The organism is Bacillus sp. FJAT-53060, assembly GCF_037104745.1.
GTDB lineage: Bacteria > Bacillota > Bacilli > Bacillales > Bacillaceae > Bacillus > Bacillus stratosphericus_B.
In genome coordinates this window covers 1-57,671 of record NZ_JBAWSW010000003.1, presented here as the reverse complement: position 1 = coordinate 57,671, position 57,671 = coordinate 1, and the positions used below count along the sequence as shown (strand labels likewise).

The window sequence follows — 57,671 nt, the reverse complement described above, 5'->3', positions numbered from 1 at the left end:
GTGAACCATTTTGCTCAAGAGAAAAGAAAGTTTGATTACCACAATGCAAACAACATACATCCTATCTTCTACCATTATAGGTTTCAGCATTATAACGGTTCCCAGAAGGCTTGCCGAAGAAGTGGGCACACCTGATGTGTGGATCTCAATTATTCTTGGTTGGATTATTTCTTTGCTGATTGGCTTGTTAATCACTAATTTTGCATTGCGTTATCAAGGAAAGACATTTTTTGACTTCAGTAAGCAGTTGGCTGGAAAGGGCATAGGCACCATACTGTGTATCATTTTTATTTTTTATGCTCTTCTAATCAGCGGTTTTGAAATCCGCATGATGGGTGAAGTCACTAAATTCTATCTATTGGAAAACACCCCGATTGAAGTGATTTTGATTTCTATGCTATGGGTAGGTAGCTATGCCGCCATGGGAGGGATCAACTTGATAGCCCGTTTAATTCAGCTATTGGCCCCGATCACATTTATTATTTTTTTTATTGTTATTATTATGGGGCTCAAGATGTTTCAGACTGAAAATATACTTCCAGTATTAGGACATGGTGTCATCCCAGTTGTGAAAGGGATTCCCCCTACACTTTTTACAATTTCAGGTGTAGAGTTTATTATGATCTGGATAGCCTTTATGAAACATCCTAAAAAAGCCAAAAAGGCAGTTTTTTGGGGGACCGCGATTCCAACAGCTTTAAATTTAACAGCCACTATTTTGACAATTGGTGCGCTATCCATTAATGGGGCAAGAGCAGACACATATCCCCTCATCTCCTTTGTTAAGCAGTATGAATACGTAGGCATTTTTTTTGAAAGGTTTGAATCCTTTTTACTAATTGTTTGGATCATTCAAATTTTTTTTACTTATGTGCTCACCCACTATACAGCATCATTGGGACTTTCCCAGCTGTTCGGAAAAAAGCTGAAGCCTTTTGTTTTACTATTTCTTCCTATCATATATTTAATCGCCCTTTTCCCACGGAATCTAATCGACGTCTTTGCTTTAGAAACTTATGCCGGCTATTACGGTCTAATAATCATGGGTGTTTTTATCGCCATTTTTTTTATTGGAAGCAAAATAAAATTGAAAAAGAAAAGGTGAATGTCGTGAAACGTTTTAACCTATACGTCCTTTTGTTTGCTTGCTTTTTTTTGGGAGGATGCTGGGATAACAAAGATATTGAAAAATTGTCCATAGTGTTAGCAACAGGTTTTGACAAAGGAGAAGACACCGAGAAAGGTCCAATTAAAATAACTACACAGATGGCAATATATCAAAACACTACAGAGGCACAGCCCCCAATAAAGTCAACCTATCAAAATTTCACATTAGAGGGAGACTCCGTTCATGAAATCATAAGAAAAATGTCTTTAATGCTCCCTAAAGCTGTTATTCCACAGCATCAAAAGTTGTTAATTATCGGACAGGACCTTGCTCGCGAAGTGAATTTTCAGGATCTATTAGATACCATTATCAGGGATAATCAATCTAGAATGAGCATGGAAGTTTGCATTTCCATGCCTTCTGCACAGAAGATGCTAGATGTACCGGGAAAGACAGAAATGCCGGCGGAGCGTATTATCGAGACGGTGCAAAACCGCTACCGTACAACCGGTATACTGCCGATGATGAGCTTAGGCAACCTTAGAACAAATCTGGTCAATAACTCCAGCTTTCTCCTACAAAACCTCGATATACAGTATGGACAGATTGTATTTAATGGAGCAGCCGTTGTGAACGGAAGGGAGAAAAAGCTGGTCGGGATATTATCGCAAGAAGAAATACAAGGAGCCGGGTGGATCACTGGAAAAATCAAAGGCGGGCTCGTCAAGGTCAAAAACAAGGACAATAAAGTAATGGTTTATGAAATTCAATCAGTTGACAGTCGTATACGGGTGAGCAAAAAAAACGGGCGGCCTTCTTATGACATTAATGTCACATCGACCGGTCAGATTTCAGAGGATTGGGCAAATTCGAGTGACCAAAATAAAAATCTGACCGAAGTTGAGCGTCTGACGGAGGAAAAAGTGGAAAATATGATTAAAGCTACGCTCGATAAATTACAAACTGAATATCGAACAGATGCTTTGAAGTTCTCAGAAAAGTTTAGAATACAATATCCGAGGGAGTGGGAAAAAATCAAACCAAAATGGGACGAGCATTTTGCTGAAGCTGATATCACATATGATGTTGATATCAGAGTCACCAATATGGGATCATCCATGAAAAAATAATAAACGCTCTGCTAAAGAAAAAACAATACTATATTCACAATTCCTTTTTCAGTTTTCTTTCTCTTTAAAAACATAATTTCTGCGTTTTCCATCAAAGCAGACGTTTCATAATGTACTGTTGCAAAGTGTTAAAGAAGGCCTTTTCATTAGTTCACACTTGGGCATGCTTAAGCAATTTTTGCTTATTATACAGAAAGGTTTCAATGATGCCAGGAACCTATATCAAAAAAAGGGACGCCCGTACGGAAAAAGAGGTGCGGGATGCACTTTTTCAACATATTCGATTAGCGACTAACAGGGGAAAAATGTTAGCCTTGAGAAAAGAGACTATTCCAAAAGGTCGTTTATCTCTAACCTTTTGGGCTAGTACCATCTTTTTTGGATAATGGTTCACTACAACGGTTAAACAATTTTACAGGATGGAATCAGATGTCACTCATTTCCCATCTGTCAGAATACACATCAATTAAAAGTTTTGGCATTCACATTTAACATTAATCTATTTTAAAAAAACCTGAGTCCATATCAGGACTCAGGCTCCTCCAATGTGACTTTTATTCTTGTCTACTTGACAGATGTGGTTTCCAATTATAGTTATTTATTTTCTAATATTTCAACAACTTCTTTTAATGTATCTTTTGTTCCAACGTTTCCTGGAAAAAGGATGTAGGCTATGCCTGGGAATTTACTTTCCTCGCCTATTTTCCATACTGGAATTCCTGGCTTGATTTGGCCAGCAACTTCCGCACGTTTCACGGAAAGTCCTACGGTACCGATACTTGATGATGTAATACCGCCTTTTGCAACAATGTATTTAGGACAAACTCCCAAGTCACGAACAATGCTTGTGACCGCATCAGAGATTTTAACAGAAAGCTTTAATTCTTCTTCTTTCTTATTCTCCCCTAGGTCAAATCTTTCTCTGCGTGTATAGTACACAACAGATTTACCCTGTCTGATTAAATTTTCACATGTTGTGCGGACACGTTTAATTTCTTCTTCAAATTTATCTGGTTCAAGAGCAAGATGCACATCAAATTCAACTGGTGTCATAAGATCACTCTCAATTAGTGCCTGCAATTGCTCTGTTGTTTTTTGAACATGTGAACCCACCACAACTAACCCACCGTGATTCGTTTCTTCTGTTATTAGGTCATCTCTTGTTAATAATGGCTTATCTGTTACACCACCAATGATTTTTGTAAGACTTGCCGCACTGCGAAACAAAAAATTTTTTCCTAATTTTAATGATTCTATCAAAACTGTAACAAAGACTTCAACGTCAACATAATCAACTGCATTGACAACAACCTTTTGGAAGTTGGATGCATTCATCAATTGTTCTTTAATTTTTGTTACATTTTCATTGCGTAGATCTGTTAAGTTAATGTAGATTGTACCTTCTTTGGTATACTCTCCATTTGTCTTCTCTTCAATCCATTCTCCTAAATGAGATGATACAAAGCCAAAAGTACGGTCTTTCGCAAACTCTGTTTCTCCTACTGGGACTAAAGCATCTCCGTTTTGAACATAGTGAAAGTTATTGATCGTAAAACGTCCACCTTCTTTAAAGAAAGGGACAATAATTTCTCCATCAAATTTTATATTTGAATGCTCTTCGATTGTTAATTTTAATGTTTCTGTTTCTAGCGGATAGTGTCCACGCAAAGTAGAATCGCTACGGCTAATTAGAATGTACGGGACATTTAGAGCAATAGACACATCTTGAACGCGTCTAGCAATATCTTGATGAACCACTTCTGTCTCTTTTGATGTGAATCCACGAGAGTTTGTTAGGATGAAGAACATTTGGTTTTCTTCACGGAACCCTTTTTCAATACTCTCTTGTGTCCAATCGGTGTATACAGAAACTCCATGTACTGTTTGTATACCTGTTGGATCATCGTCTAGTACAACAATTTTGTGTTGGAAGCCCATCCTTGCAGCAGCAAGTTTTGCTTTTACTTCTTCACGGCTCAACTTCCTCAGTTTCGCCAAGTCAGACACATTTTGTATTTCCATTCTTACTTCTCCTCTCTTTTAACTTCAACATTTGCAAGCTTTTCATAGTGTTGAACAATGCTTGAGTGGTCGAGCGCTTCTTTTCCATCCGCTTTCAATGCATGGAAAATTTCAAGTAAGTGGCTTGATAATGCTAGTGGAACATCTAGCTGATGTGCTGTATTCATGACATTTGTTAAATCCTTCAAATTAATGTCAACACGTCCACCTGCTTTGAAATTACGTTTCAAGATCATTGGTATTTTCTCATCCATTACGGTACTTCCAGCGAGCCCACCTCGGATTGCTTCATACATTTTCTCGACATCAATGCCCGCCTTTGTCGCCAAAACAAGAGCTTCAGACACAGCTGCGATGTTTAAGTTTACAATAATTTGGTTAGCAAGCTTCGCTGTTGTTCCACAGCCTGAGTCTCCTACACGTACGATGTCTCTTCCCATCGCAGAAAGAACGTCTTTGACTTCTTCAAATACAGTAGCGTTACCACCCACCATAATCGAAAGTGTTCCGTCTATCGCCTTTGGCTCACCACCACTTACAGGCGCATCCAAGAAATGAACACCTTTTTTCGTTGTTCGTTCAGCCATTTCTTTTGAGTCAACTGGTGAAATAGAACTCATATCAATAACTACCATTCCAACACTAGCGCCTTCCATTACACCATGTTCACCAAAGACTGCTTGGCGAACATGTTCTCCTTTTGGAAGCATTGTTATCACAACATCACTGTTCTTTGCAACTTCCTTACTAGAAGAAGCACAGTTTGCTCCTGCATCGGCAAGTTTGTCAACAACTTGTTGATTAATATCAAACACAGTCACCTTGTATTTATGCTTTAACAGGTTTTTTGCCATCGGCATTCCCATAATTCCTAGTCCAATAAATCCAATACGTTTTTTCATGACACCACTCCTATTTAATCATCTGCTTAAATTACGTTAAAACCTATAGTCCAGGCAAGAATCCTGAGAATGCACTGAGTATATATATAAAAACAAGCGCTGTTACACCAGAAATAAATCCACCAATACTCCAAACACGTAATGTTTCTGTGACTGTTAAACGCCCAAATTTACTGACCACCCAGAAGCCGGAGTCATTTGGCATTGATAAACCGATACCACCCGCACAAATTGCAAGACCCAATAATACAGGTGATACGCCAAGGTCGACAGCCATTGGTCCCATAATTGAAGAAGTCGTAACAAGTGCAACCGTTGCAGAACCTAAAGATGCACGCAAAATTTGTGAGAATAAGAAAGCAAGTAGTAATGCTGGCATGTTCATTCCTTGCATGAGGTTAATTAGTAAATCACCAATTCCAGTTTCTTGAACAACTTTTCCAAATGCTCCACCTGCACCTGTAATTAAGAGAACCATTCCACTTTGGTTAAATGCATCACTAAAGACTGTTTTTGTATCTTCCTTGATATAAGGTTTAAGTGAGAACATCGCTACAATTACACTAATTAAAAGAGCAACATTTTTATCTCCAATGATAGTGAAGAATGTCGCAGCGCTGGTATCTGGAAAAATTAAGTTCATTACGGTATTCCCTAATATTAATACGATCGGAAGTGCAAGTATTCCGAAAGACAATCCTGCTGAAATCTCTTTTCTACCTGATTGATTTTTTCCAACTTCATAATCTATGACTTCTGACTCGTATAGACGCCCTTCATTTGTCAGTCTCTTCCCTACAAATTTACCGTAAATCACTCCACCAACAATAACACCTGGGATAGCAACTAATAAACCGTAAATAAAGAATATACCAATATCGGCTCCTGTTTGATCTGCTACGACAAGGGGCCCTGGTGTAGGAATGATTAAGCTGTGAGCTGTAATTAAACCAATTGCAAGAATTGCTACAAATGTTGAAAGTGAAATCTTAGTCTTAACTGAAAGGTTTTGAATTAATTTATGCAAAATAATAAATGCCGCATCAAAGAATACCGGAATAGCTACGGTAATTGATGTTGCCGCCATAGCATATGGAGACTTATTTATACCAAATGCTCGGAGCATTCCTGTTGCAATCTTACTAATTGCACCAGAAGCAGCTAAAAATTGCCCAAATATAATCCCTAAACCAATGAGAACACCTACACCTGCAAGCGTATTACCAAATCCAGTTGCTATTACATTTGGAACATCAGTAACAGGAATGCTTGATAGTAATCCAAGACCTAGTGCAACAACCATTAATGCAATGAATGCGTCCCACTTAAATTTGATAATGAGTAAAAATAATACAACTAAGCAAACAACAAATCCAACGATTAAAGCATGACCTGTTAACATTTCTAACCTCCTGATGGTAATTAATTGATATTCAGTACCATTCCCATAATTTACTTTTTCATTCTTGTTACAGCTAATCTTGAAGCATTAACTGCTTCTTTTAAATATTCTCCACCAATTGCGACTGTTCTAGTATAAATAGTGTCAATTAATGCCAGTTGGATGAGACGACTGACCATCGCATCTGATCTCCTTTCTGTCTCTTGTGCTTTCGTAAGTAGCAAGATATCTGCCATCTTTGAAAGCGTTGTCTTTTCATTAGAAGTAATAATAATGATTTTTGCACCACTTTTCTTAGCTATACCGACAACTTCAATAATGTTAACCGTTTCACCAGAATGAGATATGGCAATCACAAGATCATCTGACTTCATATGACTAGCATAAATAGCTTGATAGTGTGGGTCTTTTACTGCTAATGCGGTTCCACCAATTCTCATAAATTTATGAGCACTATCTTCAGCAACCGTTCCAGATAAACCTTGTCCAAAGAAAAAGATCCTCTCAGCGTTTAAAATGAGTTCTACAGCTTCTTCCATGTCATCAACATTGAGTTTCTCTTTTGTCATCGCTAGTGCTGTAGTCAACTGGTTACTAATCTTTGTGAATACTTCATTAGACAAGTCGTTTTCTCTAATTTCTGTGTCAGTATTGATAGCAGTTGTAACTTTCCCAGCTAGTTCTTGGGCCAATGCTACCTTTAATTCTTGGTAACTTCCATAACCTAATTTTCGATAAAGTCTCACTACACTCGGCTCACTCACATTACTTAATGTAGCAAGCTCATTCATAGCTAACAAAAATGGTTTTTCATGCTTATTTAATTGATCAATGATTTTAAGTTCCGAGACAGTCAATAAACCTTCTTTTAATTGAATTCGTTCCTGAAAGCTAATCAATTTAAACCAATCACCTCACTTTTTAGTAATATTACTACAATAAAAGCGTTTTCACAATAGTTCATTCATAAAATCCACATAAAAATATTGTTTTTCGATAAAATAACTGTTATATACACCTCACATTTGTAATTAAACTACAAAAATGAATAGAAATTGCTAAGATTACTACAACAAAATCATGAGGCTATCTTGTATATTTTGGATTTTACGAGAGGTGTTGTTATTGCATAACATACCGCATCTAAGAAAGAGACAGTAAACTTGCTCACATGTAGGAAAGTATAAAACGCAGATACCGATAACGTGTGTTTGTAGAATTTGTGTCATCCCTTTTATTTTTGCATATATAGTTGAAATAATTTCGTTTCTTCATCAATAGAGCTCGCTTGATCAAAAGCCGCTCTGACCGTCTTTGTATTGTTCATGAGCTCATACAACATGGTCAGAACAAAGATAAATGCCGCATTGCCATCAATGTAATCATCAGGCGCAATATAGGATAACGCACCTGTTTCTAGAAAGGCATCTGCAAGCTTTTTCTCACCTAGCGTGCAACCGGTAGATATGACGTGAGCCCCTTTTAACGAAGCATATCGCTTGATTTCATCCGCTCCAAAAGCAGCACCTCTAGGCTCCACATCTTCGTATACATCTTCCCCTAACTCAGGCATAACAAGCTTTCCTTCTTCCCCGTGAAAACATAAAAGAAAATAGTCAGTCTCTCCTCTATTTCTCCCAGATAACACATCAATTAGATCATTGGGTCTGCCTATCCAATGCATATCGACTTTTGCACCAAAGTTCTCAAGTGCTGCACGGAGGGCAAAAGATTCCAGCTCACTATTTGGTCCTGCTGCTAATGTGAAGCGCATGGCCTGTTGTTCCATTTGTATCTCCTCCAAACTATGATAAAACATAGCACCATTTTTTCCTCATCTGCATATGTATCATTATTTTTAGTGTTTTTTCTACTACACCATATGACGACCACATCAATGGATACTTCTACTTCTTTTATCAGCTCAATGGCTTCTTGTATATTTACTGCTAAGTTTTAGCAACAGGAATGAAGCAATCCTAGTACTTTATTGCATATGGTCACAAAAAAGATACTGTCTTTCGACCAATATCAATCGTAGGTATTTCTAAGTATCATCCTTTAAGAAATTGCTGTTGAGATATTGTTTTCCCCATTTATACATCGCCTCTTAAATCGGCATTAACGACTTTAACTCACCGAAACGTTTTGTCCCTACTCTGCCAAGGTGCCATAAAATTAGCATTTTCCACTTACCACCGATAATATTCAGCGTCAGCTCTTTCTATTTTTTCCATACATGATGACAACAACATACATTCCTTTGATAACAAACCATTTACGGATTATCATATACTGCGGCAAAATGGATTGTCGAGCATACAGCCTTCATTATGAATTCTGCCTATTCACAAAATCCATGACAGCCTTTGTCAATTCTTGCGCTTCTTTTGGCGCCCGTTCTGATCCAAACCACTTATTTAGATCACTATGGCTTAATGTATGTATCCTAAAAACATACCGAGACCCTTTATCATGATTTAGCTTTTCAGCAAAGCGGTATACTTCAGGATTTTCCCATCTTGTAACTAAATAGACAGGCGGTAGACCGGCTCCATTCATATAAGTGACCGGCGATGCTTTTGTCCAGTTCTTCTCCTGTTTGCCAAACACTTTTTCATAGGATGGAATGGCTTGTATAAATTGATTGATGTTTAAAGGGCCATCTAAAATGACGATGGATTTTATCGTTTTTGGCGACAGCCCCACACGTTTTAAGTAGGTCGAATCCGTGGTAACTAAAGCCGTCAAATGACCGCCTGCCGAGTGACCCATGACATTGATTTTCGATGGATCGATTTGATACTCATCCGCATGATCCTTGACCCATTTAATGGCGTTCGCCGTATCATCCGCCATCTGCTCATATTCAGCATCTGGGTGAAGCCGATAATTTATAGAGACAAACACATACCCCTGATCGGTAAAATAATCAGCCTTTGAAGCAACTCTGTTCTTATCTCCGCCTGTCCATCCACCGCCATGGAGATAGATCATCACTGGATGCTTCTTCATTTTGTCTTTATTTTTGTCTTTCGGCATGTACATGTCGAGAGTTTGCTGTTTGTTTTGTGTGTCTGCATAATAGATGTTCGTTGTCGGCTTAGGCTGGTTTAAACGGAACACAAAGAATGCGCATACCAATAATCCAGCGATAACGGCTGTTAATAAGAGCCATTTCATGATTCGTTTCAATGTCATTGCACCTTTCTCTGTTGAGAGATGATTTTATAGAATTATAAAAATAATCATTTTATAAGAATTTATAGATATGTATTATTTAATAATTAAGAAACTCAAATCATTTAATCTTTCTTCTATATGAAAATAGAATCCTGAGGATATTCTAACAATAAGCTTTCACCATAAATAATCATCTGATGTTGAACCGGATCCCCCAGTACTCCTCATTCCAAATCTGATTTAAAGAAAAAACGGTAATCTCCATCAGGATAAGGCGGAATAAGCCATTCTCCGAAATCATCTAATTCCATTGGCAAATATGTGAAAAGAAATAGCCAGAGTGTTTCCATTCCAAAGCTATATACGTTCATTAAAATGAGTGCACTTTTTAAATAAAGTTAACATACTACACTCAAGCTTCTAGTTCATCTAAATTATACTTTGTGGAGGTTTTATTTTTACAAATTTACTACCAGGTCTCCATTTAATTTTTTTATGAAGGATATTCCATAACTCTTCATTTTTTTGTCGGTTAAGTTAAGACGATGTGCCTTATAAGCAATTTTTGCTCCTTTAAACACAGTGCCTCCAACTAAACCTATTGCTGTAGCTTTGGCTACCCCTTGCCTGATTTATAAGCTTTGTATTCATCATATATACCATTTTGTGTAAATACAAGCATTTGTCCACTATCACTGTATTTGTATGCTTTTGTGACGGCGTTGTCTTCATCTGTTTCGTATAAAACATTCAAGCTGCTCCGATAAGCAGCAGCCATTATGTTGTGTGTGTTCCTCCGTAATCATTGTATCAAGCCCTTTATAGTAACTAAAAAAATGGATCAAATACTGACCTTACTTGGGGGAAATATGAGTATATACTTAATATGATGATAAAAAAATATATTATGTGCAAATTAATTTGCTTAAATCTAAAAAATATTTCCTTACAAAGTGGATTAAGGGGTTACTCACATAATTGGACGACTAAATAAAAATGAAAATGAATGATTGATCTTATGTGCGAAGTTTAGTGGCGGCTCTATAGATTGAATATGGATATACATAATTACTGGATCAGTAAACAACCAATGATTGTGTAGAGCACTTACAATTAATCCTTGTCTAACAATGGAGTACATAAATCTTGGAATTTCCTCTTGTAATATAGCTATTTCAGCTAAATTAAGCGCATTGCCACTTTGGTCTAATGACTCAAATAACACCTCCGCGGGCACAACAGCTTTACTTTCACGACCTTGAATTGACACTTTAAAGTCGCGGTGCAACGATACAGAACAACTATTTTGACTAATATTACTTTTTCCGTTTAGAATCACAGCAAATTGATTACAAATTGAATCAAAGCTCTGCAATTTTTCAACCCTCCTTCATATAATTAATTTTTAGTAGAAGTAAAGCGAAGGAAAGATTAAGTTCATATGTTGGAATTTGGGCTATGATACTATATGAATATGATCTTCGTATGATTTTTATTCTTTTTATTTACAGAGGAAACCCCTTTAAAATATAAGCGCCCAACCAGCAGGTAGGGCGTTGGAGTGGAAACGGTCGTTTCATTTGGTTATATTATCTATTTTCAATACCTTTATACATAACCTTCTACCTAATTAATATTTTAAGGAATAATTAACTGCTCTACTTCTTTAATTAGCTCATTCCCTCCGATCGCCTGCAGAGCGGCGCCAACGGATTGTGTTAAGTCACCCGATATGGCTAAACATTGATATTTATTATTGGTGTCATTGTTTCTAACCTGCTTAGATACTGCAATGGCTTCTGTGAATTTTCTACTTTATAAGCTTATTAATCAATATCCTAATTTTTTCATGAAAGTCTAAGCAATCATTAATTCTCGATATTTTAGAATATCACTTTTATAATTCTTAAGATTTAAACTTCCAGTTATGAGTGAAATAAGTATTGATAACGTTGCTTTAAATTATTAAATACGGCTTTTTTTCTTGGGTTATATTATGCATTAAAAAAGAATATTTAATATGAGCAATATAGTGTTTTATTTCATACCTATTTAGGATTATTTCTGTAACTAGTTATGAATTGATCAAGCTGGTTCTTTAAGTCGCTTATTTTTGCTTGATCTAAACATAATTCAAAATGGATTGTTTCCTCAAAATGAAGTTCATTATATACAAGTTTAATTAAAGTTCGTTAAAACTTTTTTCAATACTAATTTTAAATGTCCCGTCTAATGAACTTAACTCATTTTTCTTTTTAACCTTAAAATTTAGAATTGAGTTAGTATGACCTTTAAAGTATTGTAATCTAACGATAATTAAGGAAGTTTCGGAGGATTTTTTACATCTTCAATATCATATTTCAAATCTTTTAAAAAGCATTTTACATTTTCCTCATCAAGATTAATCTCATATTGTTCTGACTGCTTTTCATCGGTAATAAATACTTCAATTTTTATTACATATTTTTCGATTTCTTTATCTATTCTTAAAATAAACAGTGGCTCAATAGTTTCTACATAAAGAATTTTTAACTTATTATTAATTAAACCTTCAATTTCTGAGACTAACTTTTCATACTCACTTTTTAATAACACTGCAGAAAAATCACGAACTATCACCTTGTTTCCTTCAGACAACTCAAATATAGATAAAATAAATGGATCTTCGCAATCTTCTTGATATGTCCTAGGTTTTAACTCAACTTCAATAAAGTCATCCTTAATTACGGCCATCTAATCTCCCCTTAAAACATATTATATGGAAATAAATTTAATTAGTTTTTACCTTCTTCTCTTTTTGGATTTGTTCCCTTTTCCATGCGAGTGAAATCTATTCTTATCTCCTTTTGCTCGTGAACTACCAAAAGAAGTAACAACTTTCCCCTTTTTATTTAAAACTACTGTAGCTTTTTTGCCAACATACCTTATAGTTCCATTTCCTTGATTGATTTTTTTCTTAGGGTTACGAACAGCATCTAGTTTTGCCTTAGCACTAACTCCACGCCCTCCATTTCGACCTATAGATTGATTAAGACCATGTTTTGTGTGTCCTTTAATTTTAATCGTTTTAGCTGCAAACCCGTAAACCCTCTTCGCACCCTTAAATATCTTCCCAGGTCCAAAATTTGATGCGGCTGCAACTGCTGCACCTTTCCAGCCCTTGCCTGATTTATAAGCTTTGTATCCATCATATACCGCAAATCCTGCATTGACAACTAACCATACCCAATGGCCATCCGGGTCTACATTCATGACTGGATTGTTGTTTCCATAAGAGTATCCATTCTGATCTAGTGAATCTCCATCGCTTCCTGGGTCTGGGTCAAGTGATAGGAATACGCCATTTTTTGGTTCATAGTAGCGGGCGATTAAATAGTAAAGTCCTGTTTCTTCGTCGAAGCGGTAGCCAGCATAGCGATATGGGTTTCCTTTTACTTCTTCATCTTCTTTTACCTTTGTTGGGGTGCCCCATGTATCGTATTCGTATTCAGCAACGATTTTCCCTGCACTATTTGTGATGGCCATAACATCACCGTGTGCATTGTAGTGATAGAAATATTTCTTTCCATTTTGCGTGAATGCAAGCAGTTGTCCACTGTCACCGTATGTGTATGCTTTTGTGACTACGTTGTCTTTATCTGTTTCGTATAAAACATTCAGGCTGTCACCGTCATAAAAATAATTGGTGACTTTTCCATTCACTGTTTTTTGAATTCTGTATCCACGCTCATCATATTTGTAAGTGACAAAGGGCTTGTCTTCCCCTTTTTTCGTGATGGCCGTTATGTTATCTTCTGCATCCCATTCATAAAGGAATTGGCCGTCAGACGTTCGATTGCCATTTTTGTCATAAGTCAAAACCTCCCCATTTGCCTTTGTCAGTTGGTTCATGATGTTAAATGATGCGTTGACTGTTTTCTTGACACCATTTTTTTTAGTCGTGACTGTTTTTCTGTTCCCAAACCCATCATATGTGTACTCAATGACCGTTCCATCTGGATGAGTTTCTTTGATCAATTGATCTAATTTTCCATACTCATAACGAATCTTCCCGTTAGTGCCTTGATCAACCGTTATTCTGTTTCCATTTTGATCATATTCGTAGGCTTCGTTTAAGATCGTCGTACCTTGGCTTGTCCCAATATGCAATTCGTTGATTAAATTGCGCTCATCATAAGCAAAGCTAGCACCACTGCCGTTCCCTGTAATAAAGGACTGGACATTTCCATTTTCATCATAATCAAACGAATACGTAGAACTAGAATCCTTCATCTGCGTCATTTGATCCAGTTTATTGTAACTGAATTGGTTTGTTCCTTTTTGATTACCATGTGTCCATTCAAAGGATTTCAGTTTATCTGAATCGGTTGGATACGTCCAAGTTTGGCTGCTACCACGCTCAGTTAACTTTATAATGCGGTTTTGTTGGTCAAACGTTCGATTTTTGGTTGTGTTTTGTTCTTTGTTGACAACCGTCGTTTCGTTCCCATTTTTATCGTAACTGAAGTTATATTTTTCTTTTCCATTGTAAGACTTCGACTTCACTCTGTCTGTTCCATCATATGAGAGAGAGACTTCATGTCCATTTGCAGAAATGGTTTTGATTAAGTTGCTATTCGCATCATATTCACTTTTCAACACATTCCCTAATGGATCAATGGTTTTTGTCAATTTGCCTATGAGGTCGTATTCAAATTGATACGTCTGATCTGAATCTGCACGTATCGTTTTCGTCCGTTCATTGCCCTCTTTATCATACGTTCTCATAATGGATGTCCCGTTTGATAAAGTCATTTTCTTGAGCTGATCTGCCTGGTCATATTCGTATGTTGTTTTCTCGCCTTTCGCATCGGTTTCAGACAGCTTTTTGCCTGTTTCATCGAAAGCAGATTGAGACGAGTAGCCTAGCTCATCCTCTTCTTTAACGGCATAGTTCCCTTTCTCGTCGTAAGTGGTTTTCGTTAAAAGACTACCTTCTACTAGTCGGATGTCATCAAACCAAGCGGTTCCAATCGCACTTTTTTGGAAAATGATATTGACATCGATTTTTTTCAACAGTTTGGTTTTTGGTATGACGACCGCCGCTCGGTTCCACTCCTGTGTGCCGGTAGGGAATTTCGCATAAAACGTCCCTGTTGTGCCATCTGTATAAGTAACAATCGCTTGAAGTGAGTAATCATTTTCACTTGATCCTTTGACATTTTCAGCCTTTGACATCCCTGTCAGTGTGACATACACAGATTGATCTTTTGTATTTTGTTCAATCGGCACAGATTGTTTATAGATGACATTCGCTTGTGATGAAGATGTTCTCGTCACTTTTAACGAAATGTCATCGTTAAAGCCTTCTTCATGATCTAATGAACCACCTGTTCCACTCCAGCTTGTTGTTTTATCCGTAAAGGAATTATTTTTGACTGGATTATAGCTTGATGAGACATCGCCTTTTTCTAGCTGGATCTCATCGAACCAGGCTTTTCCTTTTCCAGCTTTGTCTCGATGATCCACTTCCATATAGATCACAGCTTTACCTGCATGAGATGGCGTCGTAAAAGTGACTTGGCGTTTTGTCCAATCATTTTTGCCTGATAATGTGCTGTAGCCGTTGCTGATCCATTGAATTCGTTTGTTGTTTGTATCTCTTAAATCGATGTTAAAAAATGCTCTCGCTTTCGTTAGCTCTGTCTTTATTTTCCCACTAAGTGTATACGTCGTATTTGGCTCTAGTGTCACTTCTTGAGTAGCTGATGAATAGCCAAGTTCTGTTCCTTCAGTTGTCGATTGTGAACTGACCTCTAACACTCGACTGCCAGACAACGCACCACTTTTTCCAGCTGTTTGCGCTAATTTCCCGGCATCCTTAGATGCTGTTAGCTTCCATCCTGTTAGCGTATCTTCAAAACTTCCATTTTTTAAAATGTTCGCACCTGCAGCAAGTTCTTTACTCGTTTGTACCAAATTCCCGTAAGAATCATAAATACTTGCTGAAGACATATTTCCACTTTGATCTGTTTCAGATACAGCATCTAATCCATCATAGGCGATGTCTGTGATATCTCCTTCTGTATCTTTCACTTTTGTGACGTCATTGTTTTTGTTATATTCGTAGGTTTCCGTGCCATAAGCATCTTTTGCCTGAATGACATTGCCGTTTTTATCGTACGAATAGCTTTCTGTAGCCTTTCCTTTTTCTACATCATTTGGGTCAGTTTCTTCTACGATTTGGTTGCCTTCATATTTAGTTTTAGTGGTAATCTTAAGCCCTTCTGCATCATCTATAACTTGAATTGGATTGGCTGCTTCGTTGTACGTATATTGTATTTTTCGACCGTTTGGCTGCGTCAGCATGAGTGTCTTTTTAGACATATCATACGCATACTCAAAGGTTTCTTTTTTGGCATTGATTGCTTTGACTAAACGGTGATCCTGATATTGATATTCTGTAAAAACAGGCTGACCTTCTGTGCTATTTTGAGAGAATTGTTTGATCAATCTGCCTTCTTTGTCGTATTCATACGAGATGCTCGTTCCATCTGAATCAATGACTTTCACTAATAAATCTGCATCATACTCATATGAAAGCTTTTTCCCTTTTGGTCCTTGAACCGAGACGATATGACCATCTTTATCATATTCAATTGTTATTTTTCGGCCAGATGCATCTTCCATTGATGTGAGCTGATTGTTTTCGTTATATTTGTATGTCGTTGTATTTTTATGCCCATCTACAACCTTTGTGATCTTCCCACCATTTTTACTAAAGTGTGCAAAGGTTTGATCCTTCGTTTTTAACATGTATTCATCCTTTGATTCCGTTAATTCAAGGAAAATACCTGTTGGTGGTTGATACGTACCATCTGCTTTTTTTGTAAAAACGTGAGTTGTGGCATCCTCATCAATATAGATCGCACCATCTTCTGTTGGAGTGATACTTGTTTCTACATCTGCGTACCAGCCTTGGCCAAACAGATGATCAGCTGCACCTAAACTGTTGTAAGTTCTACCAATTCCGAGACCTGGTCCTCTTCCATCGATCGACATTTCCTCTTCACTAACTATCACATTACCAGTTGCACCATTGAGCTGACCATCTGGTATATCGATGATTGACCAGTAATCCTCTGTTCCAAGAAATTCAGCACCTGCATGAAATGTCGGGTTGAAGGCTGGTGTTGGAATGGTTTCTCCATTTGCATCATAGGCGGCAAGGGTAAAGGAATAGTTCTTGCGTCCTTTATAATTTCCATTTGCATTTTCATACACTGGAGATGGGTCGAGCGCTAATTCCCCGCCTTTACCATCTGTATGGAGCACATATTTTCCATTTTTAATTTCAGCAGGAGTTGGCCAAATGTTCTTGTTTTGTGTCGTCCAATGATCCACATCACCTACATCAAACGTTTGATATGCCTTGCCATTATAGATGTTGATTTTATACCCTTTTGCATTTTTTACCTTATCCCAATGTAAGTTGATATAACCCGTTTGGCTCTCTTTTGTATTGGTATAAGCATATCCAGATAAAGCTTTCGGTCTTGATAAATCAGGTAAGGTTGGTCCAGCTGGCGGTGAAGCAATGGCTTCTCCATCTTTATTGTATGCAATCACTCTGAAGGAATAATGTTTTTGAGCTGCATCTCCCCCAGCATTTTTGTAAGTCGCACCTGGATGAATAGGAAGTTCCGCACCTTTTCCATCTTTCAAGTGCAATGCATATTTACCTGCTTTAATCTCTGTAGCTGTCGGCCACACTTTTTTCCCTTTTGTTGACCATGATGTTTGATTCCCGAGATCCAATGTCTCATAGCTTTTTCCATTAAACATTTGTATTTTATAACCGGTCGCACCGGAAACTGAATTCCAAGAAAGATCAAAGTAACCTGTTGCGTTATTATTATTGAATCCTTTTGTACTAGGTGCTTTCGCTCTAGCCACATTAGGCACGACAGGTTTTACTTTTGCCGACATTACGCCTTCACCTTGGTCAAAAATAGCACTTACAGCTACCCAATAATTTTTACTCGTCGCATAATTGCCGCCTGAGTTTTTATAAACTGGAGAAGGGTCAACAGCTAATTCAGTTCCACCTTTTCCATCTAAATGGAGTTTATATTTTTTTGCTGCAATCTCGCTCGCTGTCGGCCATATATTCTTTCCTTTTGTACTCCATGACGCCACATTTCCAACTGAAATGGCTTCATACTCTTTTCCGTTGTATAGCCACACTTTGTAGCCTTTTGCCCCAGACACCTTGGTCCAACTTAAATTTAAGTAACCTGTACCATTTCCATTACTAAAACCTTTTACAGTTGGTGCATTTGCCTGAGGAATTGTATACGTTACTTCAATGACTGGTTTTTTGGTTGAGTTTGTTGATGAGATTATTTTTTTCCAATGATCTTGCCCATTTCCATTTGCATGTAATTTAAATCCATAGTTTGCTGTTCCGCTATTCCAAGCTTTGATGGTCGATGTCACATCATAGCTCGCCCATTGTCCTTTATACACATTGGCTTTGCCGATGTTTTTTGAGCTTGGTTTATTGTTCCATGTTAGTTTTGTATGATCATAGTTTGCATTGACTGTGTCCAGCCATAGACCAGTTGCCTTCGTTCCATAATATGAATGAGCGATATACGTTTTGAGAGTCGCTTTTGTTACATTCATATTTTGAATCGGCTTGAATGAATTAAACTTCATGAACGCATAGTTTGTACCAGTTGTTTTATCATAATAACCTGTTTTCAGTACATAACTTTTCAGATTAGCATCCCATTTTTGCGTAGAAGATGAATAGTTTGTTGTTGGGTATGCACTCATAATGAATGTGTCTGATGAAACAGATAAAGAAGTCGAAGGATCGATAGACACAGGATAAACTCGTTCAGGATCTTTCAGCCATTTATCATCAGCTGTTACATGAAGTAAATAGCCATCATTTACTTTTTGCAATTCAAAGCTCACATCTTCTGATCGAGCAACTTCACCTGACTTTTCATCTAAATTTGAATCGGTCATAAACGGTTTTGGAACTTGAAAAATGGTCCGTTTTTTTTGATCATAAAATGTAACAGAACCATCTTCATCAATTTTTCCAGTTAGATCTGTCTTTATTTTAAATGTAAAAGAATTGTAGCCATCATATCGATTGAGTACAATATCTTCTTTGATGTTTTCATTAAAAGTAAATGATCGTAAATCAATGTTTGGAAATACCTCTTCATATGTAAGCTCGTTGGTGTTCTCTTTAAATTGTGCAGAGGTATCTTTGGAATGTATTTCTGGTTTGTTTGTCCCTGAAGCTTTTAAAATTGAAAATTCAATTTGATGTTTTTTATGTTCGAATGTGGCATAGAGCCCTTGTTTCATTTGTTTTTGAAAGGTTGAATCTAATCTTGCATTTTCTGTTTCTATTTCTTTTTTCGAGGTTGTCTTTAATTCTGGAGAGATGTCCTCCCACTCAGCATCTGGTGACTCTTTTATATGAATTGGGTTAGGATATACCTCTTGGGTAAATACACCATCTCCTTCATAGAAAAGCTTGCTGCTTTCTGTTCTTTCTGATAGAACTTCTCCGTCTTTTCCAATTTCATCTTCATCAATTCCTGCCATTTCCAAGGTTTTTGAATCGTCTGTTTTTTGAATGCTGTTATGACTTGATTTTGTATTTTCTTCAGGTTCTTCTGCAAAAATGTCAGAAGGAAACATTGTTATAAGCATCACAAAGGCTAGTAGCGCTGCAATGTTCCTTTTCCAATTTACCTTTCTTTTTAGAATCATAATGGTCTCCTTGTCATATAATTGTATATTTTGTAACATTACGTCATATATCATAATATATTCGAAATAACACTTCAATATTTTTCTAAAAATATATCGATCTTTCAAACTAACCCATATTTCATCATTTTATCAATACATCCCCTTTTTTACTCATAAAAAAGCACCCTAAACGGATGCTTCAATCAAGAGATATTTTTTGAATATATGATAGGTCATTTCTTTCGCTTCTGTCCTAGTGGCGACAAGATCGCATTCTCGTTCTTCCTGTTCTTGAGGGCTTCGCTTATTATTGCAGTTCTTTGATGTGATAAAACATGATGTCATCTCCCATTGATAAACAGCTTTTCAATTATCACTATTCAAATGTAACCCTCTCTATGAAAACGGACAGGTCATATAAAAAGAGAATAGCTGATGCCATTCCCTTTGGTCTTACGATTCAGCACTGACTAAAATTTTCACTTGATCTTTTTCATTGATTAATGCATGGAAGCCATTCTCGATCACATCGTCCAGCTTGATTTTTTTCGTAACGAGTGTATCTGCGGAGAAATAGCCTTTTCTCATTAAGTTTAAAACAGATGGGAATACGTCTCTGTAGTCGATAATTCCTTTGACTGTACGTTCTTTAATCACAATGTCATTCGGCAAAATTTCTGCGCCTTTTCCCCAAATGCTTACAATGACTGTTTCACCTGAAATTCTAGTTGATTGGATTGCTTACTTTAATACAACAGGTACACCTGTCACTTCAAAAGAAACATCGACTCCACCGTTTGTACGGCGTGCGATTTCTTGAACAACATCATCATACTGAGAAGGATCCACAATAATAGATCCAAGCTCTTTTGCTTTTTCTTGGCGTTCTTTTGATAATTCAACTGCATAAATATCAGTAGCACCAGCTGCTTTGAACGCTTCAATGACAAGTAAGCCAATTGGTCCGCAGCCAAACACTGCCACTGTATCCCTAGCTTGTACTTTACTAGAACGAACAGCATATAAAGCAACTGCAGAAGGCTCTACGAGCGCCTTGCTCATATGACAATTCGTCTGGTAACAAATGAAGTAATTCTTCATTGACTGATACATATTCAGAGAATCCACCGCCGCCTCCTGCAAGTCCTAAAAAGCCCATGTTTTCATCTAAGTTATAAGCACCTTGGTGCCCGTGAGTGGAAAAAATAGGTTCTACCACCACTCGATCACCTACGTTGTAATCGCTCACGCCTTCACCTACCTCAACAACCTCACCAGAAAATTCATGTCCTAATGTTACTGGTGCTTTTTCTTTTGTCAGTGGATGAGGCTCGTTCACTGGAATGAAGATAGGCCCTCCTAGATATTCATGTAAATCACTTCCACAAATGCCGCACCATTTGACTTTTAGTTTCACTTTTCCTGGGGCAACTGTTGGTTCGTCAATTTCTTCTAGTCGAATGTCCTTTTGATCGTGCCAGCGTAGTGCTTTCATTTGTAAGACTCCTTTTTTCATCAATTTAATTAACTTACTTAAATAATGGTAACATCATTTTTTAATCTTCTAAGTACGATGCACTATTTTGTTGACAGTCAATGGACGAAAAATGACAAAACATAGAAATAGACAAACTAGAAGCATACACACTCCCTAAAATGACGGAGATTCGTATAGATAGAACATGTGCTAACCCGCCTAAGATGCCTGTCATGCCAATCGTCAGAACGGCTTCGCACAATGCATAAAAGCAATGTAACGAAGAAACGTGATCAATATGACTTGATACTTTTCAAACCAATCACCATAAAAACAATCGTAAAAGCAGCTAAAACTGTTATGTCTAATAATAAGATTGAGTGATTGACAGTACCGCTCATAATCTCACCAAAACCAGACATCATCCAAGTTTGCGGTATAGCCAAAGAGATCTTCTTCATAATGTCTGGAACGATATCTAATGGCCAATAAATACCGCCTAGCATGCAAGTTCCTACAATGATAATTGCACTAAATACTTCAGCTTGCTTTTTTGTATGAGATAAGGTTGCAATCATAAAACCTAAACTCACAACAAGACCAATAACGAATGATCCAAACACTAAAATAAGCATAAGGTTGCCTAAGTACACATTGAAGAATATAGATAATACGGTCAGAAGAACACCCAGTTGGATCCATCCAAGAAGAAAATAAGCTATGAAATAGCCCAATAATACAGATATTTTATGGATGGGACTTGAGAGCAATCTTTGCCATGTGTAATCTCTATACTCTAAATGAATGGATGACACAGAGTTTGAAATCGCAAACATCATAAACATAATAGTAAAGCCAAGGGGTATTAAATTTGGTTGCTGGCTTGCTTGACCATCTTGATTTTTTCAACCAATGAAATAGTGCCAGATTCATTTAACTTGTTCAAAGCATTGGTGAGAGAAACACTTTTCTGCTCTTTCACACCCTGATTGATTTGATAAATGATGGCCGCTGTCTCTTTTAAATAGGGAGATAAGACTGCATATTCCTCAGTTTTCTTAAAAACTGTCACATCAAAAATCTCTTTAACTTTTATATGGGACTTTAACGGGTTTGCAACTTTCACAGATGCAATGACCTTTTCTTAGATACTAAATCTTTTGCATCGCTTTCAGTCGCCTTTATCCAGAGAAATTTGGTGTTTTTTTTAAGAATTTGAAAAATTTCTTGATCGAGTTCATCTTGATTGGGCTCTAGAATAAAAGCAACTGTAGGTTTCTTTGTATCAGATGCCGTACTTCCAAAGATAATACTAAATACGATAGGCATAACAAATAGAAAAATGAGGGTCAATGGGGACTTTAATGTTTCTTTTAACTTTAACGTTATAATGGCTAATATTTTATGCATAACGATGCTTCCTTTCAAAAGACATTCTTAATAAAGCAATGATGAAGAAAGCTAGTCCCATACCGCAGCTAAGCAAAAACCCATTTTGAATGTCACTAAAATCAGCACCTGCCATACTTTTCAAAAACATTTGAAGTGCAAGAGAATTAGGTAAAAAATAGCTGATATCAATCACCCATTGTGGGAATAAGTATAAGGGCACCATACTCCCACCTAAAGCAGCTAACACTTGAGTTCCTAAAATCCCCACACTGTTAAACGTTTTTTCTCTATTGATAAAAGAACCAATCAGTACTCCGAAACCCGCAGCATTTAATATAAAACTACATCCGATCATAACAACTGTAAAAGGCTCTCCCCAGTTCACCTTAAAGACAAAGCTAGTAAATAAAATAATGACCGCAAGTTGAATCATACTCATCAAAACAATACCCAATAACTTCCCAACGATGTAACTAGTATTGCTTAATTTTGATACAATCAGCCTTTTGTAAACATCTTCCTCTTTTTCCTCTATCATACTTCCAACTAGAAAAACAACAGTCATTAATAAAAAAAGCACACCCATCCCGCCTGCATAGTATTGGAAGGATGTAATCGGCTGGCTGTTGATCCGAATATTCCTCTCGTTCACCAGTTCTTTTTTCAGTTGATCAGACACGATCTCCACTTCTTTACCTTGATTCAACGGCACCAGAATACGATTCATATGATAATTTTGAAAGAATTGCAAAACCACATTTTCTAGAACTATTTCCTGTAAGTTTGAATTAGGTCCTTTCAAAATATTCAATTGCACATGATCGTGATTTAATAGGCTTTTTTCAAAATTCGGCTTGATGATTATGCCCATTGTAATGTCTCTACTATTTAAATCTTTCTCTAATTGATTTTTCGAGGTAACCTTCACCTCAAATATGTCACTGAGTTCACTCTTAGACAATGTTGAAAGAAACATTTTACTTGTAGCTGACTTATCTTGATCTGTTATTCCTACTCGAAATGAATCCATCCTGACTTCACTATCTTTCTTCATGTTATCTCCAAATGCTGCACCTAAAATAGCAATTAATATGATAGGCATAAAAAAAGTGTAAAAAAGCTTTTCTTATCCCTAAAAAACAATAATAGATCTTTCAGTACAACCCAAATACTCATATGCTCACCTCTATTCGGTCTAGTCTCGTAATTTCTTACCTGTTAAATACAAGAATACATTTTCTAAATTTGGTTCTACAACTTCTGCTGAAATAATTTCCACTTTCATATCTGTTAATACTTGAATTAACTTACTAATAAATTCTTGAGGTTTTTGATCTGATATTTTAAATTTTTGACCTTCGACATTAAAATCTTTTGTAGGGTAGCTTTCTCGAATATACTTACACACTTTTTCAATATCTGCTTTATTATTTTTAATCGTTAAAATTACTTCTCTTTGTTCTTCAACAAGCTTACTTAGTTCAGCAATTGTCCCTAGTGCAACAAGTGATCCTTGATCAATGATTCCAATTTTGTCACATAAGTATTCAACCTCTTCCATATAGTGACTTGTATAAACAATAGTCATTCCATCTTGATTTAACCTTTGGACAGTTTCTAAAATATGATTTCTCGATTGAGGATCTATTCCAACTGTTGGTTCATCCATAATTAAAATTTTTGGCTTATGTAAAATAGCACAACCGATATTGACCCTTCTTTTCATCCCTCCTGAAAATACTTTCACTTTATCCTTTCCTCTATCCTCAAGACCGATTAACTCAAGCGTTTCTTGTACTCTACTTTTTAACTTCTTCCCTTTAAGACCGTACATTTTCCCCCAAAACATTAAATTTTCCTTTGCTGTCAAATCTAAATATAAAGCGATCTCTTGCGGGACAATACCAATCAATTGCTGAGCATGCTTTGTTTCTCTGTTTAGATCGATACCTCCGATTGTAACAGTACCACTTGTTGAACGGATAAGTCCTGTCATGATGCCGATTAGTGTTGATTTCCCTGCACCATTAGGTCCTAATAACCCAAATGCTTCCCCTTTTTTCAAGTGAAAGCTTATCCCCTTTAATATCTGTTTATCCTCATAATTTTTCTTGATGTCATGTACTTTTATCAATCGATATCTCTCCCCTATTCTTCCTATTGAAGCCTTTATGCCGCTCTCTCAAATCAAGATCTATATGATAAATTTATATCATAGTTAAGTGAAATGTATGGTATAATCTTCAACTAAAGATCAATATTTCCAATTCATTCATTATAACATGTTACAAAATTGAGGAAAATAGTATAGGCCAAAGCTTCTCGCTTATTGATGCCGTTTCTCATTAAGATCACCGACGATCACAGCAGAAGCGCCGTGAAACCCTGTCGGGAAAATACCAGAAAGCATCGTCAAATCAAGTATTTTTTCCATCGCCTGATCTTTGTCTGGAAATTTGAACAGCTGGAAAACTGCATTTGAAAAAAAGCTAAACATTTGCAGAACGGTGCCGATATAACGAATAAGCCAGACAGGTATCCTTAATCGACAAACAAATTCCTTATATATACTATCATTCCTTACACACCTGGCTGGCCCCTACATATGAAATGAATGCAAACGGCTCTTTCAAGAAGAACCTTTTCTTTGTTGACATCATGGCGCTTGGATGTCATGAATGCATCGCACGTTAAGAGGCCCTTCTGACGAAGAGCCTCTTTTTTTGACGCTTGTTCATTACCTGGGAAATATTTTCATCATTTTAAGGCTTTGACACAGATGTATGTATCATAGTAATAAACCGAAACTTCTCTAAAGTGATATGCTGAAAATAGACCGCAAATCTCTTGTTCACTGTAAGTTGAAAAAGATTGTGAACATTTTTGTTTCTTCAGCGGCTCCTGATTTTGAAAAGATAAGAATACTTCTCCATCCACTTGAAGAACGCGGTATACTTCTTTCATCACTTGCTCTATATCCGCCAAGTAATAGATGGTTTGCACTGTATACAATTTATTGAATGATCTATCTTCAAAAGGCAAATGTTCAGCCTTTCCAAGAGTGATCACAGCTTTATCCTGCTCTACAAGCTTCTTATTTTTTCTTTTTGCATATTTGATCATATGACGAGAGGCATCCACTCCATATACTTTTCCTCGATCAAGTTTTTCTGCTACTTTTGATAAAGTCATACCTCTTCCAGTGCCAATTTCTAAAATTCGGTCATTTTCTTGTATATTTAAGAGTTGAATCGTCCATTGATTGATATGATGATGATTTTTTTCCATATAGCAGGAAACCCATTTTGAGAACAAGCCTTTTGGTTCCCTCATTTGTTTTCCAATCCAGCTTTGAATCAATGTTAACACCTGCTTTACACCAGTAAATAAAATTATTTACCAATTTTCTTACTTTTTATATCGGCTCTCGCCTAAACAAAAGTTAAGACCTAGTCCTAATTTATTTGTCCTTTATTTAGACGGTACCTTTTTAGAAAATGTTTCGCATGACGCGAAAAAATATTTTAACGAATAGGCATTTTCCTTAATTGTGCTCAGATTGATTTCGTTTTCTGCATGAGCTGCATATTTTATAAATGTATCTTTAGATAAAGGTGGTGCTAGATTATGGGCTTTGGCGGTTATTCTGGAGGATGCTGCGGTGGCTACGGTGGCGGTTTTGCAGGCGGATTCGCGTTGCTTGTTGTACTGTTCATTTTGTTGATCATCATTGGTGCAAGCTGGATTTGCTAATGTAAAAGGAGCAGGAAACGATGACGTTTTCTGCTCCTTTTCTTTAATACCAATAGGTTGGATAATTGTAATTGTACATATAGCGTCTGAACATTTCTTCTTGCTCTCTTTGCATTCGGTATGGATTGCCGTATCCGTGCTTTAAGGAGTGCGGAATGGACGCATACCCGTGTCCCACTGACGGAAACCTCATATATGGTGACATAGACATTCATTGATCACCTCACATTCTCCTTTTACGGTTATCATATGTGCACGTGATCAATGTGGAGCGTGTCTAAACCTGGTCCTTCTCCCTTGTGTAACAATCAAGCATTGCAAGCATCATAAACATGTCAATCTCCTCCTTTTCATCTTTTTCTTTTTCTTCTTAGTTCATATACTTTAGTTGTTTCTGCTTCATTTCTTCATAAAAGGTTTCGACTTGTTGTTCATAAAGAACGGTTTCCATGTCTTTATATTTACGCTGGATCGTCAAAGTAATAAAAAATAAATGGATTGTCATATACGCTCACCTCCCTTAACAGCATACGAAATAGCCCGCAGATCTTCTATATCAGTTGAACTGCAGGTACACAAAAATGCAGCTCGAAAGACAGTGTCTTTCAACCTGCGATGGATGAAGCGTGAAATCCTCGTTTACTTAAACAGTTTTACAGTTTTCAAGCGTGCACCGTAATAGGTAAAGGAAGGACACGAGCTCTTCCACAGGCTGATGACATGGGAAAATTGTAGATTGAATTGATCACAAGTAGATACGAATAACATACCCTTCAGCCTCCTTTACATTTTTAATTACTTTGTAAGTATATCCAGCAAGCACCATTTTGTATACCTGTTTTTAGAAATTTGGATGTTTTTTGTGTTTTTGACTAAATTTATACAGACTTTCTTGTCCGAATTGACCAATACAATGAAAAAAGCCCCCTCATCACATGAGGAGACTTTTCGGATTAATCTTCATCTAGTTCTTGTAGTTTTCTTTGAAAAAAGATCGCACGTTTTACACAAAGAAAAGCTGCTAATAAGAAAACACAATCTACTCCCATCATCAGCATTTTTGGAGATGCTTCAAGGTGCTGATTAGGTAAGATCGTCCCAATATATAAAAAGGTGCTGACAGCAAGCAAAATAAAAGCGTATTGCTTGTAATCTGTCACTAAACCACTCCACTTTTTCTTCACTTGTTTCACCTTCCCGTAGTCAATGTCTATTCATAGCTTAACATAGTGAGAGAAAGCGAGGAGCATGTAAATCTATCCATTCGCTAGCGCGTCCAGCCCTTGTTCGATATCAACTAATAAGTCATCAATATCTTCAAGACCTACAGAAATTCGAATTAAACCATCTGTGATGCCAAGCTCTTCCCTGCGCTCTTTTGGAATGGATGCATGAGTCATTCGAGCAGGAACAGAAATTAAGCTTTCAACTGCTCCAAGGCTTTCTGCTATTGTAAACAGCTTAAGCTGACTTAAAAACACATCGACATTTTCTTCTTTTCCAATATCAAAAGAGATCATACCACCGAAGCCTGTTGCTTGTGTTTTCGCTATGTCGTGGCCCCGGTGAGCGCTTAGACCTGGATAATAGACACGTGTGATTGCTGGATGTTGTTCTAGAAACTCAGCAATATTCTGCGCATTTTGTTGATGAGCTTCCATTCTTAGTCCAAGTGTTTTCATTCCTCTCATGAGAAGCCATGAATCCTGTGGTCCAAGAATCCCACCTGTAGAATTTTGAACAAAGTGCAGTTCTTCACCGAGCTCTTTCGTTGCTGTTACGACAAGTCCGCCCACGACATCACTATGGCCCCCTAAATATTTTGTGGCACTGTGCAGGACAATGTCAGCCCCATATTCAATCGGCTTTTGGAAATACGGTGTGAAAAACGTGTTATCTACAATCATTAAGGTGTTGGCTTCTTTTGTGATGTGGCTGATGGCTTTTAGGTCGGTCATTTTGAGTAAAGGATTGGTCGGTGATTCAATGTAAACGGCTTTTGTTTCTGGTAAAATCGCTTTTTTCACCGCTTCAGGATCACTTGTATCAACAAATGTGGCCCCAATTCCAATACGATTTAGCACCTTCGTAATAACGCGGTAGGTCCCGCCGTAAACATCGTCTGTCAGTACGATATGATCCCCGCTGTTAAATAGCATTATCACTGCTGTAATAGCAGCCATACCTGAACTGAAAGCATAGCCGTTTGCTCCTCCTTCAAGATCACGAATGATCGTTTCCAGTGCGGTTCTTGTTGGGTTCGCTGTTCTAGAATATTCATACCCTGTATGTTCACCTGCTTTTGGTTGCTTATAGGTGCTCACTTGGTAAATCGGTACAGACACGGCTCCTGTTTTTTCATCACCAGTTGTTCCACTATGAATCATCATTGTTTTTGGTTTCATTCTATTTTCCTCCCTCATAAATTCCTTTACTTAAATACCGCTCACTGCTATCAGGAAAAATGGTGACAATGACTGTTCCAGGTGCTGCCTTTTTGGCTTCCTCTAAAGCGGCAAATAATGCGGCTCCAGAGGAGCTTCCAAGCAGAACGCCTTCTTTTTTAGCTGCTTCTTTCACCATTCGGAAAGCATCATCGTCACAGACGGTATAAATCTCATCAAATAAAGACGATTCCATGTAATCTGGAATAAATTCAAGACCAATTCCTTCCGTTCTATGAGGTCCCGGTTCCTCGCCGTTTAAAATCGATCCTTCTGGTTCCACAACAACCGTTTTTAACGCCTCATTTTGCTCCTTTAAATATGCGGCACATCCTTGAAAAGTCCCGCCAGAGCCCGCTCCTGCCACGAAAACATCTATGTTCCCTTGTAAGTCAGACCATATTTCTGGTCCTAGCGTTTTATAGTAAGTCAATGGATTTACTTGGTTTTTAAATTGTAAAACACAATACGCATTTTCAAGGCTTGCCTCTAGTTTAAGTGCTCGATCGATCGCACCCTTCATCCCTTCTTTTCTTGGTGTATGAATAATCTCTGCACCAAGTGCCTTCATGAGTTGTTGCTTCTCTTGACTAAAGTGTTCTGGAACACAGAAAATGGTACGCAATTGATGTTTCCTTGCACTTAACGCAAGCCCGATTCCAGTGTTTCCTGCAGTTGCTTCAATCATGGTTCCGCCTGATCGCAGTTTGCCAGATACCAACGCTTCTTTGATCAGCATGTCACCTAAACGATCCTTAATACTTCCACCTGGATTCATCATTTCAAGCTTTGCATAGACATCAACACCTGCCGGAACGCCAATCCCTGACAGCTTTAAAAGTGGTGTGTGACCAATTAATTCCGTTATATCCTTTATGACAGCCATATTATATCCCTTCCTTTGCATGGAAAAGAAGGGGGGAACCCTTCTTTTATTGTGTTTGCTTTATCATACGCAGGACAAGATCTGTTGAGTGAATCGCTGCTTGCTCAAGAAATTGATCAAAGGAGATATTGGATTCTTTCCCCGCAATATCTGATAGCGCTCGAACAACGACAAATGGCGTTCCAAACAGCTGACAAACTTGCGCGACGGCTGCTGCCTCCATTTCCACCGCATATAGCTCTGGAAACTTCTCTCTTACAAACGCTACACGATCTGGATCATTCATAAACGAATCTCCTGTTGCAATCGTTCCTTTTGACACTTGAATATGATCGATCTCTAAAGCAGATTCCTCTGCTATCTTCACAAGCTTTTCATCTGCCATAAAAGCAGCTGGCAATCCTGGCACTTGTCCATATTCGTAATCAAAGGTCGTCACATCTACATCATGATGTCTGACATCTGTCGATATGACAATATCGCCCACATTTAATGAGTGATGGAAACCGCCAGCAGATCCTGTATTGATCACATAATCTGGCTGAAAGCGGTCAAGCAGAAGTGTTGTGCTGACCGCCGCATTCACTTTTCCAATCCCTGATTTTAATAAAATGACTTCTTTATTTTCATAAACACCTGTTGTAAATTCACACCCAGCGATGTTTTCTTGTGTAGCATTCTTTAGTTGATCTCTTAAAATCGTGACTTCTTCTTCCATTGCACCTATTACTGCGATTTTCAAATCAAAAACATCCTTTCATTTCCTTTTCTTCGCTTCTACGATCCAAACAAAATCATTCATTTGATGAAAGGACGTGCTAAAACCTTCTTCTTCTAAGATTTGCTTTAACACATCAATGGATGGATAGTATTCCGTTTCTAAATCCTCTGCAAGCTGATCGAATCCAGCAGCTTTCGCTTTGTCGATTTCAGCTTGGTGTGCTGCTTGATTTTGAAACATTGTATCAGCAAAGACTATTTTACCACCTGAGTGAAAGATGTTGCTATAGATGTGAATGGCTTGTTTTTTTTCTTCGTCCGTTAAATGGTGGAATGCATATGAGCTGACGATCGTATCCGGCTCAAAAGGTGGCTCTGGAAATGATAAAAAGTCACCATCATAAAACACATTTGGTATTCCCTTTTGAAGAGCCGCTTTCTTCATGGCGTTTGATGGTTCAACGCCAAACACTTTCTTATCTTCTCTAAGCAATGCCGCCGTTAGGTTGCCCGTGCCGCTTCCAAACTCAAGAACATATTGACCTGAACGTTCCACAATCTCTTTTAGAATGGCCGGATACCGGCGAAACACTTCTTTATACTGCTCGTCATGACCACTTACGGTGTCATCATAAGACTTAGCCCAATGATCAAATAAAGAAAGAAACTCACGTCCCATTTTCTTCCCCTCCACTTTATCTATTTATTCATATATGTATAGTATGTTTTATTCCGTCCTAAAGTTCCCATTCTACCATATCTTCTGTTTCTTTCCTACTAAAAAATACTGGGAGGAACAAAAGATCGAAAAACATATTAAACATAATCAGGCGAACCTGTTGACCGTTCATCAGTGGGCCTTCAGACGACTGTTATGGATGACCTGATTCTGTACATAGCAGTTGTTCATTTTAAAGCGAATGTCTAAATAAAAAAGATAGCATGTACTAAGAGCATGTACGCTATCTTTTTTTCATGTTTATTTTAATTTTTCAACCTTCACTGGTTTCCAGCCTTTTTCATCCACCCACGTAATTTCCACGCGGTAGCGTTGACCTGTCGATTTATCACGGATGGTTCCTTTTGCATCTTGAGGTCCTCCGTTATTTCCTAACCAAATAACAGTCATTTGATCTTCTGATATCCCTGTCGCATAGGACATGGCTTTGATCATTTCTTTCCAGTCTGTTGAGTTAGAATCATAGGTTGCTGTATGTGAACCGGATTGCTCTGTTCCGACAGGATCCCAGTCATCGTTTTCGTATGTTTTGTCTACGTCACTCGTTTTGCCACCATCTGTTTCTTTGGCGTCTTTTAACGCATCTTTGTTTGGCTGATCTTCATCATCCGTTTTCTTTATATCGTCGTCTTGATCAGATGCATCATCTTTTTTTTCGTCTGATTCATCTGAAGTATCTTTATTTTGATCTTTCACATCTTCTTCTGAGTTTTGTTTATTTTCACTCGATGCAGGTGCCGTTTTTGATGGTTCATTCGCTACATCTGTATCTATCGGTTTATTAAAAATTAACAAACTCGAAGCGACAACCAAAATAAGCACCACAACAATACCAATTAATATGTTAAGCACCATATTAGCCTTTCTGCGCTTATCACGATGTTCAAATCGAGAATTTCTACTCAAAATCTCTGCACTCCTTTGCCTCTGTTCCCTAAGTCGTTACTATTCTAACATGACATGAAGGGATGTTCTATGTCTGTTTCTTTTCAATTTTATTGACCTTTTTTACAATATCATAAAACGCATCATTTGTCTTAGCCCGGCCACTTACCTCATCAAGGTGAACGACCACAAGGGCGTATTTTGGCTTTTCCACCGGAAAATATCCAGCAAACCACTTATGATAAAGTGGATTCCCCTTTTTGTCTTTACTGCCGGTTTGTGCAGTGCCTGATTTCCCCGCCACATCGAATGGCAAATCTTGAAATCTTCTTCCTGTTCCTTTGTCAGACGTCACCACCTGTCTTAAGTACTTTTGCAACTTTTGAGCTGTATAGCGGTCAATGCTTTCTCCTTCAACTCGTTTGTTTTGAAAGGATAGCATCGTTGTTCCGTTTCGATATAGCACTTTATCTGCAATTTTCACTTCTTTTCGTTCTCCGCCTCTTGCGATCGCTGCCATCATATTGGCGATTTGCAAAGGAGTCGTTTTGACATTTTTTTGGCCTATCGCTGTTTGTGCAATGGCTTTTTCGACATGCTTGTCTCTTTTATCTCCCCACACGCTGCCTGTTTCTTCACGATCAAACTGTTTGAATTGATGCTTATGGTATACATCACCTTCCCAGCCAGCTCGATCAAGAAGTCCAAGCTTTGAAGCCGTCTGTTCGATGATTTGATGATCTGTTTGAATGAGCTGATCGGCGAGTGTCGCAAAGGTATAATTACAGCTTTGTGCAAAGCTCTCAGACAGATTCAGCACTTCCTGTTTTCCTTCTGGCTCACCATATAAATTCTTTCGACAATCATACATGGTTTGTGGCTTGTCGAGATTTTTTTCAATCGCTGCGGCAAGCACAGCAGTTTTAAATACGGAGCCTGGTGCAATGGCTGTCAGCATGTAATTTCTTGCCTCATGCCGGTTTTTACTTGTGACATTTGGAACACTCGCCATGGCCAGCACACTGCTATTTTGAATGTCGAGTAGAACAGCTCCGCCTTTTTTAACGCCTTTTTCTTTGAGAACATTCTCCATTTCGGCTTGCATGTCTTCATCCATTGTTGTCTGAACTTGCAGCGGATAAAACGAATGAGCTTCTGCTGTATATTTGACGTCCATTCCAAACAAAGGGTTTCCCCTTCCGTCCACATGATATAACAATTTTGTGTCTTGCTCAGGTAATAGAAATTCGTCAAATGTACTTTCCAGCCCGAATGTACCAATCTCTGTTCGGATTGAAAGCTCTTTTTTGTCAGGATAACGTCTTCTTAACAATTCTGGGTTCTCGCTTGTGAAGCCTAATGTGTGAAGTGCAAGTCTTTTTTTGTCCTTCTCTTTCATATATACGCCATACACACCTGAATATTTCATCTCATTGATATCTTTCAGCTTTTTTTTTGTGATGTCATCCTTTAAAATAAGAGGTTTTTTCGTTTCTGTTAGCTTCTTTTTAAGTTCGTCTTGTTCCATCCCGAGAATAAAGGCGGTTTGTATTAAATGAGGAAGATCATATTGCAGAAAAGGAAATAAGATGACCGCTGGCTGTTCTTTTGTTAGAAGTGCTTGGCCGTTTCGATCTAAAAACTCGCCGCGTCCATCTGAAATTACCACTTCTTCTGTTCGCTGTCTGACACTTTCTTGTATCAAGTTGATATCAAGCTTAGAAAAAGATTCTGTGAAAAATAGCTGAATTTCTGCCAATCTAATGAGCAGACCGAGCAATAGGATAAAAATAATGGCACCTGTCCATTGAATTCTTCTTTTTTTGCGCATAAAAACACCTCGTCCCTATTGTGGACGAGGTGTTTATCGTATAAACGTGATTATGAAATTTTTACAATTTGGACGAACATTTCTCCTCCAGGTGTTTGAACGGTTACTTTGTCATCTACTTGTTTACCTAACAGGCTTTTCGCAATCGGTGAGTCGTTTGAAATCTTGCCTTCAAATGGATCAGCCTCTGCACTTCCTACAATCGTATATGACTCTTCTTCTCCGTCCGGTAATTCAACGAATGTCACGGTTTTACCAAGTGAGACAACATTTGAGTTGCCCTCATCCTCAATAATTTTGGCATTGCGAATCATATTGTCAAGCGTGGTGATACGACCTTCTACAAACGCTTGCTCTTCTTTAGCAGAATCATATTCAGAGTTTTCAGAGAGATCACCAAAGCTTCTAGCAATTTTAATACGCTCTACAACCTCTTTACGTTTAACCGTTTTCAAATATTCAAGCTCTTCTTCTAGTTTATGCTTTCCTTCTTCTGTCATTGGAAATACTTTCTCTTGTGCCATGAATCATTCACTCCTTCTATTAATCCTCATCATACATACTTTCTGTATGTGAGTGACGACTGAAATATACAAGAATGAGGACATGTTGAAGCCCTCATTCTTTCTGTCCCATATTCGTAAAAGTCCATCTTACATGGCGTCCCTTTTAGATGCAACTATTATGCCTTTTATCAGACAAGATCAGTAGCAATCTAAAGATGATCTATCTTCATCGCACAAACTGTGGAAAGGCACAGGAAGCTCCTGTACCTCGTTTGGCCATTTCGATCATATGTAGAAGAATAGTTTATCCATTCTCCATCTTCCAATACATAATATGGTCAGTGTACGATATGTCTATGTTATATTATTACAAAATTTCATTTTGATCAAGAATTGTTTGAAAACGTGTTAAGACAAGTTTCGTGACTGTATTGTAAGATCCTGAAAAGACCTTTAGAATGTAAGGGGCTTAGAGTGTTGACAAAGGGCTAAAATGATCTTTATTTTAAGCCCTTTGTCTTCTTTTCAGCGTGATTGAAAACCTTTGAAGTCTAGGAAGGACGAGTACTGGAGCGGAGCAAATTTTAGATTCGTGAGCACATGCACGCAGGGCTGACAACGAATGCGAGGGTTTGTCTACACGCTGAGACCTTTAAAATGTAAAGGTCTTTTTCTTCATCACCGTTTACTCTGCTCGGTTTTGAAGAATCGTTTGGATTTTTGTCACCATGAGGTCAATTGCCACATGATTTTGGCCGCCTTCTGGGATGATAATATCGGCGTATCGTTTTGACGGTTCAATGAATTGATTATGCATCGGTCTCACAACAGATACGTATTGTTCAATCACGGAATCAATAGACCGGCCTCTTTCTTTCGTATCACGTAAAATACGGCGAATGATCCGAAGGTCTGCATCTGTATCCACATACAGTTTAATATCCATTAAGGTTCTAAGACGTTCATCTTCAAGCACAAAGATGCCTTCAACGATGATGACATCCTTTGGTTCAACATGTACAGTCTCTTCTGAACGTGTATTTAGTTTAAAATCATAAATTGGTTTTTCAATGGATTCGTACCTTAGCAGCTGTTCCAAATGCTCAATCATCAGGTCATTGTCGAATGCAAGCGGATGATCATAGTTCGTGAGCAAGCGCTCTTCAAATGGCATGTGACTTTGATTTTTGTAATATAAATCTTGCTGAAGCATGAGGATCGAATGTCCTTTAAATTTTTCATAGATAGAATTGGTGACGCTCGTTTTCCCTGAACCCGAGCCGCCAGCGATCCCAATCACCACTGGTTTTCTCCCCATGGGCCTGTTATTTCCCCTTTCTCATCATGTTGCTAGGGTATACTTTTTGATCAAGCTTAAATTTTACGATTTGCAGTGGATTACGGGCGGCATCTAGCTTGTTTCCTTTTTCGTCCCAAATGGTATCGATTTTGCATGTGAAATTCTCAATTTCTGGGCCAAAGAATTCGACTTCATCGCCAGCTTTAAAGAAGTTACGCTGCTGCAATGTCACCATTTGTTCTGTTTCATCATAATGAAGAACGAGACCTGCGAAGTCAAATGTTGTTTTCTTTCCATGAATACCAAACATTTGTTCATCCGTTCCTGGTACTCCTTCGTAAAAGGCAGGTGCTGTGTCACGGTTTGCACATTTGTCTAATTCATCTAACCATTCTTGCTGAATGACAAAATGGTCTGGGTCTGCACAATAGGCATCGATGACTTTACGATACACACTCACAACAGTTGCCACATAATGAATCGATTTCATCCGTCCTTCGATCTTTAAGCTGTCAATCCCCATCTCGATCATTTGAGGAATGGATTCAACAAGCTTTAAGTCTTTTGGACTCATAGCAAATGGTGCGTCTTCTTCACCGAATAATGGTGATTCTTCAGACCCTTCTAGTTTATAAAGGTCATAATCCCAGCGGCAAGATTGACAGCAGCCTCCGCGGTTAGAATCTCTCGCTGTCATATGGTTACTGAGCACGCATCGACCAGAATAAGCAATACACATTGCACCGTGAATGAACGTTTCGATTTCAATATCGACCTTTTCTTTCATTTCTCTAATTTCTAGCGCACTTGTTTCACGTGCAAGCACCACACGCTCAAGTCCTTCTTCCTTCCAAAACTGAACAGCTTTCCAATTTGAAAGAGATTGCTGCGTGCTTAAGTGGACTTCCAGCTTTGGTGCCACACGTTTGCACGTTTCAATGATCAGCGGGTCAGCGACAATAATTCCCACTACACCAGCGCCTTCAATCGCTTGAAGGTATTCTTCTAGCCCGTCCATGTTTTCATTATGGGCGAAGATATTCGTTGTCACATAAATACGAGCACCGTATTGATTTGCAAATGCCACGCCTTCTGCCATTTCTTCGATTGAAAAGTTATCTGCATTTGAGCGAAGTCCAAATTCTTTCCCTCCTATAAAGACGGCGTCTGCTCCGTAATGTACAGCAATTTTCAGCTTTTCCAGGTTTCCTGCTGGTGCAAGCAGCTCTGGTTTTTTTGTAATGACACGTTTTCCGTCGATCATTTCAGAAATTCCATCCTTTAAAAGTGCCATTTCCTGTTCCTCCTCTTATGTTAATAAACCGTTTCTTTAAAGAAGAATCCTGTATCAATCGAACGATTGACTGGCTGAATGTCTTCAATACGTTTCACCCAATCATTTTTCTGATCTTCATAGGCCTCTTTGTCAGTCGTAAGCAAATCAATTGCTTTTCTATATAAAGACGTCACCTCTATCATATAAGAAAGTGACTTTAACATTCCGTCAATTTTAAATGAGTCAATGCCTGCGTCGACAAACTCTTCTAATTCATCAATCATACACACATCATTTGGACTCATAATATGTGTGCCGTTTGCATCCTCAAAAATAGGGTATTTGTTTTGACGCTCTTGGTCATGAAGGAATAATCCTTCCTCCATATTTCTGCCTTCCACATCCATTTGTTTGCCTTGGTATTCAAAGTAGTTACCAATCAGCGAACGTTTCGATTGGAACATACAAGTCATGCCATGAACTTGAATTTCAAGCTCCACTTCAGCGTTTTCTTTGATGTCGATCACGCTATCCATATTCAGCTCTTTGGCAAGAACAGCACGCGTTGCGCCTTTTCTGCCCCAGTAGTTACAAGTGAAATAGTTTGTCCCAGTCGTTTCTGTACTCCAGTGAAGATTCAGGCTCACACCTGTTTCCTTTGCAGCCATGATCACTGCTGGGTCTCCAAAGACGACACCATCCACGTTTAATGCATCGAGAAAGGTTAAATAATCTCCAAGCAGTTGAACACGGTCATTATGAAAAATTGCATTCATGGCTACATACACTTTTTTATGATGAGCATGCGCAAGCTGAACCGTTTGCTCCACATCTTCTCTTGAAAACTCGCCTGTAAGACGAATACCGTATGTTTGTTCGCCTATTAAAAATGCGTCAGCGCCAGCCTCGATTAATGGCAGGATATCCGACACCTTGCTTGGCGTCACAAGCAATTCTGGTTTTTTCATGATTGGTCACCTCTTTTTGTACTTATAGCGATCCCATCTCCAACCGGAATGATACACGTTTGGAAGTCAGAGTTTGACATTAGCCATTGATTATATCGATCAATTTTTCCAATTAATTGTTTTTTCCGTTTATCTTCAGTTTCTTCTTCATAATTTGTCGCTACTAAACCTTTGAATAATACATTGTCCGTAATAATCATTCCGTTATCTGCCAGCATAGGCTCAAACAGCTCAAAAAAGCGTTTATACTGCCCTTTTGCCGCATCAATGAAGATCACATCATATGGCGCCATCGTCTGAACAGTTTTAGCCGACTCCATGGCATCACCAAAGAACACATGTATTCTTTCTTTTAACTGTAATTCTGCAATGTTCCGTATCGCTTCTTCATAGCGTATTTCATTTCTCTCAATCGTGTAAACCTCTGCATCTGGCAGAGCTGTAGCCATTCTAATTGCCGAATAGCCAATCGCTGTCCCAATTTCAAGAATTTTCTTCGGTTTTTTCATAGAGAGCAGTTGCAGTAAGAGCTCGATGCTCACCTTTTCTATAATTGGAACATGATGCTCTTTGGCATATGCCTCTAATTGAACGATTGCATCAGGACCTGATGGAATTAAGTTTTCAATATAAGCATTTATTTGATCATCTTCGAGTGTCATTATATGTCTAGCTCCTTCATGACCTGAAAAAGAAGAGTCCTGCTTGCCTGCAGCTCTCTTTCTCGTCAATCTTTCGTTCATCTAAGTAAAAACAACCCGATATATTTTACCACAAAGACGTGGTAATTGCGAACCTATAAAATGGGGATTGCAACGAAAAAACTGCAGGCAATCTGGCTATTGTCTACAGTCTTTTTCCCTCACATGCGTTAATTGCTGCCTGTGATGTATTTCTCTTTCGCTTTGTTATGCTCATTTAACGTTTTGGTAAACACGACTTCTCCGTTTTTCTTTGCAAGGAAGTAAACAAAATCCGTTTTCTCTGGATGCAGTGCTGCTTTCCAAGAGGATTCACCAGCATTTGCAATTGGTCCAGGAGGCAGCCCTCTATTTGTATACGTATTATAAGGAGATTTCACCTTGAGATCTTTGTAAAAGACGCGGGATTTATGCTCACCAAGTGCATAAAGAACCGTTGGATCTGTTTGAAGCGGCATATCCTTTTTCAAGCGGTTATAAAACACACTTGAGATTTTTGCCCGATCCGCCTTTTCTGTTGCTTCCATTTCAATCAGTGATGCCATCGTTAACATATCGTGTATGGACATATTTCTCTTTTTCATGTCCTTTTCATACATTTTGACGTATTGATCCGTTTGTTTAATCATCGTGTCTATGATCGTTTCGAGAGATTCATCCTCACGATAAAACGGATACGTAGCAGGGAATAAATATCCCTCTAACGGATGCTTGACCTGTTTCTCTTCCACTTGTGATGTCACCGTTTTCGGGTATTTTTTCATCAATTTTTTGATAAAAGTTGGATCATCTAGCATCTCTTCAACTTCCTTCGCTGAAAAATCCGTCTGGTTTGCAATAATCGTTGCAATATCAGACAGCTGTTTTCCTTCAGGAATCACAAGCTGAAAGGCATAATCAGTACCGTCAGAGGTAAGCTTTTGGATGAGCTGGTCGGCGTCCATTGTTGGGTTCAAATGAAAGTATCCTGCTTTAAAGCCGGAAGCATTTTTGTATTTTGCATAATAAGTGAAAATCGTGTCATTCGAAATGAGCCCATTTTCTTTTAAAATGCCCCCAATCTCACGGACAGAAGTTCCATTTGGAATATGGATATTAATCGTTTGTTTGCTTTTTTGATCGACCGGTCCGAGTGCTGATTTAACATATATCAAGCCTGATAATGCTGCAATGATGATGACAGCAATTACTGATAACAGGACGATCCCCATTTTTCTTTTGAAAAATGGTCGTTTCTTTTGTTCTGAAAACATGCATGGCCCTCCTCACATCTAGCTTTTATAGTACATGATTCGACGGAGTTCGGCAATTACTTGCTCATGCATCTCATGACAGAACTTGACATAACACGGCTAAACCAACACCACCTCCGCTGCCAATGGCAGCCACGACATAGCTTCCTTTCGGTAAGGCGCGAGCTTCGTAAAATAACCTCACCATCATAGCAGCTCCCGATGCGCTGTATGGATGCCCAAGGCAAAGGGCACCACCTCTTCTATTGATCCGGTCATAAGATATACCTAAAGTCCGGGCAATAAGCGCCACTTTCAGCGCAAACGCTTCATTGATTTCAAAAAGCGCCACATCCTCAATCTTCATCTGCTCCTGATGTAAGAGCTTCTTGATGGCATCGATCGGTGAGGCAGCAGGATAATGCGGATGCATTGCCGTCACAGCACTTCCGACATAACGTAACATATGCCTTAAGCCTTTCTCCTCTGCTTCAGTTCTTCCCATGACAACGACTGCGGCTGCGCCATCTGCTTCTTTGCAGCTATTGGTCACGGTCACCGTCCCTTTTGCTGGTAAAAAGACAGGCTTCGCTCGCTTCATCAGGCTTTCAATCGGTCTGATTTTAGCCGCCGCTTCATCTGCGCTCTTCCCGCCAATTGGGACAATCTCTTCCGAATATGTTCCATGCTTGAATGCGTCTATACTTCTTTCCCAGCTTAAAAGCGCATAGTCATCTTGTTCTTTTCTTGTGACAGAAAATCTCGACGCAGTCAGCTCTGCCGCTTCTCCCATATGAGGATCTCCTAACCATTCCGGAGAAAAGCGGGCTCTTTCTTTCATTGGAGATCCGGAAATGCTTTCAGTCCCTCCAGCAATATACATCGAACCCTCCCCCGATTGAACCATTACACAAGCTGTTCTGATCGCTTCAAGGCCAGAGGCACATTGCCTATCAATGGTCATGCCCGGAATGTTTACAGAAAGGCCTGCTTCTAATGAAGACAGACGGGCAATGTTTCCGCCACCCCCTACCACATTGCCTAAAATCACGTCATCTGGTTTCATCGCCTGCGACAAATGCTGAATGAGGGGAGCTGCTAAATGCTCTGGTCGATAATCCTTTAGACATCCATTTTTGTAGCCAAAGGGTGTTCGTTTTGCTTGAACTATGACTGCTTGCATGACAATTGTTCCTCTGCCCACTTTTTCATGCTAGCACGTGCAATTTTTCCGCCGGATGTTTCAATCATTTGGTCGATGACCAGCCATTTTTTTGGTACTTTGTAAGACGCTAGTTTTTCTTTAACCGCTTCCCGAATGGTTTTCGTCTGCTGAACCTTTTCAATAATGGCAACAGGGATTTCACCCCAATAAGGATCAGGGAGTCCAATCACGATTGACCGCTCTACCTCCGGCTGCTTATTTAGCACACGCTCGATTTCCTCTGGAAAAATATTAAGTCCTCCATAGACGATCATGCCATTTTCCCGGCCGCTCATATACAAATATCCATCTTCGTCCAGCCACCCCATATCATAGACTGTGAGCCACTCCTGTGGCGGCTTTCCCTCGTGTAAATAGCCCGAAAAAGACATCGGACTTTTCACATAAATTCTGCCTGTTTCATATGGCTGACATATGGTTTGGTCAGCACTTCTCACTTCAACTTGAACTGTAGAGAAAGGACGTCCGACAGAATGAGGTTTTTGCAGAAAGTCGTCTGAAGATAAATAGGAGACAAAGCTTAACTCTGATGTCCCATAGAAATCAAAAAATGTGACGTGGGGATAGTTGGTGACTAGTTGTTTTTTTGAAGAGATTCCCCAATCCGCCCCGGATGATATGACTAGAAGTGGATGGTCTCCAAAAGCATCAATCTTCAGTAAAGACTCTGTCATTGTAGGGACAGTATAAATAGCAGTAATGCCTTCTCTCTCTAAAACTTTTTTTCCTTTTACTGGAGAAAATTTCTCTAGCAATGTCACTGTGCCTCCAAAGTAAAGTGTACTAATGGCACCATATAAAAAATGAGAGGATAAGAGTGTGCCTAAAATGAGAACATGATCTTTATGAGTGATTCCAAAGGCAGAGGCCGTCATTTGAAAACTCTCTATCCATGAATGCTGACGCCTGATAAAGGCTTTGGGCGATCCAGTTGATCCTGAAGTAAATCCCATATAAAAGACAGGGTCTTCCTTGGTATCGTGTTTGTTCGTTTGAACGGTTGTCATCAGGTTCATTCTTTCTTCCCATTCAGATAAAGAAAACACAGGCATGTCTAACTTGTTCTTTTCAAATCTTTTCATAAATCGATCGTCAATAATGACTAGATCTGATTGACTTAACAAGAGCTTTTCTACACATTCTACATGACGCCATCTCGGGTCAAGAGGAACGGCTGTCCAGCCTGCGGCAGCAGCGCCAGCAAACATTTGTAGAAACGGAACACCATTTGATAATAAAAAAGCGACTCTTTTTTGCTGATGAGCCGTTTCTTTTAACCACTGTGCTGATGTCTCCACACGCTCATGCCATTCTTGATAGGTGATGCTCTCTTTTTCATCTATGATAGCGATATGATCAGGCTTGATGTTTGCATGAGCCGCATAGTTTTCAGTTATTTTGATCAAACCACTCGCCTCCCTTGATGTATGTCCCTTTTTCCATAGGACATCGCTTGGATGATTTTTACCGTGAAAACAGCACACATTCCAGCTTTGATAAGGTCACCTGGTATATAAATCAAACTGAGCAGTGCTGCTTGTGTGACCTTTATTTGCATCATCATGGCCTGAAAGGGAATGCCGCATAAATACAAAATACTGATACTGCATACGGCATATATCATAAAAAGACGCAAAGCAGTTACTTTTTTCAGCCGATTCAGCCACAGGCTAATCATAAAGGCAACTACTGGATAAGCAAGTAAAAAGCCGCCGCTTGGCCCAAAAAAGACACTCATCCCGCCTCTCCCTCCAGACAAAAGCGGAGCGCCTGATGCTACAATCAGAAGAAAAAGAAGTAAACTGATTAGCGCTTGTTTTGGCTTTAACAGACCCCCTGCAAGCAAAAGACCCGCGGTTTGCAACGTGATCGGTACAGGTGTAAACGTAAGTAAAATAGGCGGGATCAATCCTAACATCCCCATAACTGCAGTCATTAACGCCATTTGCATCATATCTTGAATTTTCAACATTCATGCCCCTCATTGGATTCTTTGATAAAAATAGAGTAAAAGTTCCAGTTATATATGTCAACAAAAAAATGAAATAAGTTAACATAAAAGATGTGAAAAAGACCTGTGAAAAAGATCACTCAGATCATGTTCACAGGCCTTTTGTTTGTTCTATTCTGCGTCTTCTTGATCTAAGAACGTATTTAACGTTTCTTCAATCATGTCCCACTCTTCATCAGTTTCAATTGGCTCTAGCTCGCCATCTTCGCCGTCTTCGTTCGGTGTGAAGCTTGATGCATGGATTTCAATTTCTTCGTTGTCTTGCTCAGAAATTGGGTAGTAAAGAACATATGATTTGTTAAAATGGTCGCTTTCAAAAGTAAATAGTACTTCGCAAAGCTGTTCATTTCCATTATCATCAACGATTGTAATTTGCTTTTCTCCGTGTTCCATTTGATTCACCTCATTTTAATTTAAACTGTCTAAATACCCTTGGAGGATCATGACAGCCGCCATTTTATCAATGACTTTTTTACGCTTTTGTCTGCTCACATCTGCTGAGATGAGCATTTTTTCTACTGCCACCGTAGACAGACGCTCGTCCCAAAGCACAACAGGAACATTGTACGTGTTTTTTAACACTTTCGCAAATGATTGGCTAACCTCTCCTCTTGGACCGACCGTACCATTCATATTCTTAGGAAAGCCAAGGACGATTTTATCCACCCCGTATTTCGCAATGATGTCAGACAGGCGACTGAGACCAAAGTCTCCGCCTGCTTCATCAATTTTAATTGTTTCAATCCCTTGTGCTGTCCATCCCATTTCATCACTGATCGCAACACCAAGGGTTTTCGTGCCTAAATCTAAGCCTAAAATTCTCATGTTTACGCCTCTTTATGTGTCTCTAAGTACGATTTAACCAATTCCTCAATTAATTCGTCTCGTTCTAGTTTACGAATTAGGTTGCGTGCATCCTGATGTCTTGGAATATAAGCAGGGTCGCCTGACAGCAAGTATCCGACAATTTGATTGATCGGGTTGTATCCTTTTTCTTGAAGTGCGTCATGAACTGTGATGAGCACTTCATTCACATTGGTTTCAGCTGAATCATCAGAGAAGTTAAACTTCATTGTCTTATCAAATGAACTCACTGCTTCTTGCACCTCTCTTCCAACATTCGACTAGCAAGCTTTTTTCTAACCGCTCATCTAATACCTTATTCTACACTACATTGACAGATTATAAAACGGATTTGACAGATTCTTTCACAGTTGCCAGTGCTTCTTCAAGCTTTTCTGGTTGTTTTCCACCTGCTTGAGCCATATCTGGACGGCCGCCTCCGCCTCCACCGCAGATTTCTGCTGCCTGCTTGACAAGCTTCCCTGCATGAAGACCTTTTTCGATGACGTTTTTTGTCACACCTGCTGAAATGTTTACTTTTCCATTTTGAACCGCTCCGAGTACGATGACAGCTGACCCTAATTTCGCTTTTAAGTCATCTACCATTGTTCTTAAATGATTCATGTCTTTAGCATTGACTTTTTCAGTTAACACTTTTACTCCGCCAACATCTGTTACTTTTTCTAAAATAGAGCCTGCTTCTGCCTGACTTAATTTCGCAAGAAGAGATTCGTTCTCTCGTTGAGCCTCTTTTAAGTCTTCCTGTAATGATACGATTCGTTTTGGTACATCTTTCGTATTTGACTTAAGCTCGCTAGCCGCCTTCTCTAGAATAGCAAGCTGGTCATTTAATTCTCTATAGGCGCCTTTACCAGTTACAGCCTCGATACGGCGTGTTCCAGCACCAATACCCGATTCAGATGCAATTTTAAACAGACCGATTTCCGCAGTATTTTGCACATGGCAGCCGCCGCATAGCTCAATGCTGTAATCGCCTACTTGGACAATGCGGACAATATCGCCATACTTCTCGCCAAACAACGCCATTGCGCCCATTTCTTTTGCTTCAGCAATAGGTTTTAAGTCAATTGCAACAGAAATACCTTCCCAAATCTTTTCGTTTACGATTTTTTCAATCTGTGACAATTCTTCTTTTGTCACTTGTCCAAAATGAGAGAAATCAAAGCGAAGTCTGTTTTCATTCACCAAAGAGCCTGCTTGGTTCACGTGGCTGCCTAATACATCTTTCAGCGCCTGATGCAAGAGATGAGTCGCTGTATGGTTTTTCACAATGCCTTTTCGAAGAGCTGATTTCACTTCAGCAATCACTTCAAATCCTTTTTGGACCGTGCCGCTTACGACCAATCCTTCATGGACATGCTGACCATTTGGCGCCTTTTTCACATCTCTAATTTCAATGATGGCTTCTGCACTTTTTAATATCCCTTTATCTGCAACCTGTCCGCCGCTTTCTGAATAAAAAGGAGTTTCATCTAATAAGATTTGCACCGTGTCTCCTTCATGTGCTTCTGCAACCATTTCACCATTTTGAAGTAATTCAATGATCCGGGATGTCGTAGTTAAATTTTCATAACCAACGAAGGTACTCTCTACTTTAATATCACCTAGAGCACCTCCTTGAACCTTCATACTGCCGACATCTTGTCTTGCATTTCTTGCACGTTCACGCTGCTTCTCCATCTCCGCTTGGAAGCCATCTCTATCGACTGTCATGTTCTCGTCTTCTGCATATTCTTCTGTCAGCTCGACAGGGAATCCATATGTATCGTAAAGCTTAAAAACATCTTGACCTGAAATTTGGGAGCTGCCTTTATCTCTTTCTTTTTTGATCACTTCTGACAAAATGGCTAACCCTTCATTCAGTGTTTCATGGAAACGTTCTTCTTCATTTTTGATCACTTTCGCAATAAATTCTACTTTTGCTTGTACATCTGGATAGAAATCCTTCATGATCTCAGCGACAACTGGTACAAGATCATACATAAATGGACGGTGGATATGGATGGTTTTTGCATAACGCACAGCACGGCGCAGCAAACGTCTTAATACATATCCACGGCCTTCATTGGAAGGAAGCGCTCCATCACTTACGGCAAAGGCAACAGTCCGAATGTGGTCAGCAATGACTTTAAATGATATATCCTTTTCCTTCGTTTCTCCATAGCTTTCTCCAGTGATTGTTTCCACCGCACGAATAATTGGCATGAATAGGTCTGTTTCAAAGTTCGTAGGGACGTTTTGAATGACAGATACCATTCGTTCAAGCCCCATCCCTGTATCAATGTTTTTCTTCGGTAGTGGTGTGTAAGTACCATCTGGATTATGGTTAAATTCAGAAAAAACGAGATTCCACACTTCTAAATAACGCTCATTTTCTCCCCCTGGATATAATTCCGGATCATTAATATCGCTACCGTATGCTTCACCGCGGTCATAGAAAATTTCCGTATTGGGTCCACTTGGTCCCTCGCCAATATCCCAAAAATTTCCTTCAAGGCGAATGATGCGTTCTTCAGGTACACCAATTTTATCTCTCCAAAGAATATACGCTTCTTCATCCTCTGGGTGTACAGTAACAGATAACAAATTCGGGTCAAAACCAATCCACTTGTCACTCGTTAAGAATTCCCATGCCCAATCAATTGCCTCTTCTTTAAAATAGTCACCAATAGAGAAGTTGCCAAGCATTTCAAAGAACGTATGATGGCGGGCCGTTTTCCCAACATTCTCAATATCGTTCGTACGAATGGACTTTTGCGCATTACAAATACGCGGATTGTCAGGAACCACACGGCCATCAAAGTATTTCTTTAATGTGGCTACCCCGCTGTTAATCCATAAAAGTGTTGGGTCGTCATGCGGCACGAGGGACGCACTCGGTTCTACAGCATGTCCTTTTTCTTTAAAAAAGTCTAAAAACATTTGACGTACTTGAGCAGAAGTTAAAGTTTTCATTCAAAAATCCTCCCTTTTCATTTCATCAATCTCACACAAACGAAAAAACATCCCCCCCTATGCAAGCATAAAACTACTTACACAGGGACGAGATGCTCTCGCGGTACCACCCTGATTATAGACATGTTCGTCTATCACCTTCACATCCGATAACGCCGGATAAGAGCGGCAGTGTTTATCTGCACTCGGGACTAGCTTCCGTTAAAGGTCTGATAAGGCTTTTCTCAGCAAAATAAAGCCTCTCTCTGCAACAGCTTTTTAACGTACTCGGGTCCGTCATTGAATTCAATATGTATGAATCGAAATTATTATAGACAACTCGGCTCGTCTTGTCAATGAACGCTTCGTCTCATGTGGATGTATTGGAGAATGATCACCCTGATAATAGCGGCGGATGGTACGGCTAAAATCATACCAATTAACCCAAATAGCTCTCCTCCTGCGAGCAAAACAAGCATAATGATAACAGGATGCATATGCAGACTTCTTCCAACAATCAACGGACTGAGGACACTACTTTCAAAAAATTGCAGCACAGCCACTGTGATCAGAACAATGATGACCGACTTTATCGAGATGGTAAAAGCAATAAATACAGCCGGAATTGCACCAATAATAGGCCCAAAATACGGAATCACATTCGTTGCTCCAATCAGCATACCTAGTACAAGCGGATAAGGGATATGAAATAGCCAGAGAACGATAGCTGCTGCTCCCCCAATTAATGAACAAACAAGCAATTGCCCTCTAATATAATCACCAAGAGAATCATCAACTGCTTTCACAAATGCATGTCCCCTCTTCCGAAATCTTGGCGGAGTTAAGTACCATGCTGCCCGTTTCATTGTATTCATATCTTTCACCATATAAAACACAAGAAAAGGAATGAGTGCTGCCACCAATGCGTAATCAAGTAATACTTTACAGCTTAAAATCATCCGCTCCGCTCCATTTGCTGCATACGTCTCGGATTGGACGATCAATCGATCAAGCCGATCATTCAGCCCGTCAGGCCAATGGCTTGTATGACGGTGAATATGAGATAAAGCGCCATTATAAGTTTCGGCAAGCACAGGAATTTGCTCTGACAGTTCATTTAACTGCGTGATCATCACTGGTGCTCCTTTATAGACCGCAAAACCGATTCCTCCAAAAAACAGCACATAAATCAATAAGAGACTGACTGTTCTTGGCAAGCCTCGCCCATGCAGTCTTTCAACAATTGGATAAAGCAAATAAGAAATAAAAATGGCGATGAGAAGTGGAATGAGAACAGCTTTTAGCAATAAAAAAATAGGCATCCATAACTCGTCGAGCTGAACCAAAATGAGTAAGGATGCAAGGACAAGCAATACACCTGCAGCATATATCAGAAACTGGATCGGACGTTTCTTCACCTATTTCACCTCTTTTCTTATTGTTTAACCAATTCCTGCAATTATCCATGTAAATAAAATTTGTCCTAACTTTGTAATGAAAACACATAAAACATACAGATCCATCCAAAATCACTGTTAGCTGTTAATTTCCGCTTATCCTTACTTGCACGCCGATTAGAGTACAGAAATAATGAAAGGACATCCGCCGCTTATAGTGGATGTCCATTTTGTTTAAAGCATTCGCATAACACGTTTTCTTAGCTTTTTCATATCCCGCTTAGATGGCATATCATATTGACTTGCAAAGTGATATGCTAGTGCGCCTGCACCAAGCGTTAATAGTGAAGAAGTCATTTTTCCCATTCGAAATTCCCCCTTAACACTTATAGTTGAATTGACCGTTCATCATCACTAAACAGATCATCTAAACTGCTTAGTGTACCGTCTTCCTCCACTTGGTGTGTAGATATTGTGCCTTTTGACAGCGTCAATTCAATAAAACAGCTCCAGCAATAATATTGATTGACCCCAATTTTTCCGATGTCTTTACATTTGCAATTTGGGCAAATGAGCATAATCAGCACCTCTTTACGTTCGGTTTAGAACTAGTGCTTCTTTTTCAACGTTCATCAAGGTTCCAGCAGCATACAGCTGTTTTCGAATTCCTGATAGCTCTGTAAAGAAGCCGTCCGAAAGTTCATATGCTACGATTGTGCCCGAATAAGCGCAAAAGTATACATCTTCCAAAATACCTAAATTTTCACTATTGGGTGCTTGCAGCATTTTCTTTTTTAATTTTGAAAATAAGAAGTATGGGGTAGAGGAATTCACACCGATCCCCTCCTGACAGCTCACATATAGACCTTTGTCTGTTAGCTTGTCGCCAGCTGAGAACGGAATGAATGCACAGTCTTTTTTTTCATCTAACATGTATCCCCCGCAGCTCCCGCCGGCTAATAAGCAAATATCTTTGATGGAACCAAGTGAATGAGACAGCTTATCTGTATAGATCGGTATTCCTTCAAGCTCTCGACATGTTCTCAAAATGTGATCAACCACCTTTTGCGGAACAGTCTTATCGTGTGCGTTTGTTTCATGACTCATACGAAGAAATGGCTTCCAAAGAGGAAGCCATTTACTCTTGCATAAAATCAAACGGAGTAATTCCCTCCATGCCAATATTTGCGTCATGTACGCTAAACGGAAGCTCTTTTTGGAGTGCTTCAAGCTCAGCATCCATGACCTGTTCGGTTTGGACAAGGCGCATCGTTAAGGACGTTTGTCTAAGGGAATCCCCATTATTTTTCACACCCCACTCAAGTGCTGATTCTTCCCCGCAAAGAATTAAAAATTTTTTACTTCTTGTGATGGCTGTATAAAGAAGATTTCGCCGAAGCATTCGATAATAGCTTCTCACGACTGGCAGCACAACAATTGGAAATTCACTACCTTGTGATTTATGGATGGAGCAGCAATAGGCATGGGTAAATTGATGAAAATCTTTTTTCGTAAAAGTGATTTCGTGTCCATCAAAGGAAATCACAGCCATGTCTTCTTTTTCTGTATTTTCTTTCGCATAAAAAATCGAGACAATTTCTCCAATATCACCGTTAAAAATATTGTTCTCCGGCTGATTCACAAGCTGAAGCACCTTATCCCCAGTCCGATATACTACATCACCAAATGGGATTTCTCTACCTTTTGGCTTTTTAGGGTTCAAAATGTGCTGCAGCATTTTATTGAGCTCATTGATGCCTGCTTTCCCTTTATACATCGGAGCAAGTACTTGAATATCTTTTGCTGAATAGCCTTTTTGAGCAGCATTGCTGACTACTTTCTCAATGACTTCTTTCATTTGATCAGCTGAACATTGAATAAAGGACCTGTCTTTTGAGCGTGCGGTAATATCTTTTGGTATTACGCCATTTTTCATATCATGTGCAAGCTCTACAATGGTCGAGCCATCTGCCTGACGGTAAATATCTGTTAATGTAACAGCTGGTACGGCATGTGACACGAGTAAGTCCCTTAAGACTTGACCAGGTCCGACAGATGGAAGCTGATGTTCATCTCCTACCATAATGAGCTGAATGTGGTCAGGGATTGCTTTAAACAAATGATTTGCAAGCCAAATGTCTAACATACTTGATTCATCAATGATGACAAGCTTTCCTTCAATCGGCTGATCCTCATCATGTGAGAACCCTTCTGATCCATTCCAGCCTAACAACCGATGAATCGTCACAGCCGGAAGCCCAGTTGATTCTGTCATGCGTTTTGCTGCCCGTCCAGTTGGTGCCGCAAGCACAAATGGAAATGTTTCATCCTTTTTATAATCGCTTGGATCAAGAGATACACCGTGAAGGTCGCTATAAAGCTCCACAATCCCTTTGATCACCGTTGTTTTCCCTGTCCCAGGCCCGCCTGTTAATAGCAGCATCGGAGACATAAGCGCTTTTTGAATCGCTTCCTTTTGGGTCGGAGCATACTGGACACCTAGCCGTTCCTCCAGCTCACCAAGTGCTAGAAGGAATTCTGATTCAGGAAATTGATCTGCATATTCGGTTTGGGAGACGATTTTTTGAATTCGTTTAGCAACACTTAGCTCCGCATAAAACAAGGACGGGTGATAGCAACGGTCATCTTCAATGATCATCTCTTTCCCTTCGCCAAATGCAATAATCTGATTGGCGACGTCCATTTCAGTCACTTTGTAATCATTACTTGTTTGATTGAGCAACTTACGGGTTTCGACGATCAGATCTTTCGTTTGTATGTACGTATGACCCTCCTGAAGGCTCGCAGTCTCCACTGTATAAAGCAGTGCTGCACGAATTCGCTCTGGGTCATTTCCTAATATGCCTGTTCTAGCGCCAAGCTCATCTGCTTTAATAAATCCAATTCCCTCTACATCTTTGACAAGTTGATAGGGGTTTTCCTCGATCTTCTGCATGGTTTTGCTCTCGTATACTTGGTAAATCTTCATACTGAGCTGAGGACCAAAGCCATATTGATTCAGGTTGATCATAATTTGTTCCAGCCCTTGATGTTCCTGAAGTGCTGCCGCCAGCTTATCTGCCTTCTTTTTTGATAGGCGCGGGACGTCATACAAAACAGACGGGTCACGCATCATTTTATGAAGCGTCTGATTGCCGAGCTTTTCCACTATTTCTTCAGCCGTCTTTTTCCCTATCCCTTTGAATAAATCACTTGACAGGTAATGAATGATTCCTTGCTTCGTTGTTGGCACTTCCTTTTGAAAATGAGTGGCCTGAAACTGCTCACCAAATTTCGGATGGCTTGTGACTTTGCCATAAAAGGTGTAGGTTTCCTCCTCATGAAGTGCTGGGAAGTACCCTGTGACAGATACCATTTTTTTCTCTAAGTTTTCTGATGTTTCAATGACTTTTACTTTTAACACCGAGTATAAATTACTTTCGTTATGGAAAATAACGGCTTGAACCGTACCTTTTAAAAACGGCTCATCCTCAAGCTTCATTTGATCTGGATGTTCCTGCACAGGTCTTCCCTCCTTCCGTCTATTCTGCGTCTTGAATCATCTTTTGTGCATGCAGTGCCAGCATATGATCAGGCTGCACGTCAATCGCTTTTCCTAGCATCTCAAGTGCTTCTTCCTTTTTCTCTAAATACGCATACGCAACCCCCAAATTATAAAAGGCATCTGCATGCTGCGGATCATGCGAGACCACTTGGGTAAAGGTCGTAACCGCTTCTTCCAGCATGTGTTCATTCGCTAAACACATACCAAATTGGAATCTTGCTTCATTATCTTTTTCGTTTAGTTCAATTGCCCGCTGAAGATATGGCATCGCAAGCTTTGGCTGCTCTAATTTGATGAGTGTTTGCCCTAACATATAAAACAAATCACTATTTTCCATTCCAGCTTTTAGTGCTAGTTCAAAATAGTCTTTGGCTTTCATAAAGTCTTCTTTTAATGTGTACACATTTCCTGCTCCGTAAAAGGCTGCAGCTGCCGTGTGATCAAGTTCAATCGCTTTTTGAAAGAAGTTTAAAGCGCGTTCAAATTCATTGATACTTGAAAGTAAATTCGCAAAATTGATATATGGAACTGGGTCTTTCGGGCTTTCTTCGATGGCTTTTGTAAAAGCTTCCGCTGCCTTTTCGATGTTCCCTTGATTTAATGATTCTATGCCGATCTCATTATGATTCATTTGCTTTCATCATCCTTTCATTAAAAAACCTCAACAGCGACGTTGAGGTTTTTAAAACATGTTACACATACGACAGCTTATGACCGTCTTTGAAGACATCGTCAATTGTACCGCCGCCAAGACATTCGTCGCCATCATAAAAAACTACCGCTTGTCCTGGGGTGACAGCACGAACAGGTTGATCAAAGATGACCATCGCTTCTTGCTCACCTGTCATTTTGACTTTCACATGGTGATCTTCTTGACGGTATCTGAATTTTGCTGTGCATGTTAATTCACCGTTTTCGCCGACAATATGAGGACGGGTCCAGCTCATATTGACAGCTGAAATACGTTCAGAATATAAAAGTGGATTGTGGAAGCCTTGTTCAACAAACAATACATTTTGCTCTAGGTCCTTCCCAACGACGAACCAAGGATCACCGCTTCCGCCAATGCCAAGTCCTTGACGCTGACCGATCGTGTAATACATCAGTCCATCATGTTCACCTTTTACTTCTCCGTCCATTGTCCGCATCATGCCAGGCTGTGCAGGCAAATATTGACTTAGGAATGTCTTAAAGTTCCGCTCACCAATAAAGCAAATGCCCGTCGAGTCTTTTTTCGTAGCTGTAGCGAGCTCTGCTTCTTTTGCTAATTCACGAACTCTTTTTTTCTCTAAATCACCGATTGGGAACATCACTTTATCAAGCTGCTTTTGAGTCAGCTGATTTAAGAAATAGGTTTGGTCTTTATTTGCATCAAGACCTCTTAGCATTTTGACTTCATCGCCAGTTCTGTCGACACGGGCATAGTGACCTGTTGCCAAATAATCTGCACCGAGTGACAACGCATGCTCAAGGAATGCTTTGAACTTAATTTCTTTGTTACACATGACATCTGGGTTTGGCGTTCTGCCCGCTTTATATTCATCAAGGAAATAATGAAACACTTTGTCCCAATACTGCTTCTCGAAATTTACTGCATAATAAGGGATTCCAATCTGGTTACAAACGCGTATGACATCCTCATAGTCCTCCGTTGCTGTACATACACCATTTTCATCTGTGTCATCCCAGTTTTTCATAAATATGCCGATCACATCATAGCCTTTCTCTTTTAATATAAGAGCAGCAACTGATGAATCGACTCCTCCGGACATACCGACCACAACTCTTGTGTCTTCTGGTCTTTTTGTCATCTTCATCAACTCCAATTTCAATGAAACAACGTGCGCGTTTCGTTCTTCAGGTGCCTGACTGTTTCATTCCTCACACAAGAACAAAGGGGAGCATTTATTTGGCTAGACGTTTGACAACAGCCGCCATCTTATGCGCCGCCTGCTTCACATGTTCCTCTTCATTTCCAAGACCGAAACTTATTCTGACTGAGGATGTCAGCTCTTTTGCTTCTTTGCCATACATGGCGCTTAATACGTGCGAAGGAAGGACAGATCCAGCCGTACATGCTGATCCGCTTGAAACAGCAATCCCTTCCATATCTAAGTTCACAAGTAACGATTCAATGGAGACTCCCGGGAAATGAACATTTAAAATGTGTGGCAATGTCTCTTTCGGATGTCCATTGATAGAGAAATCTAGTGATTCCTCTTCGAATACTTGGAGCATAGTTTCTTTGAGCTTACCATAATGCACTGCTTTTTCTCTTCTATTTTGTTTTGTTAATTGAACAGCTTCTGCCAGCCCAACGATTCCCGCCACATTTTCAGTGCCAGCACGGCGTTTTTTTTCTTGTTCTCCTCCGAATAACTGCGGAGAAAGTTTTACGCATTCGTTGACATATAAAAATCCTGTTCCCATCGGTCCATTTAGTTTATGGCCAGAAGCAGATAAGAGATTTATATGAAGATCTGTTACATCAATCGGCATTGTCCCAAACGCCTGTACCGCGTCTGTATGAAAATAAGCAGTGTGATCGTTTAAAAGTTCACCGATTTCTTTGATTGGCTGAATCACACCTGTTTCATTATTGCCGTACATGATGGTGACAAGAATCGTATCATCTCTCAGCTTTTGTTTTAATTGATCAAGATAAATCAATCCTGTGTCATCAACATCTAAATAAGTCACGTCAAATCCAAGCTTCTCTAACCGTTCACATGTATGCAAAACCGCATGATGCTCTGTTTTCACTGTGATGATATGTTTTCCTTCATGCTGCCTTGCCATTGCAACACCTGTGATCGCCAAATTATCTGCCTCTGTTCCCCCGCTTGTGAGGATGATCTCCTGCGGTTTACAGTGTAATTCTCCTGCAATCACTTCTCTTGCTTCATCAAGACTCTTTCTTGCCTCGCGCCCATATGAATGAATGCTAGAAGGATTGCCAAATATCTCTGTAAAGTAAGGCATCATCTTGTCCACAATACGCTGATCCATAGGGGTTGTGGCCGCATGATCAAAATAGATACGTTCCATTTCCGGTACACCTCTGATCTAAATATAGAACATATACGCCTCTTGATCCCCGTCACCTGTATAGCTTGCCAAGTCTTCAAGAGTTGTATTGTCTAGTACCTCTTTTACTGCATCACGAATACGAATCCATAGCTCACGCTTTGCTGGTTCTTCGTTTTCGATGACTTCAACAGGACTAATAGGTCCTTCTAATACACGAATAATATCACCAGCTGTGATTTTGTTTGGCTCATGAGCAAGAACATAGCCGCCATAAGCCCCGCGGATACTTTTCACAAGACGCGCATTGCGAAGGGGTGATACAAGCTGCTCTAAATAATGCTCAGACAAATCGTTGTTTTGAGCGATTGATTTTAATGATGTAGGGCCTTCGCCATGTTTTTTGGCTAATTCGATCATGATCGTCAGACCATATCTGCCTTTAGTTGAAATTTTCAAGTTAAACACCTCTGCGTTTTCTATTCTATGTCATCAATTATTTTGCTGATTTCATATACGCTGATATATAGACCAAAAGCAATTATATCATACTTTCAGCCAACTTTCATTTGTGGGTTCTGAGCTCTATAGGAGCACGCATCCCTTTTCTATTTGAAGAAATTTCGGTACGCTATACAAACAAGACATTGCTTTAGGAGAGATAATCATGAAACCTTTAGCGTATCGGATGCGCCCAAGTCATATTGAAGACATCATTGGGCAGGAGCATCTCGTTGGAGAAGGTCAAATTATTAGACGAATGGTGGAGGCGAAACATTTATTCTCAATGATTTTATACGGACCGCCGGGCATCGGCAAAACATCGATTGCGACTGCGATCGCTGGCAGTACAAGCATTGCCTTTCGCACATTAAATGCGGTCATTCATAACAAAAAAGATATGGAAGCTGTCGCCGCTGAAGCGAAAATGAGCGGTCAAGTCATCCTTATTTTAGACGAAGTCCACAGGCTAGATAAAGGGAAGCAGGATTTCCTCCTGCCTTATTTAGAAAATGGCATGATCATTCTAATTGGGGCAACTACAGCCAACCCGTATCATGCGATCAATCCCGCCATCCGAAGCCGAACACAAATATTTGAGCTAAAGCCGCTTGAAACAGAGCAAATCAAAGTCGCGTTAACAAAAGCTTTACAGGATGAACATCGGGGGCTTGGCGGCTATTCGGTAACAGTCGATGAGGAAGCGATGAATCATTTTGCAGGCGGGTGCGGCGGTGACGTGCGTTCTGCTTTAAACGCGCTAGAACTAGCCGTCTTATCGACAAAAGCTGATGACACTGGAAGCATCTTCATCACCCTGGCCACAGCAGAAGAATGTTTACAAAAAAAGAGCTTCTTGCATGATAAAAACGGTGATGCTCATTATGATGTCCTGTCCGCTTTTCAAAAATCCATTAGAGGATCTGATGTAGATGCGGCGCTTCATTACCTAGCCAGACTGATTGAAGTGGGAGATCTCGAAAGCATCTCAAGGAGATTACTCGTGATAGCTTACGAGGATATTGGTTTAGCCAGCCCGCAGGCACCCCCACGGGTGTTAAGTGCTGTTCAAACAGCTGAGAGGATCGGTTTCCCGGAAGCACGTATTCCGCTAGCCAATGCCGTCATTGAGCTATGTCTTTCTCCAAAATCAAACTCGGCTTATACAGCCGTTGATGCGGCGCTGCATGACATTCACACTGGAAAAATTGGTGAAGTTCCTGTTCATTTAAAAGACGCTCACTATAAAGGGGCGACAGCACTCGGGCGAGGCGTTGATTATTTATATCCACACGACTATGAAAATGGATGGGTGAAGCAGCAATATTTACCTGATCCACTTAAACATAAGCAATATTATGAACCAAAGCAAACAGGGAAATTTGAAGGTGCACTGAAGCAGGTCTATGAGAATTTAAAACGGCAGAAATGAAAAACCCCGCCAATTTGAAGTAACCCCTGTCAAGTAGACAGTGTTAAAAGACACTAAGCGGCCTAAGTCCTATATTGATATGGGCTCAGGTTGTTGTTTCAGGACCGTTGATGGTTGTGAAAATGGCTAAAGAAACTTTCTTTGCAAGCATTATCCCAACAGTTTCCTTTTCTCGACATACTGTCTTTCATTTGATATTTTTTGAGTAGATAGTGGTAGAGGCGGGATGTATATTGGAAACTCTGGTCGCTATGCAGGAGTACTCCTTTTACATTTCGTTTTGTCTACTACATGTGCGTAGCATACGTTTATGGTTGATATGTAGTCCATACATTTTTTCAACCATACCTCATGAGTTTCCGTGTTTTCCCTATAAAAAACCCCCTCCATTATAGACGGGACTGACCCCCGTTTTTGAGACAGGGATCAAAACACCTTTATACAGCCAATTGCCGATAGTTTATCGGTGATTGGTTGTTTAGTTTTGTTTGAATAAGAATGTTGTTATAATAATAAATGTATTCTTTGACAGTGCGTTCTACGATGGTGGTCGTAGTTCGATCAATCCTGTTAAGATAGAACGTTTCAGACTTTAGTGAGGAATGGAACGATTCGATGGAGGCATTATCAGCGGGTGTCCCTTTACGGGACATGCTCATGGTAATGCCTTTTATATGAACAGCTTTCTGATACTCGTAAGATGTATACACAGAACCTTGATCGCTATGTAACACGCAGTTCTTAGGCAGTGCTGGGAGCTGATCAAGTGTGTTTAAGATAAAGTCTGTGTCCTGCTTATCACCAATATTAAAAGCAATCACTTCTCCATTATATAAATCCAATATACTGGAAAGGTACAATTGTTTCTGTCCATAAGGCAAATATGTGATGTCCGTTACTAGTTTTTCAAGAGGACGATCAGATTGAAAGTTCCGATCCAGTATGTTACCGGCCACGGCATAGGGTTGCCCATTCTTCTTACGCTTTTTCATTTTAACACGGCATTGCCACTGGTTTTTCTGCATGATACGTTGAACAGTTTTATGGTTAATACGCATTCTCCTTTTTAGTATGGCTGTGATTTTTCGATATCCAT

Annotated in this window: 52 protein-coding genes, 5 pseudogenes and 1 other annotated feature (1 of these 58 running past the window's edge); of the genes and pseudogenes, 5 read left to right on the top strand and 52 right to left on the bottom strand. The window is 39.3% G+C overall.

The annotated features are described in order from the left end of the window. The 3 genes in view from WAX46_RS02505 to WAX46_RS02495 are tightly spaced (at most 27 nt apart) and all read left to right on the top strand, a layout consistent with a single transcriptional unit that may run on beyond the window. Positions 1-4, top strand: the 3' end of a protein-coding gene (locus WAX46_RS02505) for a spore germination protein (RefSeq protein WP_336493314.1). The gene continues 1,622 nt to the left of window position 1, outside the view; the window shows 4 of its 1,626 coding nt (coding positions 1,623-1,626); the start codon falls outside the window, past its left edge; it ends in the stop codon at positions 2-4. 27 nt (positions 5-31) lie between these two features. Then, entirely contained in the window at positions 32-1,105 is a 1,074-nt protein-coding gene (locus WAX46_RS02500) for a GerAB/ArcD/ProY family transporter (RefSeq protein WP_336493313.1), read from the top strand. Positions 1,106-1,110: 5 nt separating this feature from the next. After that, positions 1,111-2,238, top strand: coding sequence for a Ger(x)C family spore germination protein (locus WAX46_RS02495; RefSeq protein WP_336493312.1), 1,128 nt, complete (start codon positions 1,111-1,113; stop codon positions 2,236-2,238). Positions 2,239-2,832: 594 nt separating this feature from the next. Here WAX46_RS02495 and WAX46_RS02490 read toward each other — a convergent pair. The 19 genes and pseudogenes from WAX46_RS02490 to WAX46_RS02400 form a co-directional block, all read right to left on the bottom strand. Beyond that, positions 2,833-4,260: a four-carbon acid sugar kinase family protein gene (locus WAX46_RS02490; RefSeq protein ID WP_442895652.1), complete on the bottom strand. Its 1,428-nt coding sequence runs from the start codon at positions 4,258-4,260 to the stop codon at positions 2,833-2,835. A 2-nt stretch (positions 4,261-4,262) separates the two neighbouring features. Then, positions 4,263-5,162: a 2-hydroxy-3-oxopropionate reductase gene (gene garR, locus WAX46_RS02485; RefSeq protein WP_336493311.1), complete on the bottom strand. Its 900-nt coding sequence runs from the start codon at positions 5,160-5,162 to the stop codon at positions 4,263-4,265. Positions 5,163-5,205: 43 nt separating this feature from the next. Further along, the gene (locus tag WAX46_RS02480) at positions 5,206-6,564 is read right to left on the bottom strand and encodes a GntP family permease (RefSeq protein ID WP_336493310.1); all 1,359 of its coding nucleotides are present in this window, start codon (positions 6,562-6,564) and stop codon (positions 5,206-5,208) included. 50 nt (positions 6,565-6,614) lie between these two features. Continuing rightward, a complete protein-coding gene (locus WAX46_RS02475) occupies positions 6,615-7,463 on the bottom strand; it encodes a MurR/RpiR family transcriptional regulator (RefSeq protein WP_336493309.1) in 849 nt (282 codons plus the stop codon). Positions 7,464-7,798: 335 nt separating this feature from the next. Then, positions 7,799-8,353, bottom strand: coding sequence for a delta-aminolevulinic acid dehydratase (locus WAX46_RS02470; protein WP_226566775.1), 555 nt, complete (start codon positions 8,351-8,353; stop codon positions 7,799-7,801). A 327-nt stretch (positions 8,354-8,680) separates the two neighbouring features. Beyond that, positions 8,681-8,782, bottom strand: a pseudogene (locus WAX46_RS02465) (winged helix-turn-helix transcriptional regulator); the annotation flags it as partial. A 113-nt stretch (positions 8,783-8,895) separates the two neighbouring features. Next, complete coding sequence (locus tag WAX46_RS02460; RefSeq protein ID WP_336493308.1) at positions 8,896-9,765, bottom strand: alpha/beta hydrolase; 870 nt, start codon at positions 9,763-9,765, stop codon at positions 8,896-8,898. Between the two features lie 640 nt (positions 9,766-10,405). Next, positions 10,406-10,504, bottom strand: a pseudogene (locus WAX46_RS15710) (hypothetical protein); the annotation flags it as partial. Between the two features lie 213 nt (positions 10,505-10,717). Continuing rightward, positions 10,718-11,122, bottom strand: coding sequence for a DUF1259 domain-containing protein (locus WAX46_RS02450; protein WP_226566771.1), 405 nt, complete (start codon positions 11,120-11,122; stop codon positions 10,718-10,720). A 941-nt stretch (positions 11,123-12,063) separates the two neighbouring features. Next, on the bottom strand, positions 12,064-12,480 hold the full coding sequence (locus tag WAX46_RS02445) for a WapI family immunity protein (RefSeq protein WP_336493307.1): 417 nt from the start codon (positions 12,478-12,480) through the stop codon (positions 12,064-12,066). A gap of 48 nt (positions 12,481-12,528) precedes the next feature. After that, positions 12,529-19,527 (bottom strand): DNRLRE domain-containing protein, encoded by a 6,999-nt coding sequence (locus WAX46_RS02440; protein ID WP_336493306.1) that lies wholly within the window; start codon positions 19,525-19,527, stop codon positions 12,529-12,531. Between the two features lie 435 nt (positions 19,528-19,962). Then, a pseudogene (locus tag WAX46_RS02435) lies at positions 19,963-21,004 on the bottom strand (2,3-butanediol dehydrogenase). 275 nt (positions 21,005-21,279) lie between these two features. Further along, on the bottom strand, positions 21,280-21,831 hold the full coding sequence (locus WAX46_RS02430) for an ABC transporter permease (RefSeq protein WP_336493305.1): 552 nt from the start codon (positions 21,829-21,831) through the stop codon (positions 21,280-21,282). A gap of 20 nt (positions 21,832-21,851) precedes the next feature. Continuing rightward, on the bottom strand, positions 21,852-22,058 hold the full coding sequence (locus WAX46_RS02425; protein ID WP_336493304.1) for a hypothetical protein: 207 nt from the start codon (positions 22,056-22,058) through the stop codon (positions 21,852-21,854). 50 nt (positions 22,059-22,108) lie between these two features. Beyond that, a complete protein-coding gene (locus tag WAX46_RS02420) occupies positions 22,109-22,396 on the bottom strand; it encodes a hypothetical protein (RefSeq protein WP_336493303.1) in 288 nt (95 codons plus the stop codon). Beyond that, positions 22,389-23,480: an ABC transporter permease gene (locus tag WAX46_RS02415; protein ID WP_226568763.1), complete on the bottom strand. Its 1,092-nt coding sequence runs from the start codon at positions 23,478-23,480 to the stop codon at positions 22,389-22,391. The genes WAX46_RS02420 and WAX46_RS02415 overlap by 8 nt, the downstream gene beginning before the upstream one ends. Before the next feature lie 93 nt (positions 23,481-23,573). Next, entirely contained in the window at positions 23,574-24,512 is a 939-nt protein-coding gene (locus tag WAX46_RS02410) for an ABC transporter ATP-binding protein (RefSeq protein WP_226568761.1), read from the bottom strand. Between the two features lie 201 nt (positions 24,513-24,713). Next, positions 24,714-24,854: pseudogene (locus tag WAX46_RS02405) on the bottom strand (formaldehyde dehydrogenase, glutathione-independent); the annotation flags it as partial. A 281-nt stretch (positions 24,855-25,135) separates the two neighbouring features. Then, positions 25,136-25,747: a class I SAM-dependent methyltransferase gene (locus tag WAX46_RS02400; protein ID WP_226568759.1), complete on the bottom strand. Its 612-nt coding sequence runs from the start codon at positions 25,745-25,747 to the stop codon at positions 25,136-25,138. A 258-nt stretch (positions 25,748-26,005) separates the two neighbouring features. On the opposite strand from WAX46_RS02400, the gene WAX46_RS15705 reads away from it, so the two are divergent. Continuing rightward, positions 26,006-26,131 (top strand): YjcZ family sporulation protein, encoded by a 126-nt coding sequence (locus tag WAX46_RS15705; RefSeq protein ID WP_376776448.1) that lies wholly within the window; start codon positions 26,006-26,008, stop codon positions 26,129-26,131. Between the two features lie 43 nt (positions 26,132-26,174). On the opposite strand, the gene WAX46_RS02390 is transcribed toward WAX46_RS15705, so the two are convergent. From WAX46_RS02390 to cymR, 31 genes are all read right to left on the bottom strand, one after another. Further along, the gene (locus WAX46_RS02390) at positions 26,175-26,342 is read right to left on the bottom strand and encodes a hypothetical protein (RefSeq protein ID WP_376776447.1); all 168 of its coding nucleotides are present in this window, start codon (positions 26,340-26,342) and stop codon (positions 26,175-26,177) included. Between the two features lie 159 nt (positions 26,343-26,501). Continuing rightward, complete coding sequence (locus tag WAX46_RS02385; protein ID WP_078061696.1) at positions 26,502-26,636, bottom strand: YrzI family small protein; 135 nt, start codon at positions 26,634-26,636, stop codon at positions 26,502-26,504. Between the two features lie 448 nt (positions 26,637-27,084). Further along, complete coding sequence (locus tag WAX46_RS02380; protein ID WP_226568757.1) at positions 27,085-27,315, bottom strand: YrhC family protein; 231 nt, start codon at positions 27,313-27,315, stop codon at positions 27,085-27,087. Positions 27,316-27,387: 72 nt separating this feature from the next. Next, positions 27,388-28,536, bottom strand: coding sequence for a bifunctional cystathionine gamma-lyase/homocysteine desulfhydrase (locus WAX46_RS02375; protein WP_226568755.1), 1,149 nt, complete (start codon positions 28,534-28,536; stop codon positions 27,388-27,390). Position 28,537: 1 nt separating this feature from the next. Continuing rightward, a complete protein-coding gene (locus WAX46_RS02370) occupies positions 28,538-29,461 on the bottom strand; it encodes a PLP-dependent cysteine synthase family protein (RefSeq protein ID WP_226568753.1) in 924 nt (307 codons plus the stop codon). A gap of 46 nt (positions 29,462-29,507) precedes the next feature. After that, positions 29,508-30,203, bottom strand: a complete 696-nt coding sequence (gene mtnN / locus WAX46_RS02365) for a 5'-methylthioadenosine/S-adenosylhomocysteine nucleosidase (protein WP_226568751.1) — start codon at positions 30,201-30,203, stop codon at positions 29,508-29,510. A 15-nt stretch (positions 30,204-30,218) separates the two neighbouring features. Then, positions 30,219-30,860 (bottom strand): class I SAM-dependent DNA methyltransferase, encoded by a 642-nt coding sequence (locus WAX46_RS02360; protein ID WP_336493302.1) that lies wholly within the window; start codon positions 30,858-30,860, stop codon positions 30,219-30,221. Between the two features lie 300 nt (positions 30,861-31,160). Next, a complete protein-coding gene (locus WAX46_RS02355) occupies positions 31,161-31,826 on the bottom strand; it encodes a YrrS family protein (RefSeq protein ID WP_226568747.1) in 666 nt (221 codons plus the stop codon). A 67-nt stretch (positions 31,827-31,893) separates the two neighbouring features. Continuing rightward, on the bottom strand, positions 31,894-33,636 hold the full coding sequence (locus tag WAX46_RS02350; RefSeq protein WP_226568745.1) for a peptidoglycan D,D-transpeptidase FtsI family protein: 1,743 nt from the start codon (positions 33,634-33,636) through the stop codon (positions 31,894-31,896). A gap of 50 nt (positions 33,637-33,686) precedes the next feature. After that, positions 33,687-34,160 carry a transcription elongation factor GreA gene (gene greA, locus WAX46_RS02345; protein ID WP_099681315.1) on the bottom strand — a complete coding sequence of 158 codons (474 nt, stop codon included), beginning with the start codon at positions 34,158-34,160 and terminating at the stop codon, positions 33,687-33,689. Between the two features lie 667 nt (positions 34,161-34,827). After that, positions 34,828-35,460 (bottom strand): uridine kinase, encoded by a 633-nt coding sequence (udk, locus tag WAX46_RS02340; protein ID WP_226568743.1) that lies wholly within the window; start codon positions 35,458-35,460, stop codon positions 34,828-34,830. A gap of 7 nt (positions 35,461-35,467) precedes the next feature. Further along, positions 35,468-36,736 carry a peptidase U32 family protein gene (locus tag WAX46_RS02335; RefSeq protein ID WP_336493301.1) on the bottom strand — a complete coding sequence of 423 codons (1,269 nt, stop codon included), beginning with the start codon at positions 36,734-36,736 and terminating at the stop codon, positions 35,468-35,470. Between the two features lie 20 nt (positions 36,737-36,756). Then, positions 36,757-37,686 carry a peptidase U32 family protein gene (locus tag WAX46_RS02330; RefSeq protein WP_226568740.1) on the bottom strand — a complete coding sequence of 310 codons (930 nt, stop codon included), beginning with the start codon at positions 37,684-37,686 and terminating at the stop codon, positions 36,757-36,759. Then, positions 37,683-38,348, bottom strand: a complete 666-nt coding sequence (locus WAX46_RS02325; RefSeq protein WP_226568738.1) for an O-methyltransferase — start codon at positions 38,346-38,348, stop codon at positions 37,683-37,685. The genes WAX46_RS02330 and WAX46_RS02325 overlap by 4 nt, the downstream gene beginning before the upstream one ends. A gap of 209 nt (positions 38,349-38,557) precedes the next feature. Beyond that, on the bottom strand, positions 38,558-39,640 hold the full coding sequence (mltG, locus tag WAX46_RS02320) for an endolytic transglycosylase MltG (RefSeq protein WP_226568736.1): 1,083 nt from the start codon (positions 39,638-39,640) through the stop codon (positions 38,558-38,560). Between the two features lie 73 nt (positions 39,641-39,713). Then, positions 39,714-40,802: an acetyl-CoA C-acyltransferase gene (locus WAX46_RS02315; RefSeq protein WP_336493300.1), complete on the bottom strand. Its 1,089-nt coding sequence runs from the start codon at positions 40,800-40,802 to the stop codon at positions 39,714-39,716. After that, entirely contained in the window at positions 40,787-42,247 is a 1,461-nt protein-coding gene (locus WAX46_RS02310) for an acyl-CoA synthetase (protein WP_376776449.1), read from the bottom strand. The genes WAX46_RS02315 and WAX46_RS02310 overlap by 16 nt, the downstream gene beginning before the upstream one ends. Further along, a complete protein-coding gene (locus WAX46_RS02305; protein WP_226568729.1) occupies positions 42,247-42,816 on the bottom strand; it encodes a biotin transporter BioY in 570 nt (189 codons plus the stop codon). The genes WAX46_RS02310 and WAX46_RS02305 overlap by 1 nt, the downstream gene beginning before the upstream one ends. Positions 42,817-42,966: 150 nt before the next feature. Continuing rightward, positions 42,967-43,248 (bottom strand): DUF1292 domain-containing protein, encoded by a 282-nt coding sequence (locus WAX46_RS02300; protein WP_226568727.1) that lies wholly within the window; start codon positions 43,246-43,248, stop codon positions 42,967-42,969. Between the two features lie 15 nt (positions 43,249-43,263). After that, the gene (gene ruvX / locus WAX46_RS02295) at positions 43,264-43,680 is read right to left on the bottom strand and encodes a Holliday junction resolvase RuvX (RefSeq protein ID WP_226568725.1); all 417 of its coding nucleotides are present in this window, start codon (positions 43,678-43,680) and stop codon (positions 43,264-43,266) included. A gap of 2 nt (positions 43,681-43,682) precedes the next feature. Continuing rightward, positions 43,683-43,949, bottom strand: coding sequence for an IreB family regulatory phosphoprotein (locus WAX46_RS02290; protein ID WP_008358522.1), 267 nt, complete (start codon positions 43,947-43,949; stop codon positions 43,683-43,685). Positions 43,950-44,037: 88 nt separating this feature from the next. After that, positions 44,038-46,674 carry an alanine--tRNA ligase gene (gene alaS / locus WAX46_RS02285; protein ID WP_336493299.1) on the bottom strand — a complete coding sequence of 879 codons (2,637 nt, stop codon included), beginning with the start codon at positions 46,672-46,674 and terminating at the stop codon, positions 44,038-44,040. A gap of 80 nt (positions 46,675-46,754) precedes the next feature. Next, positions 46,755-46,963: a binding site (T-box leader), on the bottom strand. 43 nt (positions 46,964-47,006) lie between these two features. Next, positions 47,007-48,071: an AI-2E family transporter gene (locus WAX46_RS02280; RefSeq protein ID WP_336493298.1), complete on the bottom strand. Its 1,065-nt coding sequence runs from the start codon at positions 48,069-48,071 to the stop codon at positions 47,007-47,009. Positions 48,072-48,284: 213 nt separating this feature from the next. Next, positions 48,285-48,416, bottom strand: a complete 132-nt coding sequence (locus tag WAX46_RS02275; protein ID WP_226568718.1) for a YrzQ family protein — start codon at positions 48,414-48,416, stop codon at positions 48,285-48,287. A 20-nt stretch (positions 48,417-48,436) separates the two neighbouring features. After that, complete coding sequence (locus tag WAX46_RS02270; RefSeq protein ID WP_336493297.1) at positions 48,437-48,628, bottom strand: hypothetical protein; 192 nt, start codon at positions 48,626-48,628, stop codon at positions 48,437-48,439. 13 nt (positions 48,629-48,641) lie between these two features. Further along, the gene (locus WAX46_RS02265; RefSeq protein ID WP_336493296.1) at positions 48,642-49,157 is read right to left on the bottom strand and encodes a prc-barrel domain-containing protein; all 516 of its coding nucleotides are present in this window, start codon (positions 49,155-49,157) and stop codon (positions 48,642-48,644) included. Positions 49,158-49,188: 31 nt separating this feature from the next. After that, positions 49,189-51,573 carry an SF1B family DNA helicase RecD2 gene (gene recD2, locus WAX46_RS02260; protein WP_336493295.1) on the bottom strand — a complete coding sequence of 795 codons (2,385 nt, stop codon included), beginning with the start codon at positions 51,571-51,573 and terminating at the stop codon, positions 49,189-49,191. Between the two features lie 19 nt (positions 51,574-51,592). After that, positions 51,593-52,246 carry a tetratricopeptide repeat protein gene (locus WAX46_RS02255; protein ID WP_226568028.1) on the bottom strand — a complete coding sequence of 218 codons (654 nt, stop codon included), beginning with the start codon at positions 52,244-52,246 and terminating at the stop codon, positions 51,593-51,595. Between the two features lie 61 nt (positions 52,247-52,307). After that, positions 52,308-53,426 carry a tRNA 2-thiouridine(34) synthase MnmA gene (gene mnmA / locus WAX46_RS02250; RefSeq protein ID WP_226568029.1) on the bottom strand — a complete coding sequence of 373 codons (1,119 nt, stop codon included), beginning with the start codon at positions 53,424-53,426 and terminating at the stop codon, positions 52,308-52,310. A 94-nt stretch (positions 53,427-53,520) separates the two neighbouring features. Beyond that, a complete protein-coding gene (locus WAX46_RS02245; protein WP_226568030.1) occupies positions 53,521-54,663 on the bottom strand; it encodes a cysteine desulfurase family protein in 1,143 nt (380 codons plus the stop codon). A gap of 18 nt (positions 54,664-54,681) precedes the next feature. Then, complete coding sequence (gene cymR / locus WAX46_RS02240; protein WP_226568031.1) at positions 54,682-55,101, bottom strand: cysteine metabolism transcriptional regulator CymR; 420 nt, start codon at positions 55,099-55,101, stop codon at positions 54,682-54,684. Positions 55,102-55,309: 208 nt separating this feature from the next. Here cymR and WAX46_RS02235 point away from each other — a divergent pair, with 208 nt between their 5' ends. Then, positions 55,310-56,575 carry a replication-associated recombination protein A gene (locus tag WAX46_RS02235; protein WP_226568032.1) on the top strand — a complete coding sequence of 422 codons (1,266 nt, stop codon included), beginning with the start codon at positions 55,310-55,312 and terminating at the stop codon, positions 56,573-56,575. 128 nt (positions 56,576-56,703) lie between these two features. Here the strand turns inward: WAX46_RS02235 and WAX46_RS02230 are convergent. Next, a pseudogene (locus WAX46_RS02230) lies at positions 56,704-56,838 on the bottom strand (IS3 family transposase); the annotation flags it as partial. Positions 56,839-57,012: 174 nt separating this feature from the next. After that, positions 57,013-57,671 (bottom strand): IS3 family transposase (locus WAX46_RS02225; RefSeq protein ID WP_336493294.1); only part of this gene is annotated, 659 nt, incomplete at its 5' end.

Bases quoted from the DNA above. Each gene is read 5' to 3' on its own strand.
- WAX46_RS02470 (WP_226566775.1), bottom strand. From the start codon at position 8,353: ATGGAACAACAGGCCATGCGCTTCACATTAGCAGCAGGACCAAATAGT.
- WAX46_RS02325 (WP_226568738.1), bottom strand. From the start codon at position 38,348: ATGACACTCGAAGATGATCAAATAAATGCTTATATTGAAAACTTAATT.
- WAX46_RS02350 (WP_226568745.1), bottom strand. From the start codon at position 33,636: ATGCGCAAAAAAAGAAGAATTCAATGGACAGGTGCCATTATTTTTATC.
- WAX46_RS02245 (WP_226568030.1), bottom strand. From the start codon at position 54,663: ATGGAACGTATCTATTTTGATCATGCGGCCACAACCCCTATGGATCAG.
- WAX46_RS02255 (WP_226568028.1), bottom strand. From the start codon at position 52,246: ATGAATCATAATGAGATCGGCATAGAATCATTAAATCAAGGGAACATC.
- WAX46_RS02330 (WP_226568740.1), bottom strand. From the start codon at position 37,686: ATGAAAAAACCAGAATTGCTTGTGACGCCAAGCAAGGTGTCGGATATC.
- WAX46_RS02370 (WP_226568753.1), bottom strand. From the start codon at position 29,461: ATGGCTGTCATAAAGGATATAACGGAATTAATTGGTCACACACCACTT.
- WAX46_RS02360 (WP_336493302.1), bottom strand. From the start codon at position 30,860: ATGGGACGTGAGTTTCTTTCTTTATTTGATCATTGGGCTAAGTCTTAT.
- WAX46_RS02375 (WP_226568755.1), bottom strand. From the start codon at position 28,536: ATGAAACCAAAAACAATGATGATTCATAGTGGAACAACTGGTGATGAA.
- WAX46_RS02440 (WP_336493306.1), bottom strand. From the start codon at position 19,527: ATGATTCTAAAAAGAAAGGTAAATTGGAAAAGGAACATTGCAGCGCTA.
- alaS (WP_336493299.1), bottom strand. From the start codon at position 46,674: ATGAAAACTTTAACTTCTGCTCAAGTACGTCAAATGTTTTTAGACTTT.
- WAX46_RS02415 (WP_226568763.1), bottom strand. From the start codon at position 23,480: ATGCCTATCATATTAATTGCTATTTTAGGTGCAGCATTTGGAGATAAC.
- WAX46_RS02420 (WP_336493303.1), bottom strand. From the start codon at position 22,396: ATGCATAAAATATTAGCCATTATAACGTTAAAGTTAAAAGAAACATTA.
- WAX46_RS02335 (WP_336493301.1), bottom strand. From the start codon at position 36,736: ATGGCACTTTTAAAGGATGGAATTTCTGAAATGATCGACGGAAAACGT.
- mltG (WP_226568736.1), bottom strand. From the start codon at position 39,640: ATGTTTTCAGAACAAAAGAAACGACCATTTTTCAAAAGAAAAATGGGG.
- WAX46_RS02490 (WP_442895652.1), bottom strand. From the start codon at position 4,260: ATGGAAATACAAAATGTGTCTGACTTGGCGAAACTGAGGAAGTTGAGC.
- WAX46_RS15705 (WP_376776448.1), top strand. From the start codon at position 26,006: ATGGGCTTTGGCGGTTATTCTGGAGGATGCTGCGGTGGCTACGGTGGC.
- udk (WP_226568743.1), bottom strand. From the start codon at position 35,460: ATGGGGAGAAAACCAGTGGTGATTGGGATCGCTGGCGGCTCGGGTTCA.
- WAX46_RS02385 (WP_078061696.1), bottom strand. From the start codon at position 26,636: ATGACAATCCATTTATTTTTTATTACTTTGACGATCCAGCGTAAATAT.
- WAX46_RS02270 (WP_336493297.1), bottom strand. From the start codon at position 48,628: ATGCTCATTTGCCCAAATTGCAAATGTAAAGACATCGGAAAAATTGGG.
- WAX46_RS02480 (WP_336493310.1), bottom strand. From the start codon at position 6,564: ATGTTAACAGGTCATGCTTTAATCGTTGGATTTGTTGTTTGCTTAGTT.
- WAX46_RS02460 (WP_336493308.1), bottom strand. From the start codon at position 9,765: ATGACATTGAAACGAATCATGAAATGGCTCTTATTAACAGCCGTTATC.
- garR (WP_336493311.1), bottom strand. From the start codon at position 5,162: ATGAAAAAACGTATTGGATTTATTGGACTAGGAATTATGGGAATGCCG.
- WAX46_RS02305 (WP_226568729.1), bottom strand. From the start codon at position 42,816: ATGTTGAAAATTCAAGATATGATGCAAATGGCGTTAATGACTGCAGTT.
- WAX46_RS02390 (WP_376776447.1), bottom strand. From the start codon at position 26,342: ATGTCTATGTCACCATATATGAGGTTTCCGTCAGTGGGACACGGGTAT.
- mnmA (WP_226568029.1), bottom strand. From the start codon at position 53,426: ATGACAAAAAGACCAGAAGACACAAGAGTTGTGGTCGGTATGTCCGGA.
- WAX46_RS02445 (WP_336493307.1), bottom strand. From the start codon at position 12,480: ATGGCCGTAATTAAGGATGACTTTATTGAAGTTGAGTTAAAACCTAGG.
- WAX46_RS02235 (WP_226568032.1), top strand. From the start codon at position 55,310: ATGAAACCTTTAGCGTATCGGATGCGCCCAAGTCATATTGAAGACATC.
- WAX46_RS02275 (WP_226568718.1), bottom strand. From the start codon at position 48,416: ATGGGAAAAATGACTTCTTCACTATTAACGCTTGGTGCAGGCGCACTA.
- WAX46_RS02300 (WP_226568727.1), bottom strand. From the start codon at position 43,248: ATGGAACACGGAGAAAAGCAAATTACAATCGTTGATGATAATGGAAAT.
- WAX46_RS02265 (WP_336493296.1), bottom strand. From the start codon at position 49,157: ATGAGTCATGAAACAAACGCACACGATAAGACTGTTCCGCAAAAGGTG.
- ruvX (WP_226568725.1), bottom strand. From the start codon at position 43,680: ATGAGAATTTTAGGCTTAGATTTAGGCACGAAAACCCTTGGTGTTGCG.
- greA (WP_099681315.1), bottom strand. From the start codon at position 34,160: ATGGCACAAGAGAAAGTATTTCCAATGACAGAAGAAGGAAAGCATAAA.
- WAX46_RS02315 (WP_336493300.1), bottom strand. From the start codon at position 40,802: ATGCAAGCAGTCATAGTTCAAGCAAAACGAACACCCTTTGGCTACAAA.
- WAX46_RS02430 (WP_336493305.1), bottom strand. From the start codon at position 21,831: ATGTTTATGATGTTTGCGATTTCAAACTCTGTGTCATCCATTCATTTA.